We start from the raw sequence: 57,671 nt of genomic DNA on the forward strand, positions 1-57,671 counted from the left end.
TGCGGTGACAATAGCGAAGAGGATACACCTGTTCCCATACCGAACACAGAAGTTAAGCTCTTTAGCGCTGATGATACTTGGCGGGAGACCGCCTGGGAAAGTAGGACGTTGCCGCTTATAAAAAAACAGCTTGAATAACAAGCTGTTTTTCTTTATGTATAATAAAGGGGATGACAATGAATATATCGTTACATTATGAGGAGCGAGGTGAAGGTTTTCCTATTATTTTATTACACGGAAATGGAGGCTCTTGTGAATATTTTTCTCATCAGATTGAATATTTTTCAAAAGATTATAAAGTGATTGCGTTGGATACGAGAGGTCATGGGAAATCCGATAGAGGAATAGCTCCTTTTACTATTCGGCAATTTGCGGAGGATCTGTATTTTTTTATGAATGTTCATAAAATCAAAAAAGCTCATATATTAGGATTTTCTGACGGAGGGAATATCGCTTTGTGTTTTGCGCTTAAATATTCTTATATGGTTGAAAAATTAATTATTAATGGTGCTGATTTAGTTCCTTCAGGAGTAAAATGTAGGATCCAGATTCCTATTAAGATAGGATATAAAGTTGCTAAAATGTTTTCTTCAAGAAATACAATGGCAATGTTAAAGGCTGAGATGCTGAAACTTATGATAGATGAGCCGTACATTTCCTCTGATGAGTTAAAAAAACTTTCAATGCCTGTACTTGTCATGGCTGGAACAAAAGATTTAATAAAAAGCAAACATACCCGACTTATTGCTGACAGTATTCCCGGGGCTCAGCTTATATTTATTAAGGGAAATCATTTTATTGCTCAAAAAAACTGTAAAGAATTTAATTATGCAGTTGAAGAATTTCTAAGAAAATAAATATTAAAAGCGCTCTTATAGAAGAGCGCTTTTAAATTATTATCTGAGGAGATATGTGTTAGGTGTTTTTGTTCCATCTTCGTGATATATATAAAAACCTATACCTGTTTTTCTTCCGAGAAAGCCTGAGTCTACCATTCTTCTGAGCGATACTGCAGGTCTGTATTTTGGATCGCCTATCTCTTCATGAAGTACCTGCATTACTGCTAATTCTACATCTATTCCTATCATATCCATGAGTTCGAGAGGTCCCATGGGATGATGGAGCCCGAGTTTCACACCTCTGTCTATTTCTTCTATTGTTCCTATTTTTCTTTCTACAAGTATACATGCTTCGTTAAGCATCGGTATCAACATTCGGTTGACAATGAATCCGGGTTCATCATGGGCGATAATACAGGATTTTCCCATGAATTCTCCTAAAATTTTTGCTTTTGAAAGAGCTTGATCACTTGTTTGATAGCCTCTTACTATTTCCATGAGTGGCATTTTTGGGACAGGACTGAAGAAATGCATACCTACAAATCTTTCAGGGTTTTTAAATATATTGCCCAGAGCAGTTATAGATATAGATGAAGTATTACTGGCTATTATAGCATCTTTTTTTGCGTAAGATTCCAGTTTTTTCATTATATTTGTCTTTATCTCTTTGTTTTCGGCTACTGCTTCAATAATAACGTCAGAATCTTTACAGTCAGAAATATGAGTGGTACAGGATATCCGTGAGAGAGCATTCTTTTTTTCGGATTCGTTCATTTTTCCTTTTTCGACGGCTTTTTTTAGATTTTTGTCGATTGTTTTCATGCTTTTTTCAAGCTGAGATTGTGAAATATCGTATGCAGTTACATTAAGTCCTTTTACAGCGGTATTTTCTACGATACCGGAACCCATGAAACCTGCGCCTACAACAAATATTTTTTTGATGTTCATAATTGGCATACCCTTTCTATATTGTTAATATCAGAAATTTTACTCTATTTAGGATTGTTTTGCAATACTATTTATATTTTTTCGATTTTACCTATTAAATAGTCGCTGATTTAATAAATTCTTAATAGTTTTACATATTTTTTCTCAATGGATTTCGTGGCATAATAATAGTGGAGGTTGAGATGATGTATAACATATTAATATGTGATGATGAAAAAGATATTGTAGCTGCTCTCAAAATTTACTTGTCGGGGAATGATTATAATCTTTATGAAGCTTATGATGGAAGAGAAGCTCTTGCGATAATAGAAGAGAATGATATTCACTTGGTTCTTCTTGATATAATGATGCCTGAGATAGATGGCATACAGGTTCTTACTACGCTGAGAAAGGATTGTAATATGCCTGTTATATTTCTTACTGCTAAAGGGGAGGACACTGATAAGATATTAGGGCTTAATATAGGAGCTGATGATTATGTTACTAAACCTTTTAATCCTGTGGAGCTTCTTGCTAGGGTGAAATCACAGTTACGAAGATATATGGAATTGGGAGCTGCTCCAATGAAAAAAAGTACGCTTAAAATCGGTGATATAGAGCTTGATGATGAATCTAAAGAAGTTGTGTTCATGGGAAACGCTGTGAGACTTACACCCAAGGAATATGGAATTTTAAGGCTTCTTATGGAAAACAGAGGAAAGGTTTTCGCTCCCAAGGAAATTTACAGAGCTGTTTGGGAAGAAGATTCATTTGGCGCTGAAGGCACTGTTGCTGTACATATACGTCATATACGCGAGAAACTGGAGATCAATCCAGATCAGCCTCGTCATATTAAAGTCGTTTGGGGACAGGGATATAAGATTGAATGAGGTGAAGAATGGATAAGTTAAATAAGAGTTTTGTGATCAGAGCGATATTGTATATTTTGATGATCGTTTTTATTACAGTAACTGTGCTATCAAGTATAGTGGTTATTACGAATATATCGAATCATTGGTACTATAAAAATAAAGAAAGTGTTAAGCAGGATATATATTCTGATATATCCAGCCTGATTTCCTACCGTATGAACGATATTGTGTATTATGAGACTTATACTGAAGGCGACAGTGATTTGACAGAGTCAGTAAGTACTGGGGAGTATAATTTGTTTATAAGTGATGAGGAACTTGTAAAGGGTGAGAGCTCATCTACTCAGTTTGGCTATACTATGTATATGATAGATGAAGAAAAGGATGATGCACAGCCTGAAATTCTAAGAGAGCTCAATCCACAGCTTGGTGAACAGGACGGCGTATTTACAGACAGTATATGGCACAGTGAGGGAATTTATATAGAGATATATTTGGGGGATCTTGAAAACGGAGGTGTTCCTGATGAGATTGATTACATATATGGTTTATTCAAAGCTGTATACGGCTATAGAACTGTGGCGATGGCGGCATCGATAATAGGAACGATATTTTCAGTTGTGTTATTTATAATTCTTATGTGTGCTGCAGGCAGGGACAGAGAAAAGCGTTCATTTATAAATAAAATTCCGATGGATTTTTTAACAGTGGTATTGACATTGCCCATGATTTTTATCATGATGATATCTTTTGATTCGGAAATTTCATTTTTTAACTATGAAGAGCTGATCGCGGCGATTTGCGCTGTTACCGTTGCAATATCTATTATAGTTACATGCTATATGCTGGTATTTGCTGTACAGGTGAAAGCTGGCGGATGGTGGAGAAATACGGTAATTTTTAAACTTTTAAGGATGCTAAAAAAAATAATATTGATTGTGGCGAAGACCTTTGGACATGTTAGTCTTGTATGGAAAACAGGTTTGTCAGTTTTGGCTGGAATTATGATAAATTTTATAATGATGATTCAGGCTATAAACAGTTATGGCTCGGGAGGAGTTCTGTTTATCTGGTTTATTGGGGCGATAATTACAGCAGCTCTGATAATATATATCTCTTTGTGTATGAAAAGGCTTCAAGACGGAGCAAGGCATCTGGCTGAAGGAGATATGGGTTATAAAGTTGATAAGAAGGGTTTGTTTTTTGATCTTGAAAAGTATGCGGAAAGTTTAAATGATATAAGTAATGGAATGTCGACTGTAGTAGAGGAAAGGTTAAAGAGTGAGAGGTTCAAAACAGAGCTTATAACTAATGTATCCCATGATATTAAAACTCCTATCACTTCTATAATTAATTATGTTGATTTTTTGAAAAAAGAAGATATAGACAATGAAAAGGCAAAGGAATATATAGATGTGCTGGATAGGCAGTCTCAGCGTTTGAAGAAACTGACTGAAGATCTCGTGGAAGCTTCTAAGGCGGCTACAGGCAATGTGAATATAGAGCTTCTTCCCTGCGATGCAGGAGTAATGATGATGCAGGTTATGGGGGAATATAAAGAGAAAGCTGAAAAAGAACGTCTGGAAATGATTATGAGGCTGCCTGAGGAAAATATATCTATAATGGCTGATGGACGTAGTATGTGGAGAGTGTTTGACAATTTGCTGAATAATATATGCAAATATTCTCAGCCGGGAACAAGAGTATATCAGACCCTTGAAAAGAAGGCGGGAAAGGCTGTCATAACATATAAAAACACTTCTAAATATGAGCTTAATATTTCAGGAGAAGAATTGACGGAAAGGTTTGTAAGAGGTGATAGCTCCAGGCATACGGAGGGGAGTGGGCTTGGACTTTCCATAGCCAGAAATCTTGTGGAACTTCAGGGAGGCAGTTTTGAAATATATATAGATGGAGACCTGTTTAAAGTTATTATAGAATTTGATTTGATTTCCTGAAAAATGTAACGAGGAAAGAGGATATTTCTTTCCTCGTTTTTTATATTCTTTGGAATCTCAGAGAATGGCTGATTTCTTGATTTTTAACAGATGGTAAGTTATAATAAACGTTATTGGTGTAAACGCTTAAAACAAAAGAATTTAGCTGGAAAACTTGATGCAATAATATTATATAAGAGGATAGAGGTTTATGGGTTTCATAAAGTTTGTATTTGTATTAGTCATAGTAATACCTTTAGCGGTATTAATGATGTATTTTATTAATAATCTTAACGAGAAACTGAAGACGTCTTCTAAGGATCCTCAGAATGAGAGGAAAAGTGAAAAGAAAAACTCTGAAAGACGGGGAAGTTCAATTGCCGGATCTGGTGAAAGCAGAAGGAATGAAAATAAGCAATATGTGAGAGAGCAGTATAAAAACAGGGAAGCGCAGGAAACAGAGCGATACAAAAAGGAGACTCCTTATTACAAGAAAAAGCAGGAGCGAAAAGAAGCTGTGGATAGGAACGAGGATCGTCCGGAAAAGCAGTTAAGTAAGAGAAAGCGAAGAAAAGAAAGAAAAAATAAAAAGAAAGTCAGAGAAAAGCAGCGATGAAAAAAGGTTATTTCATATCTTTTGAGGGAGTGGATGGATCGGGAAAGTCCACACAGATAAAAAAACTTGAGACGTTTTTTTTCAATAAAGGTTATCAGGTTGTGTTAACCAGAGAACCTGGTGGCACTAAAATAGGCGAAAAAATAAGGGATATAATTCTGGATACATCTAATGAGAAAATGACATATATGACGGAAGCTTTGCTTTATGCTGCATCTCGTGCTCAGCATGTAGAGCAGATTATAGGCCCTGCAATAGAAGCAGGAAAGATTGTGATATGTGATAGGTTTGTTGATTCAAGTGTTGCTTATCAGGGATATGGAAGAAAACTCGGAAAATGTATTAATGTTATAAACGGATATGCGGTGAATGGATATATGCCAGATATGACTTTTCTGATGAGAGTAAAGCCTGATGTAGGAAGCGGACGGATAAAAGACAGGGAACGTGATAGGATAGAGATGGAAAATGAAGATTTTTATAAAAGAGTTTATGAGGGATATGAGATTTTGGAAAAGGATTTCCCCGGCAGAATTATTGGAATAGATGCTTCCCAGACTATAGAAGATATTGAAAAAACTATAACATCCCATATAGAATATCTTTTGAGAAATGATAGGTGATGGTAGAATGTATTTTAAAGAGCGAGATGAAAATCAGAATTTAATAGCCAGACTGGATCATATCATAGAGACGGATAAGATATCTCACGCTTATATCTTCGAAGGGATTGGTTGTATAGATAAAAGGTCATTTGTCGAGAGTTTTGTAAAAGGGATTCTGTGTCCTGTAAATACAGGGGATAACTGTAATTCTTGCGGTATATGCCGCAAAGTAGATCACGGTAATCACGAAGATATAATATATATTAAAGCATCAGGTGGATCTATTAAAGATGCAGATATTGTAAAGATGCAGGAAAGTCTTAAAAACAAGCCATTTGGTGATCGTCATATTGTGATAATAGAAAACAGCGATACTATGACGTTGCGTGCTCAAAACAGACTTTTGAAAACGTTGGAAGAGCCGCCGGGTAGCTCTGTAATTATGCTTTTGTCAGAAAATATGGAAAATCTCGTGCAGACAATAAAATCCAGATGTGTGAAATATAGAATAAATTATTTTGGCAGTGAAGGATATGATTTTATGATGGAAAAGGCGGAGAAGGTGTCTGATATGGCATTGAACCGAGAACCTTTTTATAAATTAAAGCAGGAAATTGATGATATTCTTGAAAACAGTGATGAAGTGGCAGGATTTTTAGACAGCCTTCAAGTAGTTTTCAGAAATATGCTTATAAAGAAAAACAAAGGGATATCTCTTTATAAGGATGAGGATCTTAAAAGAAATATATATGCCGCAGAGAATGCAAGAAGACAGATTAAAGAAGGCGTTTCTCAATCTTATGCAATGAAGAATTTGCTGATAAAAATCGGAGGATAGATGATGACAAAGGTAGTAGGTATAAAGTTTAAGGAAGCAGGGAAACTTTATTATTTCAGCCCAGGAGAATTTAAAGTCGGTGTAGGTGATAATGTTATTGTTGAGACAGCAAGAGGTTTGGAGTTCGGAACTGTTACCATGGGAGAGACGGAAGTAAAGGAACAAGATCTGGTGGCTCCTCTTAAAAATATAATAAGAATAGCTGATGAAAAAGATAAAAAACGGCATGAGGAAAATCTTGCAAAAAAAAGTGAGGCTCTGAGGCTCTGTCAGCAAAAGGTAGATGATCATAAGCTTGAAATGAAACTCATAGATGTGGAATATACTTTTGATAATAGTAAAGTGATTTTTTATTTCACTGCTGATGGAAGAGTGGATTTTAGAGAGCTTGTGAAAGATCTGGCTGCAATTTTTAGAATGAGGATAGAATTAAGGCAAATCGGAGTCAGGGATGAGGCAAAGATGCTGGGCGGTGTCGGAAATTGCGGAAGAGGTCTTTGTTGTAATACGTGGCTTTCTGATTTTGAGCCGGTATCTATAAAGATGGCGAAGGTTCAGAATTTATCGCTTAATCCTTCTAAGATATCAGGTATTTGTGGAAGGCTGATGTGCTGTTTGAAGTTTGAGAATGAAGTATATACACATCTGAAAAAGGGAATGCCTTCTGTAGGTGAAAGGATTAAGACGCCGGATGGGATGGCTGTGGTAACAGACGTTAATATACTTGAAAATGTTGTGAAGACAAGACTTATAGTAGAAGAAGGATCTAAGGATAAGGATTCTGAAGAAAAGCTCAGTGCAGAAATTTATAATTATAAAAAGGATGATATAAAGAGATTTGGAAAGAAAAATAACAGAAAAAGAGAGGATGAGCTAGCCAATCTGGAGGATGATGTGCTGAAAGAAATCAAAGAGCTGATGAAGGATTAATATCTTGATGAATATGGAGAGAGTAGAAAATATAGGATTTGGGGATCTAAAGCTTATACAGGATCCGAAAGGCTTCTGTTACGGGGTAGATGCTGTCATACTTGCTGATTTTGCATATAATATCTGCAGCAGATTCAAAATGGCAGCGGATCTGGGAACGGGTAATGGAATCATACCGTTTATTTTGAGTCATAAAAATAAAGATGCTAAGTTTATAGGCGTGGAGCTGCAAAAGTCTTCTGTTCAGATGGCGGAAAGAAGCTGCGAATTAAATAAACTGCAGTCACGTGTCGAGTTTTTTCAAGCGGATATTTCAAAACTTGATAAAAGCATATATTTTGATAAAGATATAGATATGGTTACTTGTAATCCTCCTTATTTTCCGAAAGGAGGGGGAATTCCTTCGGGCAATGAAAGTAAGTTTATTGCAAGGCATGAGACCGTTGCCGATATAGGAGATTTTATAAAAGCTGCTTCTGATATGTTAAATGGAAGCGGTGATTTTTTCATGGTACACAGACCTTCACGGCTTGTGGATATTTTTTATTATTGCAGAAAGAATCGTATAGAGCCTAAAAATATTAGGTTTGTAGTTCCCAGACAAGGACAGCCTCCTAATATTGTACTTGTCCATTGCAGAGCAGGGGGTGGTCGCGAGCTTAAAATAATGAAGGAGTTGTGTATCTATGGATCTGGGAGGAGTTACAGTGATGAAATAATGAAAATATATGAGCGGATCCGATGAAATTTTGTTATAAAATTTTGCATATATATACTGACGCAAAAATTCCCGCAATATAACCTATGAGACCTGCTGTGAAAGAGTGTCTCATTTTTTTTACTGATGTGACTCCAAAATACAGTGCCAGAACATAGAATATAGTTTCACAACTTCCTACCATGACAGAAGCCGCGCGGCCGACAAGAGAATCAGGTCCCGAGATTTCCATTATTCTTTCTGCGACTACAAGAGAGCCGCTTCCGGAGACAGGCCTTAAAAATATGAGAGAAATAAGTTCTTCGGGGATAGCAAAAAAATTGAAGACAGGTGCTGCTGCTTTTTCTATGAAGTCCATGGCTCCGGATGATGTCAGTGCTTCGATTCCTATAAAGATACCGATGATGAAAGGAAGTATGTCTATACATGTATGAAGGCCTTCCTTAGCTCCTTCAATAAATACATCGTAGATATCTGTTTTTTTCTTTATACCGTATAAAATTATTATGGTTATGAGTATAGGGAGAAACATTACGGAAAAAATACTTAGAAGGTTAGGCATTTTTATTCTTCCTTTCGAAGATCTTACATACTAATACTGAAATAATCATGGAAATCAAACCGGCAATTATGGATGGGAGAATTATATCCTCAGGAGCGGAGGAACCGAGATCACTTCGTATTTTTATGACTGTTATAGGAACAAGCTGTATCATTGACATGCTGAGCGCCATAAACATGCACATGGCATCACTTGCATAGGAGGGATGGGGGTTTTCTTTATCCAAAAGTTCCATAGCTTTTAGTGAGAATATGGTGGCGCTGTTTCCGGCTCCAAATATATTAGCCATAAAACTCATTATCATCATGGCGATGGTTTTATCGTTTTTTTCGTATGGGAAGAGAAATGATATCAAAGGTTTCACAGCATTGGATACTTTTTCTATGAGACCGGACACTTCAGCGATCTTCATAAGACCGCTCCATACTGCCATTATACCAGCCAGAGATATTATAAACTGAACGGCCTGTGTACAACTGCTCATTAAGCCGTCTGTGAATTCTGCAGTTTTACCGTTAATAATGGAGAAAACGACACCTATGAGGAGCATAAAGCCCCATATACGATTCATCATAATATACACCTCTACTAAAAATATTCGGTAAAACGAAAAATATGTTGAAGAGATTTCCATTTTATGTGATAATATAATAAGTATGGGAGGACTTGCCTATGAATATAACGATTGATTTGAAGATGTTGTTATTGATAATTATATGTGTTGCAGTCATAGTGCTGACAGTATATCTAATACGCTGTTTAAAGCGTCTGGCGGTAACGCTTGAGCATACCAGTGAAGTACTCAAAGATGTAGAGGTTATAACTGATTTGGCAGCAAAGAGGAGTAAGGATGTCGATGACATTATAAGTAATGTATCGGATACTGTTTCAGACATAACAGATACGGTAAATGAAAAACAAAGTGTAATATCAATGATAACTGCGATAGTAAAAGCGATCTTAGCCATTAAGAATGCTTCTGATAAGTAAAAATAGTTTTGTATAGGCGGTTTCAAAAGTTCAGGGTATTGATTGAAAGGAGTTAGTCATGAAAGCAATAGGAATTGTAAGAAAAGTTGATGAATTGGGCAGGATCGTATTACCTATAGAGCTTAGGAGAACTTTAAACATAGAAATAAAAGATCCTCTTGAAATATACGTTGACGGAGAATCCATCATGCTTAAGAAATATCAGCCGGCCTGCGTTTTCTGTGGGAGTTCCGATGGCATAAAACAAATAAAGGGAAAAAATGTATGCAGTAAATGCATAAAGGAGCTGCAGAATTTATAAAAAACACACGAAAAAAGGAGCAATTTAATTGTCCTTTTTTTGCGTTAAAACAATATGTTTGGCAACAATAAATATTAAGGAAGAGGTTTTGTTAATACGTTTTGCTCCCCTTATGTGTAAAACCTGTAAACCTCTTCCTTATCATATGTAATCCTTGAAATAGTATAAGAAAGACAGTATAATATACTGATTGCGAAGTGAATTTTACGGAGGAAAAAAGTGGCAAAATTCCTGGTTCAAAAAAGCGCTCCGTTGCGAGGAGAAGTGACTATAAGTGGGGCAAAGAATGCTGTTCTTCCAATTATGGCTGCTACGCTTTTGACGGAAGAAAAATGTGAAATAAAAGATGTGCCGGCTCTTCGGGATGTAGATGTTATGTGCAGACTTCTGGAAAGCATGGGTGCAGCTGTAGATAAAAGACTTGATGAAAATAAGGTTTCCATAGAAGCAAGGGGGCAGATATCTTATGAAGCACCCTTTGATCTTGTAAAGATGATGAGAGCTTCAATACTGGTGCTCGGAGCACTTCTTATAAGAACGGGAAGAGCTGTAATACATCTTCCGGGAGGATGTGCTATAGGCAAAAGACCTGTTGAACTTCATTTGAAAGGGCTGAAGGCTTTGGGAGTAAAAATAGATGAAGAACAGCTTACAAGAGGAATTGTGGATGCGAGTGCTGAAAAACTTACAGGCAATACCATATATCTGGACTTTCCAAGCGTAGGCGCTACAGAAGTTATAATAATGGCGGCAGCCTTGGCTGAAGGTACTACTGTTTTGGAAAATGCAGCTCAGGAACCGGAAATTGTTGATTTGGCAAATTTCCTCAATAAAATGGGAGCAAGGATTAAAGGTGCAGGGACTGATACCATAAAAATAGATGGTGTAGAATCTCTCAAAGGTGTCTGTCATTATGTTATACCTGATAGAATAGAAGCAGGCACATTTATGGTGGGTGCGGCTATGACAAAGGGTAATGTCCTGATCAGGAATGTAGTACCTGATCATCTCAAAGCTGTGATCGCAAAACTTAGAGAGTGTGGCGTTTATATTGAGCAGATGGAAGATGGTGTCCTTGTGAGAGGAGATATGGGAGAGATCAATTCTACTGATGTCAAAACACTTCCGTATCCCGGATTTCCTACTGATATGCAGTCGCCTTTTATGGCTTTGCTGACAGTTGCGAAAGGCCCGAGCGTTGTTATAGAAACTGTTTTTGAAAACAGATTTATGCACGTAGGAGAATTTAATCGTATGGGGGCCAATATAAAAATAGATGGTAATTGTGCCATAATACCGGGTCACAAGAAGTTAAGTGGAGCGCAGGTTGTCGCTACAGATTTAAGAGCAGGGGCGGCGGTAGTACTTACAGGGCTTGTAGCTGAAGGAACTACAGAAGTTTCACAGATCTATCATGTAGATAGAGGTTATGAAAAGTTTGTAGAAAAACTTAGGTCATTGGGAGCTAATATTATGAGAGTAGAAGAATAATATAATATTAATATTTACAGTGCTGATCGGATGTCAACCGGACAGCACTTTTTAATTTTCTTTTATTTTAATTTCGGATGAAATATGTGGTTTCTCATCGTAAATTGAAAACACCAAACAATGTTAAAATTTTACATATGAATATTGTTTTATATATTTTATCTATAATATTTATTTTTTAAATGGCATATATTTCTTTTTTCAGGAAATAATAAGGATAATCGTAAATTACATCGAGGAGGATATATTATGAAAGATTTAAAAGGAAGTAAAACTTATGATAATCTGCTTATAGCTTTTGCCGGTGAGTCACAGGCAAGAAATAAATATACTTTTTTTGCCTCAAAAGCTAAAGAAGAGGGATATCATCAGATCAGCAAAATATTTGAAGATACTGCGGCAAATGAAAAGGAACATGCGGAATTATGGTATAAGCATTTTGCCGGTATAGGAACAACTGAGGAGAATCTTCTTTCTGCAGCTGAAGGTGAACATTATGAATGGAGTGAAATGTATGCTGATATGGCCAAAGTGGCCAGAGAAGAAGGCTTTACGGAAATAGCGAAGCAAATGGAAGGCGTGGCAGGTATTGAAAAGCATCATGAGGATCGTTATAAGCAGCTTAGGGAGAACATACAGCAGAATAAGGTGTTTAAGCGTGATGAAGACGTTTTATGGATATGCGGCAATTGTGGACATGAACTGACAGGCAAAGAAGCTCCGGAAATATGCCCTGTATGCTTTCATCAAAAGGGATATTTTCAGATAAAGGCAAAGAATTATTAAAGATATAAAGTTATAACTAAAAATATATTGACAAAATAATATACAAGTGGTAAGTTATAGCTAATGAGGTTAGTAAATATTAACTAATCCATATAATAAAAATGAAAGCCAGAGGGAAATGTCATGAATTTAAATGATGCTAATGTTGGTGAAACATATATTGTAGAGGATATTGAAACAGACGATGAAGAGTTAAAGGCATTCCTTTTCTCGCTGGGATGTTACAGCGGGGAGCCTGTTACTGTGATATCTCATTTAAAAGGCGGCTGTACGGTTTCCATTAAAGATGGAAGATACAATATTGATAATGGCATAGCAAGTGCAGTTTTAATAAAATAGTGATTTAAATCACTATTTTTTATGGGCATCAGTTAGCTTCAGGTAACTATTTATTTGTTATATATTTACTAATAATGAGAGGAAATAGGAGGATATTTTATGAGAATTGCTTTTGCCGGCAACCCTAATAGTGGTAAGACGACAATGTATAATGCACTGACGGGGGAAAATGAACGCGTTGGTAACTGGGCCGGGGTTACTATAGGTAAAAAGGAGAGTCCGATAAAAAAGGAGTTCTATGATTTTGTAGAAGAAATCATTGCAGTGGACTTACCGGGAGCGTATTCAATGTCACCGTTTACGCCTGAGGAAGGTATTACAAGCGGATATGTGAGAGATGAGAATCCAGATGCTATAATTAATATAGTTGATGCTACGAATCTGAGCAGAAGTTTATTCTTTACGACTCAGCTTCTGGAACTTGGAATTCCTGTAGTAGTTGCTCTTAATAAGAGTGATATAAATGAAAAACAAAATACGGAAATTGATACTGAAGCTTTATCTAAAAAACTGAATTGCCCTATTATAAAAACTGTTTCAACGTCATCGGATAAAACGGGCCTTAAGGAAGCTGTAAATGCGGCTGTTGAATTGAATGGAAACGGTCAGAAAGCTCCTTATCTTCAAGCTGATATAGATCTTCATGATAAAAAAGCAGTTGAAGCGGAAGACAGAAAGCGTTTTGATTTTGTAAATAAAATCGTAAAGGAAGTGGAAACGCGTAAAGTTCTGACAAAAGAAAGAAATTCGCAAGACAAGGTGGATTCTGTACTTACAAATAAGGTTGCAGGAATTCTGATCTTTGCGGCTGTCATGTGGGCAGTATTTTGGATATCGCAGTCAAAAGTAGGTCCGCTTATTGCTGACTGGCTTGTGGGATGGATTGAAACTTTCCAGGGATGGGTTTCAGGTCTTCTTGAAAACAGCTCTCCGCTTCTTCAGGCTATATTGGCGGATGGTATCGTTGGCGGCGTAGGTGCTGTAGTTGGCTTCCTGCCATTAGTAATGGTAATGTATTTCCTTATTGCACTCTTGGAAGATTGTGGTTATATGGCCCGAGTAAGTGTAGTAATGGATCCTATATTTAAGCGTGTAGGCCTTTCAGGTAAGTCTATAATTCCGATCATAATCGGTACAGGCTGCGGAATACCGGGCATAATGGCAAGCCGTACTATCAGAGATGAGAGAGAAAGAAGAGCTACTGCAATGCTTACGACATTTATTCCATGCGGAGCTAAGATTCCGGTTATAGCGTTGTTTGCAGGAGCATTTTTCTCAGGCGCTTCATGGGTTAATGCTTTGATGTATTTTGTGGGCATATTGCTTATTTTCTTAGGAGCATTACTTATTAAAGGAATTACGGGATATAAATATAGAAAATCATTCTTTATTATGGAACTTCCGAGCTACAAACTTCCTAGTCTTAAGAGAGCCTGCTTCTCAATGCTTGAGCGAGCTAAGGCGTACATAATCAAGGCTGCTACTATTATATTGGTTTGTAACTGTGTAGTTCAACTGATGCAGACCTTTAACTGGAAATTCCAGGTTGTGGGTGAAGATGCAGCAGATACTTCGATTCTGGCATCTATAGCCTCACCGTTTGCAGTTCTGCTGGTACCTTTGGGATTCGGAGCTTGGCAGTTGGCGGCAGCGGCAATTACAGGTTTTATAGCAAAAGAAAATGTTGTTGGTACACTAGCTGTAGTTTATTCCATCACAAGATTTATTGATACTGATGAGCTGGCTCTTACAGGAGGAGCAAATGAAGTAGCTGTTACAATGGGACTTACTACAGTAACTGCTCTGGCATATCTGATGTTTAACCTTTTCACACCTCCTTGCTTCGCAGCTATAGGAGCGATGAATTCTGAAATGAAGAGTGCTAAGTGGCTGTGGGGAGCTATAGGTCTTCAGCTGGGTACAGGATATACAGTAGCATTCTTGGTATATCAGTTTGGTACGCTTTTTACGGAAGGACATCTTGGAAATGCATTTATACCTGGATTGATTGCTGTATTGATCATGGCGGCTATAGTAGTTGTGATTTCTCGCAGATCGAGACAGAAATTTGATGTGGAATATTCGTTGCACAATAAAGGAACGGGGGCATCTGTATGATAACTGATATCATTGTCGGATTGATAATACTGCTGATAGTTGCCGGCGCGGTAGCTTATATAATAAGGGCAAAGAAAAGAGGTGCCAGATGTGTAGGCTGTCCTGATGCCGGATGCTGTTCACCTAAAAAGGAGCAGGAACATTCAGGATGTGGATGCGGTTGTCACAGCAGTAAATGATAAAATACAGATTTACAGATAAATAAGAACGGGTGCTATGTTGCTGGTGAGACCAATAACATAGCGCCCGTTTTAATATACTTGAGTTCCGCTGTAATAATGAGAAAGGATATCCTTATAATTATATCCGTTTTTTGCCATACCATCTGCTCCATATTGGCTCATACCCACTCCATGTCCTGAACCATTGGAAGTGAATGTCACAGTATCTTCGGAAATATTTATTGTAAAATTGGCTGATGGAAGATTAAGTGCTTCCCGAACTTCCCTGCCTTTTAGTATTCCGTTTCCTATCTGCATTTTTTCTACTCTGTTTCCGTTGCTTCTGTTGATGATTTTGATGGTATCGGCGGTTATTGTTCCAAATGATATATTGGGATATTTATTTTTTACTGCGGCAGAAATTTCAGCTATAGAAAAGGAATGTTGCTCTTCCTGATGAGTAGCTTCATCCTCATATGGGCTGTCTACGCTCACAAGGTATGGTACGGCAGAGGCGAAGACATCTTCTGAATTCTCTGTTTTTCCTCCGCTTGAAGAATGGAAGAGAGCTTGTTCTACAAGTTCTCCATTATAATATAGCAGCTGCCCTTTTGTTTCATCAGCAGCACGGCATATTTTTTTCCAGCCATCATTCATCCAGTCCTTTCCTTTTAATGCTTCAAGTTCAGACTCATTTTTGTATACCTGACAGTGGGTACTGTCGCAGAGTGGTGCATCTGGATGTGCCTCGGGATTGCTTCCGGACTGAGCTTTAAGGACTCTTGCAAGAGAATAGGTTCTGGCTGCTACTGCTTGAGCTTTTAGAGCTTCTATGTGAAAATCGGAGGGCATTTCTCCAGATATGACACCTTTTACATAATTCTCAAAATTTACGGTTTCAACTTTTTTGGATTCAGTTCTGTATATGTTTATTGTTTCGGGAACTTCTTTTAATTGAAATTCCGCTTGAGGTATAAGTTCTTTTTCCGGTTCATCAGTATTGGGAGATATCTTTGTCAGAATATAGGGGATGAATATAAGCAGTATGCAGATGGTAAGTATTGTGATAAATATGGGTTTTATGAAAGGGATGTCCATAGCAGATCCCCATATATCCAAAAATGAATTGATATGTTTTTTTAATTTTCTCTTTTTTCTTATTCTTCGTTTCATCATGCAGTCTCCTAAAATATATTTGTACAAGTTTATGATAAAATTCCAAAACTATGACCTGATATGGTGTATAATAATAAATTATAGTAGGAGATAAAGATGAGAGTTATAAGTAAGCAGAGAAACAGTAAAATGTGTATAATGTGTGGGCTAGATAATGAATATGGAGTAAAGGCACCGTTTTATAATATGGAGGATGGAAGTGTCATGACTTTGTTTCGGTACAGATATCAGCATCAAAGTTATCCGGGTCGTGTTCATGGTGGACTTATAACAGCTATGATTGATGAACTGGGACTAAGAGCGTTGTGGGCAAAAGATCTGTCAGAAGAGTCTTTTGGCGTAACATTTTCTATAGATACTAAGTACAGAAAACCTGTAGTCTATGATCAGGAGCTTATAGGAAGAGGTGTTACAGTTAGGGAAAATTCAAGAATTTTTGTTACGGAAGCATGTATAATGGATGCTGAGGGGGCAATTTTGGCGAATGGCACAGTTAAGTATTTTAAGCTTGATGTTAATAAGATTGCTGAGGATGCTGAAGCTCATGAGGAGCTTTGCTATCTTGAGGAGGATGGAGTCAAAGAGATAGTCTTTGAGAAATGATTATAATGATGAGGTGAAAACGATGAAGAAGATATTATTTGTAAATGCTTGTGTACGTCCGCAGTCGAGGACTAATGTTTTAGCTAAGTATCTGTTGGATAAACTTGATGGACAGACAGAAGAACTTGATCTCGGAAAAGAAGATATAGAGCCTCTCAATCTTGAAAGATTGGAAAAAAGAGATTTGTATATAAGCAATAAGGACTTTTCTGATGATATGTTCAGATATGCAAAACAGTTTGTGGGAGCAGATATTGTCGTTATAGCTGCACCTTATTGGGATCTGTCGTTTCCGGCTGTTGTTAAAAGTTATATTGAAGCGGTATCGGTACAGGGCCTGACATTTCATTACACGGAGGAAGGCATACCAGAGGGATTGGGCAATGTGAAAAAGGTGATATATGTTACTACTGCCGGCGGTCCTATAGGTGAATTTAATCTTGGATTTGATTATGTGAAAGCAGTGTGCAGCGGACTGTACGGAATTGGAGATATAGTTTGCCATAAAGCTGAGATGCTGGATATAGTTGGAGCTGATGTGGAAGGTATACTTAAGAATACTATGCAGGAGATAGATCAGGTGTACGGAGTATGATCATGAGAGAAGTAAATGTGAAAGATATTGAAGATAAGATAGCACAGATGTGTATAGAGGCAAATCATTATCTCGGAGAAGATGTGAAGGCCTGTATACATCAGAGGCTTTGTGAAGAAAACTGGAATATAGCCAAAGATATACTTGAAAGTATTGAGGAAAACATCACAGTATCTGAGGAAGGGATATTTCCTTTGTGTCAGGATACGGGGATGGCCTGTGTATTTTTGGAAATAGGGCAGGATGTTCACCTTGTCGGAGGAATGCTCAAAGACGCTGTAAACGAGGGAGTCAGAAGAGGGTATGAAAAAGGTTTTTTAAGAAAATCTGTGGTAGAAGATCCTTTGAGGAGAAAAAATACAGGTGATAATACACCCGCTTATATAAATACAGAAATCGTGGATGGTGACAAAGTGAAAATCACAGTGGCTCCTAAAGGTTTCGGTTCCGAAAATATGAGCCGTATTATAATGCTTCCGCCGTCTGCGGGAGAAAATGGTGTAAAGAATTTTGTTGTTAAAACATGTAATGATGCAGGGGCTAATCCATGTCCTCCTATAGTGGTTGGAGTCGGTATAGGCGGAACATTTGACAAAGCTGCGTTGATGGCAAAGAAGGCCTTATTAATTCCGGTGGATAAAAAGAATGATGATCCGTATTATGAAAATATGGAAAGGGAACTGCTGGAACGGATAAATGAGTTGGGGATAGGGCCGCAGGGATTTGGCGGAAGGACAACTGCTTTGGCGGTCAAGATAATCGCAGCCCCTACCCATATTGCAGGGCTGCCTGTTGCGGTAAATATAAACTGTCATGTCAGCAGACATAAAGAGGCTGTTCTTTAGCAGGCGGGAGGTGGATATTATGGAATATAAGTTGATGGAACCTTTTTGTAAGGAAAAAATCAAGGATTTCAGAGCAGGTGATAAAATCCTTGTCACAGGAACGATTTATACTGCTCGTGATGCGGCGCATAAAAGAATGACAGAGCTTCTTGATAAGGGTGAGCCTTTACCTTTTGATATGATAGATTCTATTATATATTATGTGGGGCCTACTCCGGCAAAGCCGGGATATGTGATTGGTTCGGCAGGACCTACTACAAGTTACAGAATGGATGCGTATGCCCCGAAATTTTTGGATTTGGGGCAGCTTGCCATGATAGGAAAAGGACAAAGATCACAGGAAGTGATGGAAGCGGTGGTTGCAAATAAAGCAGTATATCTGGCTGCAATAGGAGGGGCTGCAGCACTGATGGCAAAGCAGATAAAAGATGCTGAGGTGATTGCTTTTGATGATCTGGGGGCAGAGGCAATAAGAAGGCTTTATGTGGAGGATATGCCCCTTACTGTTGTTCTGGACAGTGTGGGGGGAAATCTATATGAGCAGGGCAGGGAAGAGTATTTGAAATTCATAGGTAAATAGTGTATTATTAATTGAAAAACTTTGAAAGGAATTTATAAATATGGGAATAGGAACTAAATGTGTACAGGATGGATACAGACCGGGGAACGGTGAACCAAGACAGATACCGATTGTACAGAGTACAACTTTTAAATACGACACAAGTCAGGATATGGGGAAACTATTTGATCTTGAAGCATCGGGATATTTTTATACGAGGCTTCAAAATCCAACTAACGATCATGTTGCGGCTAAAATTGCTTCTCTTGAAGGGGGAAGCGCGGCGATGCTGACCTCGTCAGGGCAGGCTGCCAATTTCTATGCTGTGTTTAATATAGCTTCATGTGGAGACCATATTGTGGCCTCCTCAGCTATATATGGAGGGACGTTTAATTTATTTGCGGTAACCATGAAGAGAATGGGGATCGAATTTACTTTTGTTTCTCCTCATGCCACTGAGGAAGAACTGGAGGCTGCATTCAGGCCGAATACAAAGGCTGTGTTTGGAGAAACCGTTGCAAATCCTGCATTGGTAGTACTTGACATTGAAAAATTTGCAAATGCTGCTCATAAACATGGAGTGCCTCTTATAATAGATAATACGTTTGCTACACCGGTGCATTGCAGGCCTTTTGAGTTCGGAGCTGATATAGTGACACATTCAACTACTAAATATATGGACGGACATGGAGCCGGTGTAGGAGGGTGTATAGTGGATTCCGGTAAATTCGACTGGACTGAATATCCTGAAAAGTTTGCCGGGCTATGTGAACCTGATGATAGTTATCATGGCGTTACATATACCGAAAGATTTGGCCTTGAGGGAGCGTTCATAACTAAAGCGACGGTACAGCTTATGAGAGATTTAGGGTCTATTCAGTCGCCTCAGAATGCTTTTCTGCTTAATATGGGGCTTGAGAGTCTGCATGTTAGGATGAAACGACATGCAGAAAATGGTCTTGCTGTAGCTAAATACCTCAATAGCCATGAGAAAATTTCATGGGTGAAATATTGCGGTCTTGAGGGTGACACAGATTATGAGCTTGCACAGAAGTATCTGCCTAATGGTTCATGCGGTGTGGTAAGTTTCGGAGTAAAGGGAGGCAGAAAGGCTGCCGAGGATTTTATGCAGAAATTAAAAGTTGCTGCTATAGAAACTCATGTAGCTGATGCGAGAACTTGCTGTCTGCATCCTGCAAGTTCGACTCACAGGCAAATGAGCGATGAAGAACTTGCTGCAGCGGGTGTGAGTCCTGATCTTGTGAGATTTTCATGCGGACTGGAAGACGCTGAAGATTTGATTGCAGATATTGAGCAGGCTTTAAAATAGCGATTTTGTAAAGATTAGCAAATGGCTGTATTTAGTGGCCAAATAGATGAAAGGGAGATTGAACTCGATGCCATTGATTATACCTAATGGGCTTCCGGCGGCGGAAGCTTTGCAGAGTGAGAATATATTTACCATGAACAGGGGTCGGGCCGTTACTCAGGATATAAGACCCCTTAAGATAGTTATAGTTAATCTTATGCCAACTAAAATAGCAACTGAAACGCAGCTTGCGAGGGTTTTATCCAACAGCCCTCTTCAGGTTGAAATGACATTGATCACGATGGATTCTCATGAGTCTACACATATATCTCAGGAACATATGGATTCGTTCTATAAAACAATAGATGAGATCAAAGAAGATTATTTTGATGGGATGATCCTTACGGGGGCGCCTGTGGAACAAATGCCTTATGAAGATGTTGATTACTGGAGAGAGCTTTGTGAAATTTTTGAATTTGCCAAAACACATGTGTACAGTAATATGTTCATATGCTGGGGAGCTCAGGCCAGCCTTTATTATCATTATGGCATAGGCAAACATTTGCTGGACAGTAAAGTTTTCGGGATATTCGAACATAGGGTAATAAGGCCTCATAATCCTCTTGTGCGTGGGTTTGATGAGACTTTTTATGCACCTCATTCAAGACATACGGAAGTTTTGCGTGAAGATATAGAAAAGCATGAAGAACTTCGTATTCTGGCGGATTCTGAAGAAGTAGGGCCCCATATCATATCTACAGAGAACGGCAGGCAGATTTTCGTACTGGGGCATCAGGAATATGATAAGGAGACTTTAGCGGGAGAATATTTCAGGGATATCAATAAGGGGCTTCAAATAGATGTTCCTAAGAATTATTTTAAAAATGATGATCCTAAAAATGAGATCTTGTTCAGATGGAGAAGTCATGCCAGCCTTCTTTTTTCCAACTGGCTTAATTATTATGTTTATCAGGATACGCCATATGATCTTGAAGAACTGTGTAGTAAGAGAGAAGATTGATTTTGGCCTGAATATGGAGAGCGAAACGGAGGTGTAAGGGATGGGAAAAGTAATGTTTTCAAATATGGATGATTTGATGAAACATCCGGTTTTTAATCATTTCGGCAAACTGTGCCAGATACCTCACGGCACAAAGAATGAGAAAGCTATAAGTGATTATCTTAAGGAGTGGGCAGAGAGTCGGAAACTGGAGTGTGTGCAGGACGAAAATCTGAATATCATTATATACAAACAGGCTTCGCCAGGTTATGAAGGATTGCCTTCTGTTATCTTACAGGCTCATATGGACATGGTATGTGAAAAAGCATCTGATTGTGATCATGATTTTGAAAAGGACCCTATTAAACTTTATTTAGATGATGATATTCTTTCCAGCAGGGGGAGAACAAGTATTGGGGCAGATGATGGAATTGGTGTATCTTTGGCGTTGGCTGTTCTTGAAGATAAAATGCTGAAACATCCAAAACTGGAGGTATTGTTTACTGTCCAGGAGGAGTCTACGTTTAAAGGGATAGAGACTGTAGAGGCGAAATGGTTTAATGCAGATTATCTTATCAATCTTGATTATTTTGTCGATAATCAAGTGCTTGTGAGCGGATGCGGAGGAATAGGTGTAAAGATAAAACTTCCTATTTCATATGAGCTTACGGATTATGAGATGATGGCATATGAGGTGAAGATTGAGAATCTTACGGGAGGGCATTCCGGGGGCGACATACATAAAGCCAGAGGAAATGCCAATGAGCTGTTTTGGAGAACTTTAAGTTTGTATGAAAAGGATCTGGATGCCGAGCTTGTGTCTATTGAAGGAGGGACTTCACGTGTAGCCATACCAAGAGAGACAAAAGGGGTTATATTGATTGATGAAGAACAGGCCGGGCAGCTTGAGGAATTGACGTTTAGACTTCAAAATGAATTTCGTTCGGAATATCAGGTTACGGCACCGGAGTTGAATGTAAAGATCCGGCCTTTAGGTCCGTATAAGGGAAAATATATGTATCATCCGAGTTTAAGGAAGCTTTTAAAGTTGGTATATCTGGTACCTAACGGTATTATGGAGATGAATGGGGCACTTGATATGAAGGGGCTCGTGGAAAGTTCCATCAATCAGGGAGTGATGCGTGCAGGTGATAATTTCTTTGTTTTGGTAGGAGAAATAAGATATTCGCATATTTCTTCCAGAAATTTTATCATTGAAAAAATTATGGCTCTGTCTGAGTTGTTGGAGGCTAAAGTTGAACTGTTTGCCCCATATCCTGCATGGAAATACAGAAGGAGATCGGATCTGAGGCAGCTTGCTGTGCGTACTTATCGGGAACTTTTCCATGAGAAACTTAAACCGGTAGCTGTACATGCAGGTATAGAATGCGGATGTTTGCTGGAAAAATTGCCTCATCTTGATGCTATTTCAATAGGGGCTAACTGCTGGTATTTCCATTCAGTAAATGAGTGTGTGAGTGTTTCATCTGTAAATAAGGTATGGATTTTCTTGAAACAGATACTTGAAAATTTGGATAGGGAGTTTGAAGAAGAATAAAAACAGTGCGGTTTTATCCGCACTGTTTTTATATAAGGTGTTTTATCTATGAAAGACAAATTTGCTGATATAATTTTTCAAGACCTCCGGAAAGTTCGCTGTGCCAGTTTTTCATTCGGTCTTTTTGAGCAAACACATCGGAATACATTGTCAGTGTTCCGATCATAGCTGCATCATGAAAACTGATATTGAGAAGTTTGTGAAATTCATTTTCTTTTATTCCGCCGCGTGCAAGAATTTCAGCAGGACCTGCCTGAACATATCCTCCAAAAGCATCTTCAACAAGTCCAAACATAGGGCCATTGATATAATGATCATCCATAGCGAGATTTATTTGCTCTGCTGTATCCTGCAGTTTTGAAAATTTGCGGAGGGCTTTGCAAAGTCCTGTTTTCATTTTTTTTGTATATTCGATTTGAAAACAGCCTCCTGCTAAAGCAAAACCTCTTACAAATTTAAGCATGAACATAATCATGAAAACTCCCGGGTATATACGTTTCTCTTTGAGAAGAAATGATATGTTTTCAGGGGAAAGAAGCCATTTTTCTGTTTCCTCTCCTCCACTTACTGTGATTAGATATGGTTTTCCTTCATGTTCTTCCAATAAGAGAGGGACCCTTTTTTTACTGCTGTTTATACCCCAGAAGAAATATGAACCATGGTGCCGTACAGTACTTTTTTCCTGCGGGTTCTGAATCATGTGTTCCAAAGCGGTTTTCGTCCAGCAGCCTGTTTCTCCGTCGAGTTGTGCTGCAACTTCCCGGCGCACTTTATCGTTGAACAGTATTTTCCATGTGAGTGAAGTCTCTTTTTGGATATCTTTTATTATTAAATCTGTGACGATATCCTCCATCTGCAGATAAATAAAATCAGGCGAGGTTTTCCCGTCTATGAACCCTTTCTGGATACGGTGATTAAGAAGAGAAGCCTGCTTAGCATAAGAATCTTGCTTTATGATATAGGGGTCAAGATAATCATTTTTTAAAACTGATAAAAATACATCTAAAACAGGCTCTTTAAGGAATGCTCTGGTTTCATCTTTCATTAATGCATCTATAACTTTTTCTACCATCTCTTTTGTATACGAAGGTGTATCATATACAACCATGTTTGAGTATCTGTTGTCGAATATAGGAAGGCGGAAAACCTCCATGTCATTATCTGTTTTCGGAGTAACTGTACTGTAGCATTCGAGTCCTCTTGGGTATGTAGCAGAAGACATGTCGACACCTCCGCATGAAAGCATAGGTACGATCGTACTGCTACGACCGCTTCGCTGAAGATAACGATAGTAAATCAAGTTACTTTGTATTTGATTTGAATCGAAATCCACGCCGTGGTGAAGGGCTGTGTATACCAGACAGTCCGGCGTAGTGAAATAATCTTTTACTTCTTCGGCGATTTCTGCTCCGAAAAGTGGTAATGTGTGTTCATAGGCTGACTGGGCCATATCTTCTTTTGGTTCCAGCGCTTCGGTTCCAGCCACATCCAGAGATGCCAAATATTGTTCCAGAGATTTGTTTCCGTAATCATCCAGAAGCTCGTTTAATTTAGGAAGTTCTCTTCTTATATGGTATAAGACGAAGGCAGGGAATTCTATTGCATGCTCGGACCAGTTGGTATATCTTTTAGGCATGCGTTCTCCAGTATGTAGTATTCGCCTGAAGTTGTTGAATTCCAGAGTTTCTCTTGAGTCCGCAAAGTTATTGTCAGGTTCACCGAGAAGTGTGACTTCATCTTCTATGTGGGCATCTTTTACCCCGGTAATATCAATCAGAACACGATCCATTTGTGTAGATGTGAAAACTCGTACTTTTTTGTCACGTATCATAGCATAACCGTCTTTTTCCATAAAAAGATAACATACATCCCACCATCCTATGGAAAGATCAGCCACGCGTTGACAGCTTTCAGTAAGATCCAGACGTCCAAGGCACTGACGGACTTCACGGTCAACGTTGTATATTGCTTCTACTCGTGTTTTTATCTTCATGATAGGTTTTATTTCAAAGCTTTGGCGGCGCTGACCGTTCTCTTTTATAACGGTGGATTTCAGTTTATAAAACATCGTCATTCCGGGTCGAACCATATCGAAGTATGCTTGTGGATATTTGAACAGGCATTCCGATCCTGCTGCGTGAACGAGAATGGATTTTCTCTGTTTTTGAGGTATTTCTTCGACAACTGTCTTGAAATCTTCTATTTGACTTGTTATTCTGTCTTGTTCGTCATCAGAATAGCTACTATAGATCTGTGTATATATTCCATCAATTTTTATATTTTTTATCTGGCGCATTTGTGCATAGATTTCTTTGAATTCATCCATGTCAATTCCATCACATTCTTCATCAGTATCTACTCTGAGATGAACGCTACAACGTTTTCCTGATTTTTTTGCAAATTTGCTCAGTTCTTGAGCGCCTTCCAGATCGTATATTGTTACAGTGATATTATTCTCCATGATCAGAGGAAGTTCTTTTTCGTAAAACTCCGAGAGAAGAAGGAGGGGCACTTTAATGTTTTCTTTTCTCAGAGCGAGGCATTCCTCGACAGTCTCAAGGCAAAACATGGCAATATTTTTGGTCTGCATGAGCCGTTTTGCTATGGTAACTGCTCCATGACCAAAGGCATCATGTTTAAGAACAGGAGCAATTTTTACATTGGATCCTATTTCATCGCGAATAGCTTGTATATTTTCATCTAAAGAATTTAAATTGATTTCCGCCCATGCGGGGTAGAATTTCATAAAAGAAACCTTCTTTCTGTAATAGTATTTGATGGGATTATAGTTTTTTTTCAATGGGATTTCTACCCTTTATTTGTTATTTTAATATTGCTTTAATGCGAAACGGACAATTATAATAAGATTTTAACAGAAGAGAAGATGAGGGGTGTTTAAATTGTTTCAAAAGCTTCTGATATGATGTATAATATCTTTATTGAATTAAATAAGGAGGATTCATCATGATTGACCAGCAGCTGCTTAGGCATTTGTCTAAGAAGTACCCTAATGTCAAAGCGGCAACAGAAGAAATTGTAAATTTAAATGCGATTTTATCTTTGCCCAAAGGAACTGAATATTTTCTGAGTGATTTGCATGGAGAACATGAAGCTTTTATACATATGCTGAAGAGTGCTTCGGGGGTCATAAGATCGAAGGTAGAAGAAATTTTCGGACCGGAACTTACAAGAGATGAAAGAGATGCTTTGGCTGCTCTTATATATAATGCAGAAGCTGAAATAAAGAGAAGAAAAAAAAGTGAGGAAGATTTCGGCAAGTGGTGTAAAATGTCGATTTTCAGACTGGTGCTTATTTTTAAATCGGTTACTAATAAATATACTCGGTCAAAGGTAAGGAAACGTTTGCCTAAAGAATATGCCTATGTTTTGGATGAGCTTCTTCATACATCTGATGAAGCCAATAAAGGGAATTATTACGGACAGATAATAGCTACTATCGTAGAATGCGGAATAGCCGAGGATTTCATTATATCCTTTACAGATGTCATAAGCTCTTTGGCAGTGGATAAACTTCACATAATTGGTGATATATGGGATAGAGGGTCACATCCGGATGCTATCATGGATTATCTTATGGGACATCATGACGTGGATTTTCAGTGGGGCAACCATGATATCGTATGGATGGGCGCAGCGACGGGAAATTGGGCCTGCATAACCAATGTCCTGAGAATGAATATAAGCTATAATAATTTTGATATGCTTGAGATCGGTTATGGGATAAATCTCAGACCTTTAGCTATCATGGCGGAAAAAATATATGGAGATGATCCGTGTGAGTTTTTTATGCCTAAGCGTCTTGAGGAAAATAAATTTGATCCTATAGATGATATGCTTGCTGCTAAAATGAACAAAGCTATTTCTATATGTCAGTTTAAGGTGGAAGGGCAGAGGATAAAAGCTCATCCTGAATATGGTCTTGAAAACAGGCTGCTTCTTGATAAGATAAATTTTGATAAAGGTACGGTGATGCTCAGAGATGGCGAATTTCCGCTGAGAGACGCTAATTTTCCTACTGTGAATCCTAATAATCCATATGAACTTACGGAAGATGAGCGAAATGTTCTTAATGCTCTTGAGGCTTCTTTTCTTCAAAGTGAGAAGCTGCAGGCACATATAAAGTTTATGTACAGTCACGGAGCTTTATATACTATAGTCAATGGCAATCTTATGTATCATGGCTGCATACCTATGGATGAGGATGGTAACTTTGAAAACTGTACAGTCAATGGTATAACTGCGTCGGGAAAGGCGTATATGGATTATCTGGATACCCAGCTGAGGAATGCTTATTTTAATCCTGATGAGTCGGAGGAAACGGGACGTTCAGGAGACTTAATGTGGTATTTGTGGCTGGGAAGCAAATCTCCTCTCTTTGGAAAAGATCAGATGACAACTTTTGAACGTTGTTTTGTGGCTGATAAAAGGACTCATAAGGAGTATACGGTATCTTATTATAAACTGATAAACAGGAAGGATATTTGTGAAAAGATACTGACTGAATTTGGTCTGGATCCAAAGACTTCTATAATATTGAACGGACATGTACCTGTAAAGATAAAAGATGGTGAGAGCCCTGTAAAGGGGGGCGGCAAACTCATAGTAATAGATGGAGGAATGTCAAAAGCTTATCAAAAACAAACCGGAATAGCAGGTTATACATTTATATTCAACTCGAGGTATATGGCGCTTGCTGAGCATAAACCTTACAGTCCGCTGAAAAAGGACGGCACTCAGGAATTTCATACGCCGGCGATACGGACAGTGAGGACTTTACAGAAGAGAATGCTTATAAAGGACACTGACTTGGGAGAAGAGCTGCAGCAGGAAGTCAGGGAACTGAAAGAGTTAGTTAAAGCATATAGAACAGGAAAACTGAAAGAAAGATAAGCGGTAAATTGTGACAGTTAAAATAATAAACTTGTTGTAAAATAAGTACAAATAAAAGTAAAATACATAATTGTTGCAAATATACTGAATTTGATTAAAAACAACTTGAAATGAAATATAAAAAATGGTTTAATGGTTATGTAGATTGTTACAAACATAACGACTTGCCGATGAGAAAATACGGTAAGGATATGATTAAAAACGTTATTAGTAATTAAGGAGGCATGTACATGAACTTTCAACTGACGAAGGAGCAAGAATTCGTAAGAAAAATGGTAAGAGAGTTTGCCGTAAACGAGGTTGAACCTTTAGCTGCGGATATCGACAAGGAGCATAGATTTCCTGTTGAAACTGTAGAAAAAATGGCAAAATATGGTCTTTTGGGCGTACCATTCCCAACTGAGTACGGCGGAGCAGGAGGAGATCACATTTCGTATGCGATCACTGTTGAAGAACTGTCAAGGGTTTGTGCATCGACAGGCGTTATCTGTTCAGCACACACTTCCCTTTGCTGCTGGCCTATTTTCAAATACGGCAAAGCAGAGCAGAAGGAAAAGTATCTTCCTGATCTTCTTTCAGGAAAGAAACTGGGCGCATTCGGCTTAACAGAGCCTAATGCAGGTACAGATGCTTCAGGCCAGCAGACAAGGGCTGAAGATAAAGGCGATTATTGGTTGCTTAACGGAGCTAAGGTCTTCATTACTAACGGCGGATATGCAGATGTGTTCGTGGTAATGGCTATGACGGATAAATCAAAGGGAAATCATGGAATCAGTGCTTTTATAGTAGAAAAAGGTGATGAAGGTTTCTCAATAGGTAAGACAGAAGATAAAATGGGTATCTGTGCATCTTCTACTACCGAGCTTATTTTCCAGAACTGTAAGATTCCTAAGGACAGACTTCTTGGACAATTAGGCAAGGGATTCAAGGTTGCAATGTCTACGCTGGATGGCGGACGTATAGGTATCGCTTCACAGGCTCTGGGTATTGCTCAGGGTGCGCTTGATGTAACTGTTGAATATATGAAGGCGAGAAAACAGTTTGGTAAGAAATTATCACAGATGCAGGCTCTGCAGTTTACTGTTGCAGAGTTAGCTACAGAGATTGAAGCTGCGAGACTTCTTGTATATAAGGCTGCAGATATGAAAGACAAAGGACTGGCTTACGGACCTAATGCTGCTATGGCTAAATTATTTGCCGCAGAGACCGCTATGCACGTAACTACTAAGTGTGTGCAGCTTCACGGCGGATATGGCTATACGAAGGATTATCCGGTAGAGAGAATGATGAGAGATGCTAAGATCACTGAAATCTATGAAGGTACATCAGAAGTTCAGAAGATGGTTATTTCTGCATCTGTTCTTGGTAAATAGTAATAGGAGGAAAGAAACATGGCTTTTAAAGTTTTAGTATGCGCAAAACAAGTTCCTGACACGAATGAGATAAAAATCAATCCTGAAACAGGAACATTGATCAGAGATGGTGTGCCGAGTATCCTCAACCCGGATGATGCCAATGCTCTGGAAGAAGCATTAAAGATAAAAGATAAATTTGATGATGTTCACGTTACTGTTATTACTATGGGACCTCCTCAGGCTGAAGAAATGCTCTTTGAATGTATCGCTATGGGCGCTGATGAAGGGATACTCATAAGTGATAGAGCTGTTGGTGGATCTGATACATGGGCAACTTCCAATGCAATAACTGCAGCGATAAAGAAATATGGGGATTTCGATATGATTTTCGCAGGTCGTCAGGCCATAGACGGAGATACTGCTCAGGTAGGACCTCAGATTGCTGAGAAGATGGATCTTCCTCAGGTTACATATGTTCAGAAATTTGAAATCAGTGATGACAGAAAGAAAGTAACAGTAGAAAGACAGCTGGAAGACGGATATGAAGTTATAGAAATAGCGCTCCCTTGTATGCTGACTGCTATCAAAGAGCTGAATACACCTAGATATATGTCAATAGCCGGTATTTATAATCAGAATAAGGATATTAAAGTATGGAATGCGGCTGATATTCAGGTTGATCTGTCAACAGTAGGACTTAAAGCATCTCCTACAAATGTATTCCGTTCATTTACACCAAAACCAAAGGGCAAGGGGATCATGCTGGACGGCGATTCTGAAAAAGATCTTGCAAAGAATCTGCTTATCCATCTGAAGCAGAAGCACGTAATTTAAGGAGGGAGAAGGAACATGTCAACAAATTTTGCGGATTATAAAAATATCTGGGTATATGCAGAACAGCGTGATGGCAAGTTGATGAATGTGGCATTAGAACTTATCGGCGAAGGTCATAAATTATCAAGAGATATTAGTGCTGACACGAAAGTTTGTGCTTTAATTGTTGGAGACGGCATCGGACATTTAGCACAAGAATGTTTTGAATATGGTGCGGATCAGGTATATCTTATAGAAGATCCATTACTTAAGAACTTTACTACAGACGGATATACAAAAGTTATCTCAGATGCTATAAATGAGTATAAACCTGAGATTGTAATGTATGGGGCTACACATATAGGAAGAGATTTAGCACCAAGAGTTGCTGCCAGAATGGATACCGGTCTTACAGCTGACTGTACACATCTGGATGTTAAAGTTGCTAACTATATTAAGTTTGCTAATGAAAATACTACTCTTAATACTTCTTCATTGGATCCGGATGATCCTGATACAGGTCTGAAGATGACAAGACCTGCTTTTGGCGGTAACCTGATGGCTACTATCATTTGCCCGAGAACAAGACCTCAGATGTCTACGGTAAGACCGGGAGTAATGCAGAAAATGGAGAGAATGGAAGGCGCTACAGGCGAGATCATCAATGTTAAGCCTGCCATTTCAGAGGGCGATATAAGAACTAAGATTGTTGATATCGTTAAATCTGCAAAAGAATTGGTATCATTAACAGATGCTGATATTATTTGTTCAGGCGGAAGAGGACTTGGAGATCCTTCCGGGTTTGAATTGATTAAAGAATTCGCTGACAAGGTTGGTGGGGTCGTAGGTTCGTCAAGGGCTGCTGTTGATGCAGGCTGGATTGACCATTCACACCAGGTTGGTCAGACAGGAACTACTGTAAAACCTAAAATCTATTTTGCTTGCGGTATTTCCGGAGCTATTCAGCATTTAGCCGGAATGCAGACATCGGATATAATTGTTGCTATCAACAAAGATCCGGATGCTCCTATATTTGAAGTTGCTGATTATGGTATTGTAGGAGACCTCTATAAAGTAATTCCTGAGATTATTGCAGAGTGGGATAACGCAGAAGCACTTTATGATGCAACAACTAAATAAGAATAGAAAAGGAAAAGACCTCGTATACGAGGTCTTTTTTTATGTAATATATTATGTCAGAAAAGGTTTTATGGAATGCCAAGGTAAACCAACGACATTGTTATAATCGCCTTCGATGTGATCTACATATTTGCCGAATGTCCCTTGTATAGCATATCCTCCGGCTTTATCATAAGGTTCGGGGGTTTTTGTATAGGAAATTAGTTCGGCGTCACTGTATTGTTTAAAATAGACAGCAGTTTTTTCATATAAGCATGTTTTGGATATAAAAAGGTTATTGTATGTTTCTAATATGCATACTCCGGTAATAACGTGGTGACGTTTTCCTCTCATATCTTTCAAAATTGTAAAGGCTTCTTCCTGTGTTTTCGGTTTTCCAATGATTTTATTTTCGAAAATGACAACGGTATCGGCAGCGATGAGAATACTATTGGAATAGGAGACACGTAATGATACATTTAGGGCTTTTTTTAAGGCCAGATACATTACAGAAGCCTCTGAAGACATGGAAAAAGGCAGCACCTCATCTATATGCGCAGGGACTATTTCAGGCTTAAAGCCATGTTTTTTCATAATTTCTATCCGTCTTGGCGATGCAGATGCCAGTATAATTTTTTGCATAATAAAATACTCCGTAATTTATATTATTTTATTATTATATCATAGCTTATTTTATTTAACACAGTAGATTTTTTATACCTATAATTATTTTACAATCGGGAATAATAAACCAAAGATGATGAAGTAGAAAGAGGAAATGATTATGGGCAAAATGAATGATAAAAGCAGTATAAATGGTCTGGATAAGAAACAGGTGGCTCAAGCTTATGAGAAATATGCGGATCAATTTACACCTAAACCTAAATATTTTTTTAATTCTTTTAAAGCTTTCGTTATAGGAGGACTGCTCTGCACGGGGTCTTTATGGCTTGAGAATTGGTTTATAAATTCTATTGGTTTATCGGAAAAGTCAGCATCAGCATATGTAGTCATATTGCTTGTAATGACTGCTCAGTTGTTGACAGGATTAGGGTGTTTTGATACTATTGGTAAATTTGCAGGTGCAGGTGTCATTGTTCCTATAACCGGATTTGCTAATTCTATGGTTGCCCCTGCCATTGAGTATAAAAAAGAAGGCATTGTTCTGGGAGTGGGAGCTAAACTGTTTTCGCTTGCAGGTCCTGTTCTTGTATCAGGAATTACTTTATCGATGATCATAGGTTTTATATACTGGATCATAGGTTTGTTATAATAGGAGGAAATAATGGCTGAAAGAAAGCAAACGTTGATTTTTAAAAATAAACCTTACATCACAAGTTCTTATTCCATGGGAGGGAAAAAAGAGGGCGAAGGTCCGATGAGGAAATGGTTTGATCGATGTTTAGATGATGATATGTACGGGGAAAAAACATGGGAAAAGGCGGAGAGCAAAATGCTTAAAACCGCTATGACTGAAGTGATGAAACGTGCCGGAAAAAGCAAAGAGGATGTAGGAGCTATACTCAGCGGTGATTTGTTGAATCAGCTTATGTCTTCATCGTTTATGGCACGTGATATGCATATTCCTTTTCTTGGTATGTATGGCGCCTGTTCTACGATGACAGAATCTCTCATGCTGGGTTCCGTGCTGGCTGATGGAAGATACAGTAATAATGTCATAATAGGGGCATCGAGCCATTATTGTACTGCGGAAAGGCAGTTTAGAATGCCTTTAGAGCATGGTAATCAGAGACCGCCATCAGCTCAGTGGACTGCCACAGCCTCAGGAGCAATGATGTTGTCTTATGAGAATCGCGATGATAAGCTCGAGTCAGATCATAAAGGTAATATAAAAAAACTCAGAAAAGTGAGAGTTGAGTGCGGAACTATAGGAAAGGTAATCGATGCCGGAATTAAAGATGCAAATCAGATGGGGAGCGCGATGGCTCCGGCGGCGGTAGACACTATATTAAATCATTTACAGGATATGAAACGTCCTATTGATTATTATGATGCAGTATTCACAGGAGATTTAGGGTTCATAGGAAAGAGTATAGTTACTGATCTTTTAGCTGATGCAGGAGTAGATCCTAAGATTCTTGACAGAGTCTATGATGACTGCGGAACAATGATATATGAGAGAAAACAAGATGTGCATAGTGGAGGAAGTGGGTGCGGATGTTCAGCCTCCATATTTGCAGGATATGTGTATAAAAAGATGGTCAGAGGCGAGTTGAGCAGAGTTCTTATAATGTCTACGGGAGCGCTGCTGTCTACAATAAGTCCGTTTCAGGGTGAATCAATACCGGGGATAGCTCATGCTATCTCTCTGGAAACAGAATGAAAATGCGGAGGAGTTTATGGAATATTTATATGCTTTTTTAATAGGTGGGGCGATTTGTGTCATAGGTCAGATATTGATGGATGCGACAAAGCTGACTGCACCCAGAGTTTTAGTCATACTTGTAATTGCCGGAGCGCTGCTTCAGGCATTCAATCTGTATGAACCGTTGGTGGAAATTGCAGCGACAGGGGCGAGGGTACCTCTTCCCGGTTTTGGATATAATCTGGCAAAAGGGGCTATGGAAGGTGCTCAGCAGGGATTGCTTTCAGCCATAACAGGAGGGGTTAAAGCAGCTGCGGGAGGAATCACCATAGCTATAGGATGGGGATATCTTATAGCTATTATTTTCAATCCTAGATCAGTAAGATAGACAAAAAAGACGATCTTCAAATCAGATCGTCTTTTTTATACTATTTATTAAGGTGTTTCTGTAGGGGAAATAGGGTCCGTTTCCTTTTCTGTAGTAGATGGTTTTGTATCAGATGGCCTTGTCGTTTCAGTAGTCTCACTTGAAGGTCTTGTAGTCGATGGCTGGGTTGTTGATTCAGGAGCAGTAGTAGATGGCGTAAGGCTTACTCTTGAATATGTTCCTTCTGTGTAATATTCTCCTCCGGAGCTTATAACATTGTCAGGTTTTTCTTTAAATGACCCGCGGGGGATGTTTTCGCATACTCGGCTCATTATCTGAGACCAGAATCTTGCGGACTTGGCACTTCCTGAGGTTAGTTCAATATTGACGTCATTACCCATCCACAGAGCTGCGGTATATTGAGGCGTGAATCCTGCAAACCATGCATCGTAGTTATTATCCGTAGTACCTGTTTTACCCCCTACAGGCTGCGAACCTATGGCAGCTCCGCTACCGATACCTTTTGTTACTACGGTACGGAGGATATCCGTCATGATCCATGCTACACCTTCATCATATACCTGTTCACCTTCTGCAGATTTTTCGAACAAGACTTCATCTTGTGAGTTGAGAACTTTCGTATAGGCGATAGGTGATTTGTATTCTCCTCCGTTAGGGAATGTGGCATATGCAGCAGTAAGTTCAAGCGGGGAAATACCATTTGTCATTCCTCCCAGAGCCAGTGCGGCAGGATTAAGGTCATTTACGTCACCTTCGTCATCAAGTGTGGATATGCCTACTTTATTAAGCATTGAAGCTGAATAATCAGGACCTATCTGCTGATATGTTTTCACTGCACATACATTTACCGACTGCTGGACTGCGGTTCTTAAGGTCATCTGTCCTCTGTATCCGGAGTATGAGTTTTTAGGCCATGTTCTGCCATTGTATTTCATTGCTGCGTCATTTATGATGCTGCCGGCAGTTATATATTTTCCCCAGTTGCTGCCGTCGCTGTTATCCAGACTCATAGTTTTGCCGTCTTTTTCATATTCGTAGCTCATCTGGAGAGCAGGGCCGTATACTGCAATAGGCTTAATGGAAGATCCGGGCTGTCTTGGATTAGTAGCTCTGTTGAACAGCTGTTTTCCTGTAGTTCCTCTTCCTCCCATCATAGCCTTTATTTCACCGGTGGAATTTTCCATTATTACTGTAGCTGCCTGTGGTTGCCTTGTTTGTTGTTTCAGGCTGTAGTTTTCACTTGTCACGATATAATTATCTCCGCTCTTTACGAAAAAGTCAGGGTAATCTTTGAAAAATTGTGCTGAAATGATAACATTGCCGTCTCCGTCTACTTTTTTATACCCTTGGGGTATGGAAAGAGCTCCGTTTTCTATAAAGTAGAAGGTCCCGTCTTTCTTGACGTACATTCCTTTGAATTCTATGCTGACATCATCTTCACCGTTTACTTGCGTTTCATATATATTAAGGCGCTTTCCGGCGAGGATTTTAATACTGCCGTCACTTTCCGCAGTATATTCATCGTTTTTCAGTGTAAATTCATCTTTATCATTGAAGTAATGAGAATAATCATAAAGCAATATTTCACCGTCGTCTCCGAGAAGATCTCCGGAACTGTTAGTTTTTGCATATGCGATACCGGCATAATTGCTGTCATCTTTGAATTCATCTTCAACGATAGACTGTATGTTTGAATCCATTGTCGTATAGATTTTAAGACCGCCGGTATAGATCATATTCTGAGCGTCTGATCGATCAATACCGTATTCGGAAACTATATCGTCGGTAAGCTGTTCTACAGCATAATCTGTGAAATATGAAGACATGCTTCCGCTTGAAGATACTCCGACCTTTATGTAAGATTTAAGATCCTCACCGAGATAACCGGTCATTTCTTCATCTGTTATAAAGCCTGAGTCCGCCATGTTCTTCAAGACCATATCTCTTCTGTCTTTTGAAATTTCTCCATTGTACAGATATGTTACCGAATCTGTACTGGAAACCGTAGGTAAGGAAGTATTGGTATTGTCATAATCGGCTTTTACAAGAGCGTAAGTATCCGGTGACTGAGGCAGAGCTGCCAAAGCAGCGCATTCCAGTGTATTAAGATCCTGAACATTTTTAGAGAAATATGCCTGAGATGCAGCTTGAACACCGTATGAGTTGAACCCCAGATAAATAGTATTAAGGTATGCTTCCATTATTTCTTCTTTTGTCAGATTTTTTTCGAGTACTATAGTACAGTATGCTTCGGAAATTTTTCTGCTCAAGCTTCGCTGGCTTTTTATTTCCGAAAGATACACGTTTCTTGCGAGCTGCTGTGTAACAGTGCTGGTACCGCTTATTTGTCCGCCTCCGAAAATACTGTCTTTAACGGCTCCGAGCATTCTTACAAAGTTGAAGCCATTATGGGACCAGAATTTTTTATCTTCTATGGAGACTACTGCGTTTACCATATCTTCCGGTATTTCGTCATAATCTACGACTGTCCTGTTACCGTCAGAAAAGTAAAGATTCTCGATTTCATTGCCGTCGGAATCGTACATTACTGATCGCTGTGCCAGCATGGAATATATATCATCCGTATCTATTTTCGGAGCTGTAGTAAAAACGAAACCTACATATATACCGGCGGCCATTATTATTCCGAGAAATACAAGACCTATTGATTTTAATACTATAGATGATTTTTTTTCGGAAAATTTCTTTGTATTACCATTGTCGCTTTTCCCTGAAGCTGATCTTGAAGAACTTTTTTTCTGGCTTCGGGATGCGGTGCTGTCTTGTTTGACGTTTGCCGAGCGTGAACTTCTTCCGCCGCTGCGTGTGGACTGACTTCGTCTGCTTCTTCTGGAATCCGTATAATTTTCATCATTATGACTGCGTCGATTCTGATCGATTGTAGCCTGATCGAATTGAGAGAAAAACTCATTTATATCGTCATGCTTATTGTTGTTATTGTATTTATCAGACAAGATTTTTTCCTCCTAGTATTTTTGAATTAATCCTCATAATTATAACATTAAAAAAAGTAAAAGTAAAAGAAAATAAGGAAGTTTCACAGTTCCTTGACAAAAATAATTATATGGTATAAAATGGTAAAAAAGTAATAAAAAGTTATTATTTTGAATGATAAAGGAACTTTGACATGGTAAGAAGACCTCTTTTTTATATAACTTTTTCGTTTGCGGTGTCTATTGCGACATCATATTATTTGGGAACAGTTTTTTCGGGAATTGCAGCTTTGATAATTGTCGCAAGTATTTTATCCGTGAAAAAGTGTGGTGTTAAAGTAGGATCTTCTGTTGTACTTTTATCTGTTTCATATTTGTCGGGAGCAGCGGCTTTCTGTTTTCATAATATGTCTGATGATATGATGGAAAGTCAGATAGGAAAACAATCCGAAATATCGGGCTGCGTATTGCAGATCCATAGGAATATCAGAGATGACGGTTCTGTAAAGAACTCTGTGAAAATCAGAGTATCTGAGATTAATGGAAGGTCTGCTGAAAAAGAACAGACAGTACTAATTGATTATTATGGATCTGAGAGAGATGAAGATCGGGACGTTTTGGCAATACCGGGAGATGTAATTTCAGCGTCGGGAGTAATGGAGATTCCTTCAGGAAGAAGGAATCCAGGTTGTTTTGATTATGCTCTTTATCTGAGATCGGTAGGTGTAACATATATATTTAAAGCTGAATCTGTACGAGTGACAGAATATAAAGGCGCGAGAACTTTATCAGGGAGAATGCATATGATAAAAACTCTTTTTCTTAAAAGACTTGAATCAGCAGCGGGAAAGGAAACAGCTGCTATGATGGGGGCTGTTTTGCTGGGAGAAAAAGAGGGAATGGATCAGGAAATCTTAGAAGAATTTCAAAAAAACGGTACAGCGCATGTATTAGCGGTAAGTGGATTGCATATAGGGATAATGTATGGATTCATATCATTGATATGGCGTTGGAGAAAAGGCAGGTTTTATTTTGTCATCGTGATTATGTTTTTTCTGTGTTATTCTGCCATGTCTGCATTTGCGCCTTCGGTCGTGAGGGCTGTGTTGATGGTAGGAATACATTTATTGTCAAAGATGATGAACAAAAGATACGATATGAATTCTGCAGCTTTTTCTGCAGCTCTTGCAATGCTTGTGAAGAATCCTATGAGTTTGTTCAATACAGGGTTTCAGATGTCGTTTTTGGCGGTTCTTACGATGGCTTTAATGATATCTTTAGTAAAAAAAGTTTACAGTGGAATATTTCTTTCAAGTATAGCTGTACAACTGGGCTTGGCGCCTTATACTGCATATGTGTTCAATTACATTTCTCTGTCCGCAGTGTTTGTAAATGTCCCCATAATATTTTTAACAGGAATCATTGTTCCTGTCGGGTTATGTTCTGTTGCTGTCATGAATATATCGAACATAGTTTTTGAAGTATCGGCAAGGCTGATGAGTGGTCTGTGTAGCATGCTAATATCTTTAAATCATATGACAGCAGTAGATGGGGAAACTGTATTTTTAGTCATAAGTCCTGACATAAGATTTCTGGCGGTATATTATTTGTCATTAGCATTGTTTTTATCAGAAGAGGGGCGACTGGTGATAATGAGGCGACGCAAAAAGCTTATATTTGTAATGATCGCTGCTGTGATTTTAGCCGCAGGTATATTAGGGCAATTAAGTGACCGAGGTTTTAGGGATGCAGATATGGTGTTCGTAGATGTGGGTCAGGGAGACTGTGTACATTTCAGGACAAAGGACGGAGGAAATTATTTGATAGATGGAGGCGGCAGTATTAATTACAATATCGGTAAAAAAATATTAAAACCTTATTTGCTGAAAAACGGCGTGAAAAAACTGGATGGGATTTTTGTCACACATCTTCATGCAGACCACTATAAAGGTGCAGCGGAACTTTGCCGTGAAGGGATGGCAGACCGTTTGTTTTTATATGAAGCCAATAGTCTTGATGAAGATAAGATTCTGAGGGAAACCGGCCTTAAAAAAGATGCAATTACGTATCTTTATGGGGGACAGAATGTAAGCTTGTCTCAGGAAGATGCCGTAGAAGTACTATGGCCGGAGAAGAAAAGTAAGAAAGAATATGAGGCGGATTTGAAAAATAAGGAAGATGAGAATCTTTCAAGTCTTGTTTTTAAAATTACAGTAAGAGAAGCCGGTGTATTGATGACTGGAGATATTGATGAAGCGTGTCAGAAAAAAATAGAAGCGCTTTGGGGAAGTAAGCTTAAATGCAGTGTATTGAAAGTGCCGCATCACGGGAGCAAATATAGTTATTGTGATAAATTTATAAAAAGAGCGAAACCTTTATATTCTGTATTTCAGGTGGGCAAGAATAATTTCGGACATCCTGATAAAGGAGTTGTTGAAAATTATCAGGGACAAGGTATAATTGTGTATAGAAATGATAATGACGGTGCTATCGCTTTTGAATTTTTGCCTGACGGAAGAGCAGAAGTGAAGACCATGATAAAGGGAAGGTAGTTAATGGCGTCGGATTTTTACAAAGAAAAGGAACATGCATTTATAACTATAGGACGTGATATTAAAGAAGGTAATATACCTTCTCTTGTTCTAATGTGTGGTAAAGAGGAATATCTCATAAGATGGTATTCAGACGTGCTTATAAAGAAATACGTTTCTGAAGCGTGCATGCCGATAGATCTTGTGATTCTTGAGGGAGAAAATGCTACGGTAGATAAGATAAAAGAAAGTCTTGAAACGGTCAGTCTTATGTCTGAGAGAAAAGTTGTTATGCTTCCTGATTTTTCTCCGGTTGCAGGTAAGGAAATAAAAGGATTCGGAACAGCTGAAATAAAGGAGCTCATAGATTATTTCGAGATGATCCCGGAAGGCAGTATGCTTCTCATTACATATTCTGAGCAGCAAGAAACAAAATCGAAGAAAAGCAAAATAAAAACGGCAGTGGAAAAAATAGGAAGAGTATATGATTTTCAGCCTTTAAAGGATGGGCAACTGAAAAGTTTTATAGAAAAGCGCTTTAATCTTGCCGGCAAAACATATGCTGCGTCTGTAATAAATCTTATAATGTCAGAGAGCGGTTATGGAAACAAGGCGATAGAGTACAGTCTATACAATTTAGAGAATGACCTGAAAAAAATAATAGCTCACAGTGGAAATTCGTCTGAGATAACCGCAGCGGATGTGAGTGATATAATAGCTGCAAATCCGGAGAATAATGTTTTTGCCATGCTTAATGCTATTGGAAGAAACAGGAAAGATGAAGCTTTTCGTCTGCTTCATAATCTCCTTGATGCAGGAACTCCTATATTCAATTTACTCAGGCTGATAACAAATCAGCTTGAACTGATATTGTCTGTGAAAGAAATGAAAGATGAGGGGTTGAAAATATCGGCGATACAAAAGACTCTCGGAGTTCATCAGTTCAGAATAAAGAAGGCTATGGCTGTAACAGGACTGTATTCTATGAATGATCTTAAGTGTGCTCTTTGTGCGGCATATGAGGTGGACGAGAATATAAAGACAGGTTTGCTGGAAGGGCATCTTGCTTTAGAATATTTTATATCGAAGATTTAGTGCATTGATAAAGTGTTGGTAAAAGACTGTCACAGTGACAGTCTTTTATATTGACCAAAACGCCAAAAGGCAATTATATTGCTTTTTTTAAGTACTTTTGATAAAATTAAACTATTAATGGCTTGCTAATCTTAGTGTAACAGATAAATTTTTGAGGAGGAACTAACATGAGTGAAAAAGGTTGTAATTGCAATTGCGCTCAAAACAGAGAGGAACAGTTTAAAGAGCTGTCTCCTGTATTAGAGCAGTATGCAAAGGTGCCGGGTAGCTTGATCACTATTTTGCAAAAGACTCAGGATATATATGGATATCTTTCGAAAGATGCCATAAATTATATATCAGAAGTCACAGGCATAAAGCCTGCGAAGATCTACGGAGTAGCTACTTTTTATGCGCAGTTCAGGTTGAAGCCGATTGGAAAGTACCTGATAATGCTATGTCAGGGAACTGCGTGTCATGTCAACGGTTCCGAGATGATAGAGGAAGCTGTGTGCGAGTATCTGGAAATCAAGGACGGAGAGACTACGAAAGATGGCATTTTTACATTGAACAATGTAGCCTGTCTTGGCTGCTGTTCACTGGCTCCGGTGATGATGGTAAAGAGTGCCGAAGGCGATGAGACATACGGAAGCCTTACAAAGGATTCCGTTAAAAAGATCCTGACTGAAATCAGAGAAAGAGCGTAGGAGGTGACTGTATGAAAGTAGTAGTCGGACAGGGAAGCTGCGGTGTCGCTACAGGCGCTAAAAAGACAGCTGCTGAATTTGAAAGACAGATAGCAGACAGACATTTAGATATAAAAGTGGACATTACAGGTTGTGTAGGGACTTGTTATCTTGAACCTATCGTAGATATTTATGATGATGACGGACATATGACAAGGTATGTAAAAGTTCACCCTGATAAAGTTGAAAAAATAGTAGAAGATCATCTGGTAGGGAATAAGGCTGCTAATGAATATGCTATTTCTGATGAAGATAAGCAATTTGTGCAAAAGCAGCAGCGCGTAGTTCTCAGAAACTGCGGCGTCATTAATCCGGAGGATATAGAAGAATATATATCCATGAATGGATATAAGGCTATAGAAAAAGTGCTTTCTTCAATGACTCCCGATGAAGTTATTGAAGAAATAAAGATTTCGGGTCTTAGAGGAAGAGGCGGAGCAGGCTTTCCTACATGGTTTAAATGGAATGCGGCAAAGCAGAACTCGGGAGATCAGAAGTATCTTGTCTGTAATGCTGATGAAGGTGATCCCGGCGCATTTATGGACAGATCGGTTCTTGAAGGTGATCCCCATTCTCTTTTAGAAGGGATGATCATAGGCGGATATGCTATGGGGGCGACCCAGGGGGTCATATATTGCAGAGCTGAGTATCCCCTTGCCATTAAGAGACTTGAAATAGCAATGGCACAGGCAAGAGAAAGGGGCTTTCTTGGAAAGAATATTTTTGGATCCGGATTTGATTTTGATATTTACATTAAAGCCGGAGCCGGAGCATTCGTATGCGGTGAGGAAACTGCTCTTATCGCTTCGCTGGAAGGTGAAAGAGGTATGCCGAGACTGAAACCTCCTTTTCCTGCGGCAAAAGGCTTCTGGCAGAAACCTACTGATATAAATAATGTGGAGACTTTGGCAAATGTTCCGTGGATTATATATAACGGAGGAAGAGCCTTCGGAGCCATGGGAACAGAGAAAAGCAAGGGAACCAAGGTATTTGCTCTGGCAGGAAAGATAAAAAAGGGCGGACTTGTGGAAGTTCCTATGGGTCTTACCTTAAAAGAAGTTATTTTTGGCATAGGCGGCGGAATAAAAAATGACAGGAAGTTCAAGGCTGTTCAGATGGGCGGTCCTTCAGGAGGATGTATACCGGCAGAGCTTATAGATACTCCTGTAACATATGAGGATATCAATAAAACCGGAGCTATCGTAGGTTCAGGCGGTATGATCGTAATGGATGAAGATACTTGTATGGTAGATATGGCCAGATATTTCCTTAACTTTACGAGAGACGAGTCATGCGGTAAGTGCAATTACTGCAGAATAGGAACCAAGAGGATGCTGGAGATTCTGGAGAGGATAACTGAAGGCAAAGGCAAAGATGGTGATATAGAGCTTCTTGAAGAATTAGCCGTGAAAATAAAAGATGGTTCTATGTGCGGTCTTGGACAAACGGCACCTAATCCCGTGCTTACTACCTTGAAATACTTCAGAAATGAATATGAGGATCATATCTACAACAAAAAATGTACTGCGGGATCATGTAAGGCTCTCATAACTTATAATATCACAGATGCCTGTGTAGGCTGTACGTTGTGTTCCAAGAAATGTCCTGTAGAGGCTATCTCAGGCAGTGTGAAGAAAAAGCATATGATAGATCAGGATAAATGTATAAAATGCGGTAAATGTCTTGAAACCTGTAAATTCGGCGCTATAGAGAAGAAGTAAGGGAGGAGGAAAAAATGAATAAATTCAGACTGAATATAAACGGCAAAGAAGTTCTGGGTGTTCCGGGACAGACCATTCTTGAAGTTGCCAGAGAAAATGACGTTTTCATTCCAACTCTCTGCTACGATGAAAGAACGAAGGTATACGGCGCGTGCGGTATATGTATGTGCGAGGTGGAGGGCAATCCTAAACTTTGTAAAGCTTGTGCTACGGAAATAGCTCCGGGTATGGTTATAAAGACTAATACACAGCGTGTAATAGAGTCAAGAAAAACAAATTTGGAATTACTTCTTTCAAATCATGTGGGAGACTGCAGACCGCCATGTGTATTGGCATGTCCGGCTCAGACTGACTGTCAGGGATATGTAGGACTTATTGCCAACGGAGAATATGAAGAGGCTCTTGAGCTTATAAAAGATAAACTGCCGCTTCCGGCTTCATTAGGCAGAGTATGTCCGCATCCTTGTGAAGCAGAGTGCAGAAGAGGGCTTATAGATGAACCTATTTCTATACAATGGTTAAAACGATTTGCAGCAGATCAGGATTTGATGAATGAGGATGCTTTTATTCCGGAATGCGAACCGGATACAGGCAAGAGCGTGGCTGTTATAGGCGGAGGCCCTATGGGACTGTCTGCAGCATATTTTCTTAGACAGAAAGGCCACGCCGTTACAGTGTTTGAAGCTATGCCTAAAGCGGGCGGTATGTTAAGATATGGGATACCTGAATACAGACTGCCTAAAGAGGTTCTCGATGATGAAATTTTTACCATTCAGAAAATGGGTGTGGAGATAATCACAGACACTAAGATTGGCAAGGATATACCGTTTGAAACTGTAAAACAAGATTTTGATGCGGTTCTTATTGGTATAGGTGCATGGATATCCACAGGCGTGGGCTGCACAGGCGAGGATGCGGAAGGCGTTATCGGTGGTATTGACTTTTTGAGAAAAGTTGTAAGAAATGAGGAGATACAGCTTGGAGAAAAAGTTGCTATAGTGGGCGGAGGAAATACTGCTATGGATGCCTGCAGAACAGCGGTAAGGCTTGGAGCGAAAGAAGTTTATAATATCTACAGAAGAACTAAGGATGAAATGCCTGCAGATATGGTAGAAATTGAAGAAGCGGAAGAAGAAGGCGTTATATTCAAGAACCTGACAAATCCTCTTGAGGTGGTAAAAGATGAGACCGGTCATGTTAAAGAGGTAATTCTTCAGGTAATGGAACTGGGTGAGCCTGATGAATCAGGGAGAAGAAGACCTATACCTGTTAAAGGAAAAACCGAAACGATAACTATAGATACTATGATACTGGCTATAGGTCAGGCAGTTGACGCATCTGTATTTGACTGTGATAAGACCAGAAAGAATGCGATCGCTTACGATAAGGAAACCTTCATGACCAGCATTCCGGGTGTGTTTGCAGGCGGAGACTGCGGTAATGACAAGATTTCCATAGCTGTAGAGGCAATAGCTGACGCAAAGAAAGCATCGGAGGTTATAGACGCCTATTTGGACGGTGAAGTAATAAAATATGAAAAGCCGTATTTCGTAGAGAGAGATGATATTACAGAAAAAACATTTGAAGACAGAGAGAGAATGTGCAGGCCGGAGATGCCTCAGCTCAGAGCTGAAGAACGAAAGGATAATTTCAGCGAGGTTATTCCTGATGGATATACTGCAGAAGAGGCCGAGGCTGAAGCGTCTAGGTGTCTTGAATGCGGATGTCATGATTACTTCGAATGCAAGCTTATAGATCTGGCTCATCAGTATGATGTTGATCCGGATAGATTTGCCGGAGATAAGAACAAGGTCGAATATGAAGATAATCATCCGTTTATAGTGAGAGACCCTAACAAATGTATCCTCTGCGGTCTCTGCGTGAGAGTATGTGATGAGGTGATGGGAGTGGGAGCGCTTGGTCTTGTCAACAGGGGTTTTGATACTGTAGTTAAGCCAAATATGGAAAAACCTCTTGTTGAATCAGGATGTATTTCGTGCGGTCAGTGCGTGAGTGTCTGCCCTACAGGTGCTCTCCAGGAGCGAACAACCATGATAAAAGAAACTCCTGTAGAAACTCTTGAAACAGACACCACATGTTCATACTGTTCGGTAGGCTGTAGTCTCAAGCTGGAAAGCTGTGGAGACATGCTTATAAAGGCAAATCCTGCAAAAGACGGCGCTGTAAATGCAGGTCTTGCATGTGGCAAGGGGAAATGGGGCTTTGACTGTTCAATGCTTGAAGATAAACTTGAAGAGCCACTTATTAAGACTTCGGAAGGTTTTAGAGAGGCGGATTACCATGAAGCTCTTGTAATGATTGCCAAGAAATGCCAGTCAGTTGGTGCCAAATATGGAAAAGATGCCATAGGAGTTGCTGTTTCAGACAGATATACCAATGAGGAGGCCTATGCTATGAAGAAGATGGCAGAGGCTATGGGGGCAAAGATTTTCTGTATGAACAGCAGAAAGAGCGGCATCAAACAGGTTATCGGTCATGATGCTTCGCCTAATACTATAGATGAGCTGCTTTCTACAGATGTTATTCTGGCCGTAGGATTTAATGCCACAGATAATCCTGTTATACAGCTTAAGATGAAGCAGGCATCTGAACGAGGAACTAAGGTAATACTGGTTAATCCGGAGAAATATCCGCAGAAGATGAATTACCTTTACGATGAGATTTACACTGCCAATGATCTGACTTTTATAAAGGAAATCGCCAAAGCAATAATAGACAGCGGAAAAGCTAAGAATGCGGAGGGATACGAAGCGTTTGCAGAAAGCCTTGAGTCTGTAAAGGTAGGAGAGGCGGCAAAGGCTGTGGCTGATGTATATATGAATGCTAAAAAGGCAATGATAGTATTCACTCAGAATCTTATAACTTCCGATGCGGCAGCTTTATTGGCTGATATAGCTGTGATAAGCGGGCATATCGGAAGTCCGAGAGACGGTATGCTTCAGGTTAAACCGAAGAATAATTCACAAGGCCTTATAGATATGGGAATAACATCAGGTGCAGAAGAACTGAACGGGGTGAAAGCACTTTTAGTATTCGGTGAGGAAGCAGATATAGATATAGATGCTCTGGAGTTCTTGGCAGTGTGTGACACACATGTGACGTCTCTTGCAGCTAAAGCAGATGTGGTGATACCGGGAACGGGATTCGCCTCTACGGATGGTACCTATACCAACACTGAGCGAAGAATGCAGCTGGTATTAGCGGCTATTGATGAAAACGTAGCTCTTAGTAACTGGGAGGTGGCTGCAGAAATTGCTCATGTACTGGAAGTAGATTATGAATGGGAAGATACTGAGGATATTTCCATGGAGATGAACGATACAGTTCCGGCATACAAATATGCTGAGGTAGGAAAAGTTCTTGGAGGAGTTCTTACTCCTTCAGAAAATGCAGGACTTGTTGTTGTTGAGGATGGAAAATTTGCAGATCCGATAAAGTGCACAGACAGTCTGATGAATGTTATTATGGAAAGACTTCCTAAACCAGCTGATCCGACAGCTTAGGATATTTTCTTGATAATAAAAGACCGGTAAGCAAATAATTGATTCTTACCGGTCTTTTTGTTTTTGTTATTTAAGGATTATTCCCATGGGTTTATTTATGAACAGTCGTGTATCCATCAGTTTTAGATTCTCTGATATGTGAGGTGTGAATTCCATTTTATCAAGGATATCTTTTTGCAGATTAGCTCCGGGAGCAATTTCTATGAGGACCGGACCTTCTGGCTGAAGTCTGAAAACGGCACGCTCAGTTATATAAAGTACATTTTGCCGTCCTTTATCAAGAGAATTTTCTCCTGAAAATGTTATATGATCTACGTTCTTTTTGAATTTTATATGAGGTCCGTCTTTGATTATCCTGATACCTCCGTTTTCTATTCGTATATCGCTTTTCCCTGCGGTAAATGTTCCCATAAAACATATGTTTTTCGCTCCTTGGGTTATGTTTATGAATCCTCCGGGGCCGGGAACTTTTCCTGCGAACCTTGATACATTCACGTTTCCGTGCATATCTATTTCTGCTGATCCAAGGCAGGCAAAGTCAATACCGCCTCCGTCATAGAAATCAAACATATCAGGTTGTTTTAATATGGCATCGGGATTGTATGCTGCTCCTGTAGCTATTCCCGGAGCAGGGACACCCCCCATAACGCCGGATTCTATGCTGGCAGATACTTTTTTGATAAGGCCTTCTTCATTTAAGACGTTAGAAACGCTCATAGGAAGACCTATTCCGAGATTGATAAATGAGTCTTCTTTAAGTTCAAAAACTCCTCTTCTGCATATCACTTTTTCTTTTGTAAGAGGGAGCGTCTTTATTTCTTCAAGCTGTATTTTTTCGTCCCCACACCATGAATTGATCGGCTTAGGCAGTCCTTGGATAAAATGTTGCCCCGTGTTTTCCGGTGAGCCGAGTATCACATAATCAACAAGGGTGGAAGGCACCGTTACCATTTGAGGATGAAGATCTCCACTTTCAACGATTTCATCAACCTGAACCATGACTATACCTCCTGAATTTCTGGCGGCGGTAGCCATTTCTAACTGTTCTAAGTGCATAGCTTCCTTTTCCAGGGAAATATTTCCTTTATTATCAGCTTTAGTTCCCTTTATTATTGCGATATCTATAGGGAAGGCAGGGTAGAAGAGACATTCGGATCCGTTGAGGGAAATGAGCTGTACAGGGATATCACTGCATGCTTTCGCAGCATCGTTGATACAGCCTCCGTCTATACGCGGATCTACAAATGTTTTCATACCTACTTCGGTGATTATTCCCGGTTTTCCAGAGGCGATGGCTCTCATCATATGAGACAGCACACCTTGAGGGATCATGAAGCAGGGGAAGGCATTTTCTGTGATAAGAGGATATATCTTATTGGCGAGGCTGAGATTGCTGCACAGAAAACGTTTCATCAGGCCTTTGTGGGCAAAATGGTTTATTCCGCGGTTTTTGCCGTCACCTCCGATGCCAGCTACATTTACTACGGACAGTGAGTGGGGATGTCCTTCTTCTATGAAACGTGTTTCTATTTCACTAAGTATATCATCGGCCAGACAGAAGCTTATAAATGCATCGATAGCAACTGTGGTGCCGTCTTTTATCATAGAAGCGGCTTCTTTAGCGTTTATGAATTTGACAGTCATGTTTCAACCTTTCCAGTTTATTTGTTTTTGAACTTTATATTTTTTTCTTTTGCGAGAAAGCCGCCCATTCCTATTTTTTGGTCGTCTGTAGAAAAAAGTTTACTGAATATTTTTCTTTCTATCAGACAGCCGCCTTGTATGCTGGAATTTCGTGATATATTGACGGCTTCTTTAGCAGATTTTACGGCTATTTGACCGTTTTTTTCTATTGCTCTGCACAGACTGATGGCTTCATTAAGAAGATTTTCTTTTGAGGTGATTTTGTTGATTAGTCTTATATTCAATGCTTTTTGTGCATCTATGATTTCTGCAGTGAATATCATTTCCTTTGCTATACTTTCACCTACAGTACGGGGAAGTCGCTGCGTGCCTCCGGCACCGCAGATGACACCGAGGCTTGTTTCGGGAAGTCCCATGCGGGCATTTTCGGATGCTATCCTGATGTCGCATGCGAGAGCTAACTCCAGACCTCCCCCAAGTGCATATCCGTTGATAGCTGCGATGACAGGAAGATCCATGTTTTCAAGTCTCATATTAAGATCACTTCCCAGAGCAGCCCATACGGCTATCTCTGTTTCATTTTTTCTGTACATTTCTTTTATATCGGCACCTGCTATAAAAGTTTTGCCTGAACCGGTTATGATAACTGTATATATTTCAGGATCATTTTCTGCGGTATCCAGAGCCGTATTGATCTGGGAAATAAGGCTTTCGCAGAGAGCGTTGAGCGTATGAGGTTTGTTTATAGTTATGAGGGCCGTATGTTGTTTTTTTTCAAATATTACATTATCCATTTTATATCTCCCGAGGTTATCCTATTATGATACATAACGGCAGAGCGACGAGGAAGGTGGCAGCTACCGGGACAATCAGACATGTAACAAAGTTATATTTGTATGAAAGTTTGTGAGTGGTATTGCATATAGCGAATACTGATACTATCGAACCATTCCACGGCAGAGAGTCCAGTCCTCCGCAGCCGTCAGAGCAAAGTCTGTGGATGAATCCAAGATTATACCCTTGACTTCCGTATTCTATAAAAGTGTCTCCAAGTGTTTCGTACATGAGAGATATACCGCCGGAGGCAGAACCCAGTATTCCTGCAAATATGTTGGCTCCAACAGCGGCTACTATATAGGGGTTGGCATCTGAGTTAAGCAGTACGTCTGTGGCATACTGGTAAAAAGGCGTTGCTTTTGCGACTGAACCAAATCCTACGATTACAGCTGTATTTATGATTACAGTTACAGAAGAGACCGCGGCATTGTTGAACATGTCCAACATCTCCGGCTTGGGGAGATGTCTGTGAAACAGGATAAGAGCCGTTATTATGCCTATAAGCAGACATATGATTATATCCAGTTTAGTAATATTGAATAGTATTAATACGAGAGCTAATGGTATTATTGACAATATTCCGTTGGGTGAATCGTCTTCTTCCTCTACTCGTTTGACGCCTTCCGGCCATTGAAAATGTTCTCCGCGAAGCCGTGCTTTTTTAGCTGAATGGTTCATGAATATTATTATGGATACTGCCATTACTGCGGCTCCTGTAATGCCTGGGATAAGTCCTGCATAGGAAGGCGTGCCAAGGTATTGCATAGACACAACATTAGGTATTTGAGGTGTAAACGGACCGGTCATGGCGAAAGTCCACATACCTCCGCAGACTATACCGGGAAGCAGATATGTGGGAAGATCAGCATCTTCAAACAGTTTAAGAGCTATGGGATATACGGAAAAAATAATGACAAAACTGTTTATTCCCCCGTAACTTAGGATTGCTGCGGACATCATACAGGCCAGCATACAGTGTTTTGCTCCGAATTTTTTGGAAATGAGAGAGCCTATTTTTGCGGCGGCGCCTGAATTTTGATATATGTTTCCAAAAATATTTCCCAGAAGGAAGATAAAAAAGTATGACAGGAAAAATCCGGTGGTACCGGACATATAGGTTTCCGTTACTCCTTTGAATAGAGGCAGTCCGCTGGTAAGGCAAACAAGTATAGCGGCCAAGGGGCCTATTATGATGGGGGAGACTCTTTTGAAGATCAATACAGCCATACCGATAAAGGTGGCCAGAAGCCCCAGTCCGGAAATAAGCACTTCGTTGTTCATAATGATTATCCTTTCTAAAACACATTAATATTAAAATTATATCATAAGGAATTACAGAGTAACAAGGAGTCAAAAGTATTATTATTTATAGAATAAACACAGTATAAAGACATGATCGTCAATTTTAGTTGTCATAATCAAAATATAAGAGTAAAATAAATATAATAACTGATGGGTGAAAGGAGAGCGCAGAATCAGATATGAATCTGTGTATTCGTGATATGTCATTTGTGAGATTTGAAAATGTAGGAAAGATATACAAGTCCGGAGATGTGGAGGTGAGAGCGCTTCATGGAGTGACTTTTGAAATAGAGAAAGGCGAAGTCTGTGTAGTAGTAGGGCAGTCAGGAGCAGGAAAAACTACGCTGCTCAATATCCTGGGCGGTATGGATGTTCTTACTGAAGGAAATGTGATTCTGGACGGACGGGATATATCTTCTCTTTCCACCAAGCAAATGGCTACATACAGAAGGTTAGATATAGGCTTTGTTTTTCAGTTTTATAACCTCATACCTAATCTGACCGCTCTTGAAAATGTAGAAATTGCTTCTCAACTTTCAAAAAATCCTTTGAACAGTGAGAAGGTAATAGCCGCTGTAGGTCTTAAAGACAGAATGAATAATTTTCCGGCTCAGTTATCAGGGGGAGAGCAGCAGAGAGTGGCTATAGCCAGAGCTTTAGCAAAAAATCCAAAGCTGCTTTTATGTGATGAGCCTACAGGAGCTCTTGATTATGAGACGGGTAAATCTATATTGAAGCTTTTGCAGGAAGCTTGTAAAAAAAGTGGTATGACAGTAGTGATAATAACCCATAATTCGGCTCTTACTGCCATGGCGGATAGGGTAGTTAAGATAAAGAATGGTACCGTAGCATCAGTCAAGCTTAATGATAATGTGGTTTCCGTAGAAGAGATAGAATGGTAGAGGCGAAAAAGATGTCGGGGAATATTTATTTCAAGAATATAAGAAGGACTATATTCCAGAGTATGGGCAGATATATAGCGATCTTTGCCATTATTGCGTTGGGAGTGGGATTTTTTGCCGGCGTGAAAAATACTAAAGGTTCTATGATGCTTACGTGTAATGAATATGTTAATCGATATAATATGTATGATTTTCGTATCGTATCAACATATGGGTTTACAGAAGAAGATGTTTCTGCTGTAAGTGATGTAGAACAGGTATCGGAAGCAGAAGGATCTGTGACAGCAGATTTCTTTTCGGAAGACAGGATAGGTAATTCCATCATAATCAGAGCGCATTCTATAACTGATAAAGTAAATAAGGTAGATCTTTTAAAAGGCCGTATGCCCGAAAGTGATGACGAATGTGTGGCAGACAGTCATTTTTTTAGAGAGAGTGATATAGGAAAGACTCTTGAGGTAACGAGTGAAAACAGTAAGCAGACAAGTGATGCTTTGACATATAAAGAATATAAAATAGTAGGAATTGTAAATTCTCCTTATTATATGATGAAAACAGACAGGGGGACGACATCTTTAGGTGATGGGAAGATAGAAGCTTATGTATATATGCCTGCGAAGGGGTTTACTTCTCAGTATTTCACGGAGCTCTTTGCGGTATCTGAGAAACAAGGGTTTGTGTTCAGTGACGAATATTACAGTAATATAGCCAAAACGGAAGATGCGGTTATCAATGCTGCAGAAAGCATGGCTTCAAAAAGATATCAGCAGGCAGTTGATGAAGCGCAGTTGGAGATCGATGAAGGACAGCAGGAAATTGATGAGGGAAGACAGCGGCTAAAAGAGGAAAAAAATTCAGTATATGGGCAGTTAAACAGTGCTAAAAATACGCTTGATGAACAAAGTTCTCAGATGAATTCATCCAGAGAACAGATAAATTCTCAGAAAGATTCTCTTAATTCTCAAAAACAACAGGTAGTATCAGCGATAGCTGAAGTAAAACAACAGATCGAATCTCTTGATCCTCAGGCTCCGGCGGAGACTGAGGAAACTTTGAAGACACAACTTTTACAGCTTGAGGAAAATCTCTCTCAAATAGAGGGAGGACTGGAGGAAGTTTCAGAGGGCGAAAAGAAACTGGATTTGGCTGAAGGGCAGATAAAAAACGGATACAGTGATTATTATTCCAATAAAAGCAAAGCTGAAAGAAGCTTTGCTTCGGCTGAGGCAGAGCTTTCCAATGGGCAGACAGAAATAAATAAAGCGAAAGAAGATCTGGAAAATTTTGAAAAACCGGAAATATTTGTTCAGGATAGAGAGGATAATCTGGGTTTTGGTTCATTTGAGAGCAATGCTGATATTGTAGACAGCATTGCAAAAATATTCCCTGTATTTTTCTTCCTGATAGCAGCACTTGTATGCTCGACTACTATGTCCAGAATGATAGATGAGGAGAGAACGCAGATAGGTGCTCTCAGTGCTCTTGGATATACTCCGGGCAGGATAATGCTTAAATATATGATATATTCGGGGTCTGCTGCTATCTTAGGGTGTGCTGTAGGTTTTTTTGCAGGATCAAAATATTTTCCGTCTTTCATATGGAAGGCATATGGGATGATGTTTGGTTTTGCTCCTCTTGAATTTTATTTTAACTGGAAGTTGGCTTTAGTATCTCTTGCTGTGTCACTGTTGTGTTCTACAGGAACTACGTATTTGGCATGCAGGGGTCAGCTTAAACATATGCCTGCGGAGATCCTGAGGCCGAAAGCCCCGAAAGCAGGGAAACGTATATTTTTGGAGAGAGTTAGATTTATCTGGAAACATATGAAATTTCTGCATAAAGTATCAGCCAGAAATATTTTCCGGTACAAAAAGAGGATGATAATGATGATTCTGGGAATAGGAGGTTGCACATCGCTTGTGCTGGCAGGATTCGGAATAAATGATTCTGTGGCGGGAATTGCTGACCATCAGTATTCTGAGATAGAGAAATATCATATGACAGTGGCCTTCGAACAATCGGGAGAAGATTTGAAAAAACGATTTGAGGATGAATATGGAAAAGAACTTTCCAATGCAGCATTACTACAGCAGACATCTGTAAATGCAAAAGGTCCTGATGCCAACAAATCATGCAGCCTTATGATTTCTGATGACAGAGATATTCTTAAAGCTGTGAATTTTACCGAAGACGGAAAAAAAATATCTTATCCGGGAAAAGGAGAAGCTCTTATAAACAATAAACTGGCTGAGATGTTGGGGGTTAAAGCTGGCGATACTATAGAATTAAATTATGATGATACAAAAACAGCAACACTTAAAGTCGCGGGAATATATAAAAATTATGTTTCCAACTATATATATATTAATGAGGAAACCTATCAGCAGGACATGGGGAAAGCGTATGAACCATCAGTTTTGTTTGTATCATTTAAAGATGGAATTGATATTCATAATATATCAGAGAGTATCAATGAGTTTGATGGAGTTATAGGTATATCCATAAATGAAGATGCCAAAAGCCGTGTAGATGATATGATGGTAAGTCTGAATTATATAATAATATTGGTGATCGGATGCGCCGGAGCTTTGGCCTTTATCGTGCTTTTTAATCTTGGGAATATAAATATAACAGAAAGAGAGCGTGAAATAGCTACTATAGAGGTGTTGGGATTTTATCCGAGGGAAACAGGCTCTTATGTTTTTCGTGAGAATTTTATCCTTGTACTTTTGGGAATAGCGGCAGGCTTGCCTTCGGGATTTGCTCTTCATAAGTTTATTATGAGCAGGATAGTAGTTGATGCTGTGTCCTTTAATGAGGTAATAGAGCCTGTCAGTTTCGGTTTGACTGTAGTTGTAGTTTTAGGATTCGCTTTTATAGTAGATGTGATACTGAGGCAGAAGCTTAAGCGGATAAATATGGCAGAAGCTTTGAAATCTGCGGAATAGAATAAAGTTTTATTAAAAAATTCTGGAGGAAATATGCTTGAACTAAAAGAGAAAATAAGTTTTAACAGATCAGATCTGGATGAGAATGGCAATGTGAAAGCCTCGAGTATAATGTATCATTTTCAGGAGATTGCATCTCATCATGCTGATTCTCTGGGGTATGGGTATGATGGGTTAATCAGAGACGACAGGATATGGGTCTTGTCTAAACTGAAGTTTAAGATATATGATAAGCTCATCTCGGAGAAGGAGTATATACTCTCCACATACCCAAGGCCCAAAAAGGGATTGACTTTTTTTAGGGATTATTACCTTCATGATGGTGAGGGTATTCTTACAGCAGCAGGAATGAGTCACTGGTGTATAATAAATTTCAGGACAAGAAAGCTGGAGAAAACAGATATAAATTTTGACGGAGAATATATAGATCACGTTCCTTTTGAGGAAGGAATAGAAAAGATAAAGGCTGTAGATCCTGTGAAGGCAGGCAGTCATGTTGTAACAGAAGCGGATCTTGATGTTAACAGACATGTCAATAATTGTAGATATGCTGATATTATAAGCGGCGTACTGGGAAAAAACAATTATGGCAGTTTTATCATGAACTTTTCGAAAGAAGCAATGCTGGGGGATGAGATTCTTCTGTACACGGAGGTTCAAAATAAGGAAACGATAATAGTAGGTAAGCTGAAAGACGGAACAGTTATTTTTCAGGCAGGAGTGAAATAAGCGATAAAATAAATATGTAAAAAACGATACCTATAAAAGTATCGTTTTTTATGTATATAGAGGATCACAGACTGAATCTATATCTATAAGTAATCTTAATAATTTTTCTTTTGGATAAATAAGATCTGTTTCAAGCCAAAGACTTAATACTGAAATAAATCCTTCGTTTTGATATCGTGATATGAATTTCCACTCTTCTTTCATTTCAGGCATATCCATCTCATAGAGGACAATAGAGTGGAATTTTTCTTCAAAAAAATTTGTCATCTTATTTCTAAAGGTTCCGGGAGAATTTCTTAACATAAAAATGCGGCATATATTGGCGTTATCATATATGTAATTGATCAGAGTTTTATACACTTCATTATATTTATGGGTGGGTTCTTTAATAATAATATTATTTATTTCTTTAAACAGATCGCTTTCCATCTGATCATATAAATCATAGATATCTTGGTAATGGGTATAAAAAGCTCCTCGTGAAACATCTGCGAGATCTGTCAGCTCTTTGACAGAAATATTATGTAGTTCCTTTGTTTGCAATAATTTTGAAAGAGACTCTTTGAGGAGTCTTTTTGTTCTTTTTACACGTCTGTCGGAATTGTTCATATTGTACTCCTTTTTTCCTTTTAAAACATGTTAATAGACAGAGGATTGTTTAACTGTCTGCTAATTGACATTTTCGGTTGATATTGAATATGGTTTTTACGTCAGATCTTAATTATAATAAGATTACAAAAAATAATCAACACATGTTTAAAAAAAGATTTTTCGGAATATTATGAGTGTGTAGTTTTGAAAGAGGCTGCATATGAGAAAGGAGTGATAATTTGGAATGTAAGACACTGAAACAGAATATTGAACGTTATTGCAGTAAGGTTGATACTGACCGGTGGACAGAATTTGTCAGAGATTATTCAGCTATAGGAGACAGTTTGATTTATGGCGGAAAACATGGAGGCAGTGATGCTGAACATGCAGGTGCTGAATATATAGCGCAGCAGCTTCGCAGTATAGGGGTAGAAAAAGTAGAAATTGTAGAAACCCCTGTAAGCAAATATCAGTTTAATGATGCCCGGCTTCGTGTGATTTCAGATATCGATAATATTGAACATATGGAAATTAGACCTTATGGTTATCGATCTCCGGGAACAGGCAGCAACGGTATAACTGCAAGCTTGGTAGATGTAGGTACAGCAACGAGAGATGAACTGAAAAATTTGAATATAGAGGGTAAGATAGCACTTTTTTGCGGCATGGATGTTTTAGAAGCTGGGAATCTGATAGCACAGATTGAGGAAACTGTAATAAATAAAGCTGCCGCACTGTTGATTTATGCAGGGGAGGGTGTACTCAATGAAGAAACGATACGTGTACAGACGCCCATGAATAAATCGCCTATTCCTATAATGGGTATTAGTTTAAAACATGCTAATTATTTGAAAGGTATTTTGAAAAAAGTCGGAGAAATAGAACTCAATTTGACTGTAGATGCTGTTTATACTCCTGATGTAGGAGTTACATATAATGTGCTGGGAGAAATACCGGGGAGTATGAGTGAAGAAAAAATAGTCTTTTCTGCTCATCTTGACCATTTTTTTCGCTGTATTCAGGATAATATATCGTCATGTGCAGCTTTGCTGGGTATAGCTCATGCCGTTATGCGTTCAGGCTACAGACCGAAGAGGAGTATGATCTTTGCTTTTCATGGGGCACATGAGTGTGGGATGATTGATACAAAATATCCTTATATTACCGGCTCATACGAGACTATAAAAAAGAAGATGACAGAATGGAAAAATAAAGTGATTGCTGATATCAATTTTGAATATGCAGCTCTTGCTCTTGAAGAATTGAAGGCTGTTACCACAATAGGGAATGAGATTAATTTGTTTGATTATATCAATTATTCTCCGGAGCTTACCGGAGGTTTCGAAAAAAAATCAGCAGGCACGGGTTCACAGCTATATAATGGTTTATCCTGGTGTGACGGGATTTCATACTGCACAGCGGGAATTCCGGTATATACCAATGATATTATTACAGAACAGCTTGAGGGAAAATCAGCATATATAGGCAGAGACCATTCAAATCATGATAACTGGGAAAGCTACAATCCAGATGCATTAAGAGATTCAATTCGGTACTATGGGGGATTAGGGATATATTTGGATTCGCTTCCATATCTGGAAATTGATTTTTCGGCACAGTCTAAACGTATACGTGTTGAATCAGATTTTGATTCTCTGGAAGAACAGGGGATAAAAACAGGAAGAATGCAATATAAGCTTAAACTTTTGGAAGATGCTTCGAAAATATTGCTTAAAGAATTAAAGGATAAAAATCAAAAATATTTTATGGAAGTGGATTCTGGAATTGACACAGATAAGCAGAGAGAGTTTTATGATAATGCTCGCAGATATAATTCGTATATCTTGAAGATATTCGACTTTTTTCAAACTAAAATAGATGCAGTTGCTCCGTCGGATTTTCTCATTTCCAGAAGCGGAAAATATCTTATGAACATAGGGCTAATGGAGGAAGCGGAGGAATTTTTAAGAAATAAAGAACCTGAAAAGGCAAAACAGTGTCTTTTTCAAGTTGATATGGCGGGGATTTCATATTACTTCAGCGAGATGATATCTGAGAAAATGTGTCATCAGATAAATGGAAAAGAGTATGAAAAAAGAAGAACGTGGGCATCAGGAAAGGAGCTGAATTGTTATACTTTTTATCCTTTGATGACACAGTTAAAACAAAAAATTGAAAATGGGGATGAAGATTTTAAAGAGGAAATAAAGATGATGCGCAAAGCGATACGCAGGGAAATGATAAGGTTCATCATCGAATTAAAGAGAGAATTCAAAACCATAAAAAAAGGCATAAAAATGATAAGGTGTTTAAAGGAATCTATTTAAAGCGGAGGGTTTCATGGAATTGAAGGAAAATTATGTGTTGAAAAATGTAAACTTGATTGATGGTTACGGAAAAGAAATAAAAGAAAATATGTTTGTAGCGGTAAGCGGGCGACACATCATGCAGATTGATGATATGTCTGAATACAAAGCAGACAACGTATTTCAGGAAATTGAACTTGCAGGTCATTATGTGATGCCGGGGCTGATAGATGCACATATTCATCTATCAGGAGGACGTGGAGAAGGACTTTATT

The 57,671-nt window shown here is 39.0% G+C and carries 50 protein-coding genes and 1 rRNA gene (1 of these 51 running past the window's edge); 40 read left to right on the plus strand and 11 right to left on the minus strand.

All coding sequences use genetic code 11. The features are described 5' to 3' along the window. Together rrf and H8692_RS08070 are read left to right on the plus strand one after the other, a co-directional pair. Positions 1-117: ribosomal RNA gene (rrf, locus tag H8692_RS08065) — 5S ribosomal RNA — on the plus strand. Positions 118-176: 59 nt separating this feature from the next. Further along, positions 177-857, plus strand: coding sequence for an alpha/beta fold hydrolase (locus H8692_RS08070; RefSeq protein WP_177268589.1), 681 nt, complete (start codon positions 177-179; stop codon positions 855-857). A 39-nt stretch (positions 858-896) separates the two neighbouring features. Here the strand turns inward: H8692_RS08070 and H8692_RS08075 are convergent, their stop codons facing one another. Then, positions 897-1,787 (minus strand): 3-hydroxyacyl-CoA dehydrogenase family protein, encoded by an 891-nt coding sequence (locus H8692_RS08075; RefSeq protein ID WP_177268587.1) that lies wholly within the window; start codon positions 1,785-1,787, stop codon positions 897-899. 185 nt (positions 1,788-1,972) lie between these two features. On the opposite strand from H8692_RS08075, the gene H8692_RS08080 reads away from it, so the two are divergent. The 7 genes from H8692_RS08080 (at position 1,973) to H8692_RS08110 (ending at position 8,309) form a co-directional block, all read left to right on the plus strand. Further along, entirely contained in the window at positions 1,973-2,656 is a 684-nt protein-coding gene (locus tag H8692_RS08080; protein WP_177268585.1) for a response regulator transcription factor, read from the plus strand. Positions 2,657-2,664: 8 nt separating this feature from the next. After that, positions 2,665-4,596 carry a sensor histidine kinase gene (locus H8692_RS08085; RefSeq protein ID WP_187525431.1) on the plus strand — a complete coding sequence of 644 codons (1,932 nt, stop codon included), beginning with the start codon at positions 2,665-2,667 and terminating at the stop codon, positions 4,594-4,596. Between the two features lie 190 nt (positions 4,597-4,786). Next, positions 4,787-5,191, plus strand: coding sequence for a hypothetical protein (locus H8692_RS08090; RefSeq protein WP_187525432.1), 405 nt, complete (start codon positions 4,787-4,789; stop codon positions 5,189-5,191). Then, complete coding sequence (tmk, locus tag H8692_RS08095) at positions 5,188-5,814, plus strand: dTMP kinase (RefSeq protein ID WP_177268579.1); 627 nt, start codon at positions 5,188-5,190, stop codon at positions 5,812-5,814. The genes H8692_RS08090 and tmk overlap by 4 nt, the downstream gene beginning before the upstream one ends. A gap of 7 nt (positions 5,815-5,821) precedes the next feature. Continuing rightward, entirely contained in the window at positions 5,822-6,634 is an 813-nt protein-coding gene (locus H8692_RS08100) for a hypothetical protein (RefSeq protein ID WP_187525433.1), read from the plus strand. Between the two features lie 3 nt (positions 6,635-6,637). After that, positions 6,638-7,564, plus strand: coding sequence for a PSP1 domain-containing protein (locus H8692_RS08105; protein ID WP_177268603.1), 927 nt, complete (start codon positions 6,638-6,640; stop codon positions 7,562-7,564). Positions 7,565-7,577: 13 nt separating this feature from the next. Beyond that, positions 7,578-8,309: a tRNA1(Val) (adenine(37)-N6)-methyltransferase gene (locus H8692_RS08110; protein WP_187525434.1), complete on the plus strand. Its 732-nt coding sequence runs from the start codon at positions 7,578-7,580 to the stop codon at positions 8,307-8,309. 7 nt (positions 8,310-8,316) lie between these two features. Here the strand turns inward: H8692_RS08110 and H8692_RS08115 are convergent, their stop codons facing one another. Both H8692_RS08115 and H8692_RS08120 read right to left on the minus strand, forming a co-directional pair. Continuing rightward, a complete protein-coding gene (locus H8692_RS08115) occupies positions 8,317-8,844 on the minus strand; it encodes a nucleoside recognition domain-containing protein (protein WP_187525435.1) in 528 nt (175 codons plus the stop codon). Beyond that, positions 8,837-9,418, minus strand: coding sequence for a nucleoside recognition domain-containing protein (locus tag H8692_RS08120; RefSeq protein WP_187525436.1), 582 nt, complete (start codon positions 9,416-9,418; stop codon positions 8,837-8,839). Before H8692_RS08120 ends, H8692_RS08115 begins: the two co-directional genes overlap by 8 nt. 98 nt (positions 9,419-9,516) lie before the next feature. On the opposite strand from H8692_RS08120, the gene H8692_RS08125 reads away from it, so the two are divergent. The 7 genes from H8692_RS08125 to H8692_RS08155 all read left to right on the plus strand — a co-directional run bounded on the left by H8692_RS08125 (position 9,517) and on the right by H8692_RS08155 (position 15,048). Further along, a complete protein-coding gene (locus H8692_RS08125; RefSeq protein ID WP_177268569.1) occupies positions 9,517-9,834 on the plus strand; it encodes a DUF948 domain-containing protein in 318 nt (105 codons plus the stop codon). A gap of 58 nt (positions 9,835-9,892) precedes the next feature. Then, the gene (locus H8692_RS08130) at positions 9,893-10,135 is read left to right on the plus strand and encodes an AbrB/MazE/SpoVT family DNA-binding domain-containing protein (protein ID WP_177268567.1); all 243 of its coding nucleotides are present in this window, start codon (positions 9,893-9,895) and stop codon (positions 10,133-10,135) included. 219 nt (positions 10,136-10,354) lie between these two features. Then, positions 10,355-11,626 (plus strand): UDP-N-acetylglucosamine 1-carboxyvinyltransferase, encoded by a 1,272-nt coding sequence (gene murA, locus H8692_RS08135; protein WP_177268565.1) that lies wholly within the window; start codon positions 10,355-10,357, stop codon positions 11,624-11,626. A gap of 249 nt (positions 11,627-11,875) precedes the next feature. Continuing rightward, complete coding sequence (gene rbr / locus H8692_RS08140; protein WP_177268563.1) at positions 11,876-12,412, plus strand: rubrerythrin; 537 nt, start codon at positions 11,876-11,878, stop codon at positions 12,410-12,412. 123 nt (positions 12,413-12,535) lie between these two features. Further along, a complete protein-coding gene (locus H8692_RS08145; protein ID WP_177268561.1) occupies positions 12,536-12,751 on the plus strand; it encodes a FeoA family protein in 216 nt (71 codons plus the stop codon). 99 nt (positions 12,752-12,850) lie between these two features. Continuing rightward, positions 12,851-14,869 carry a ferrous iron transporter B gene (gene feoB / locus H8692_RS08150; RefSeq protein ID WP_187525437.1) on the plus strand — a complete coding sequence of 673 codons (2,019 nt, stop codon included), beginning with the start codon at positions 12,851-12,853 and terminating at the stop codon, positions 14,867-14,869. Further along, positions 14,866-15,048 carry a FeoB-associated Cys-rich membrane protein gene (locus H8692_RS08155; RefSeq protein WP_207722976.1) on the plus strand — a complete coding sequence of 61 codons (183 nt, stop codon included), beginning with the start codon at positions 14,866-14,868 and terminating at the stop codon, positions 15,046-15,048. Before feoB ends, H8692_RS08155 begins: the two co-directional genes overlap by 4 nt. A gap of 72 nt (positions 15,049-15,120) precedes the next feature. Here H8692_RS08155 and spoIID read toward each other — a convergent pair whose 3' ends face one another. Further along, positions 15,121-16,206 carry a stage II sporulation protein D gene (gene spoIID, locus H8692_RS08160; protein WP_187525438.1) on the minus strand — a complete coding sequence of 362 codons (1,086 nt, stop codon included), beginning with the start codon at positions 16,204-16,206 and terminating at the stop codon, positions 15,121-15,123. A gap of 96 nt (positions 16,207-16,302) precedes the next feature. On the opposite strand from spoIID, the gene H8692_RS08165 reads away from it, so the two are divergent. From H8692_RS08165 to pepD, 7 genes are all read left to right on the plus strand, one after another. Beyond that, positions 16,303-16,809 carry a PaaI family thioesterase gene (locus H8692_RS08165; protein ID WP_177268555.1) on the plus strand — a complete coding sequence of 169 codons (507 nt, stop codon included), beginning with the start codon at positions 16,303-16,305 and terminating at the stop codon, positions 16,807-16,809. A 22-nt stretch (positions 16,810-16,831) separates the two neighbouring features. After that, positions 16,832-17,404, plus strand: coding sequence for an NAD(P)H-dependent oxidoreductase (locus tag H8692_RS08170; protein WP_207722977.1), 573 nt, complete (start codon positions 16,832-16,834; stop codon positions 17,402-17,404). 2 nt (positions 17,405-17,406) lie between these two features. Next, positions 17,407-18,249, plus strand: coding sequence for a fumarate hydratase (locus H8692_RS08175; RefSeq protein WP_177268553.1), 843 nt, complete (start codon positions 17,407-17,409; stop codon positions 18,247-18,249). Between the two features lie 19 nt (positions 18,250-18,268). Next, positions 18,269-18,829: a Fe-S-containing hydro-lyase gene (locus H8692_RS08180; RefSeq protein ID WP_177268551.1), complete on the plus strand. Its 561-nt coding sequence runs from the start codon at positions 18,269-18,271 to the stop codon at positions 18,827-18,829. A 40-nt stretch (positions 18,830-18,869) separates the two neighbouring features. Then, positions 18,870-20,138, plus strand: coding sequence for an O-acetylhomoserine aminocarboxypropyltransferase/cysteine synthase family protein (locus H8692_RS08185; RefSeq protein ID WP_177268549.1), 1,269 nt, complete (start codon positions 18,870-18,872; stop codon positions 20,136-20,138). A 67-nt stretch (positions 20,139-20,205) separates the two neighbouring features. Then, positions 20,206-21,138 carry a homoserine O-acetyltransferase MetA gene (gene metA / locus H8692_RS08190; RefSeq protein WP_177268547.1) on the plus strand — a complete coding sequence of 311 codons (933 nt, stop codon included), beginning with the start codon at positions 20,206-20,208 and terminating at the stop codon, positions 21,136-21,138. Between the two features lie 40 nt (positions 21,139-21,178). Then, on the plus strand, positions 21,179-22,675 hold the full coding sequence (gene pepD, locus H8692_RS08195) for a beta-Ala-His dipeptidase (RefSeq protein ID WP_177268545.1): 1,497 nt from the start codon (positions 21,179-21,181) through the stop codon (positions 22,673-22,675). A 46-nt stretch (positions 22,676-22,721) separates the two neighbouring features. On the opposite strand, the gene alr is transcribed toward pepD, so the two are convergent. Next, a complete protein-coding gene (gene alr / locus H8692_RS08200) occupies positions 22,722-25,421 on the minus strand; it encodes an alanine racemase (protein WP_187525439.1) in 2,700 nt (899 codons plus the stop codon). A gap of 218 nt (positions 25,422-25,639) precedes the next feature. Here alr and H8692_RS08205 point away from each other — a divergent pair, with 218 nt between their 5' ends. From H8692_RS08205 to H8692_RS08220, 4 genes are all read left to right on the plus strand, one after another. Beyond that, positions 25,640-27,586, plus strand: coding sequence for a fructose-1,6-bisphosphatase (locus H8692_RS08205; protein ID WP_177268541.1), 1,947 nt, complete (start codon positions 25,640-25,642; stop codon positions 27,584-27,586). Positions 27,587-27,816: 230 nt separating this feature from the next. Further along, on the plus strand, positions 27,817-28,959 hold the full coding sequence (locus H8692_RS08210) for an acyl-CoA dehydrogenase (protein ID WP_177268539.1): 1,143 nt from the start codon (positions 27,817-27,819) through the stop codon (positions 28,957-28,959). A gap of 18 nt (positions 28,960-28,977) precedes the next feature. After that, positions 28,978-29,775 carry an electron transfer flavoprotein subunit beta gene (gene etfB, locus H8692_RS08215; protein WP_187525440.1) on the plus strand — a complete coding sequence of 266 codons (798 nt, stop codon included), beginning with the start codon at positions 28,978-28,980 and terminating at the stop codon, positions 29,773-29,775. A gap of 15 nt (positions 29,776-29,790) precedes the next feature. Next, positions 29,791-30,894, plus strand: coding sequence for an electron transfer flavoprotein subunit alpha/FixB family protein (locus H8692_RS08220; protein ID WP_177268535.1), 1,104 nt, complete (start codon positions 29,791-29,793; stop codon positions 30,892-30,894). A gap of 51 nt (positions 30,895-30,945) precedes the next feature. Here the strand turns inward: H8692_RS08220 and H8692_RS08225 are convergent, their stop codons facing one another. Next, on the minus strand, positions 30,946-31,515 hold the full coding sequence (locus tag H8692_RS08225; RefSeq protein ID WP_177268533.1) for a Maf family protein: 570 nt from the start codon (positions 31,513-31,515) through the stop codon (positions 30,946-30,948). 142 nt (positions 31,516-31,657) lie between these two features. Between H8692_RS08225 and spoVAC the strand changes: the two genes are divergently transcribed. Genes spoVAC through spoVAE form a run of 3 tightly spaced genes read left to right on the plus strand, consistent with a single transcriptional unit; the run spans position 31,658 to position 33,587 of the window. Then, positions 31,658-32,146, plus strand: a complete 489-nt coding sequence (spoVAC, locus tag H8692_RS08230) for a stage V sporulation protein AC (RefSeq protein ID WP_243206955.1) — start codon at positions 31,658-31,660, stop codon at positions 32,144-32,146. Positions 32,147-32,158: 12 nt separating this feature from the next. Beyond that, complete coding sequence (spoVAD, locus tag H8692_RS08235) at positions 32,159-33,217, plus strand: stage V sporulation protein AD (RefSeq protein WP_177268531.1); 1,059 nt, start codon at positions 32,159-32,161, stop codon at positions 33,215-33,217. A 16-nt stretch (positions 33,218-33,233) separates the two neighbouring features. Further along, positions 33,234-33,587 carry a stage V sporulation protein AE gene (gene spoVAE / locus H8692_RS08240; protein ID WP_177268529.1) on the plus strand — a complete coding sequence of 118 codons (354 nt, stop codon included), beginning with the start codon at positions 33,234-33,236 and terminating at the stop codon, positions 33,585-33,587. Between the two features lie 47 nt (positions 33,588-33,634). Here spoVAE and H8692_RS08245 read toward each other — a convergent pair whose 3' ends face one another. After that, the gene (locus H8692_RS08245; RefSeq protein WP_187525441.1) at positions 33,635-36,562 is read right to left on the minus strand and encodes a transglycosylase domain-containing protein; all 2,928 of its coding nucleotides are present in this window, start codon (positions 36,560-36,562) and stop codon (positions 33,635-33,637) included. A 173-nt stretch (positions 36,563-36,735) separates the two neighbouring features. On the opposite strand from H8692_RS08245, the gene H8692_RS08250 reads away from it, so the two are divergent. The 5 genes from H8692_RS08250 (at position 36,736) to H8692_RS08270 (ending at position 46,137) form a co-directional block, all read left to right on the plus strand. After that, on the plus strand, positions 36,736-39,093 hold the full coding sequence (locus H8692_RS08250; protein ID WP_187525442.1) for a DNA internalization-related competence protein ComEC/Rec2: 2,358 nt from the start codon (positions 36,736-36,738) through the stop codon (positions 39,091-39,093). 3 nt (positions 39,094-39,096) lie between these two features. Continuing rightward, positions 39,097-40,167, plus strand: a complete 1,071-nt coding sequence (gene holA / locus H8692_RS08255; protein ID WP_187525443.1) for a DNA polymerase III subunit delta — start codon at positions 39,097-39,099, stop codon at positions 40,165-40,167. Positions 40,168-40,334: 167 nt separating this feature from the next. Beyond that, complete coding sequence (gene nuoE, locus H8692_RS08260; protein ID WP_177268521.1) at positions 40,335-40,853, plus strand: NADH-quinone oxidoreductase subunit NuoE; 519 nt, start codon at positions 40,335-40,337, stop codon at positions 40,851-40,853. A gap of 11 nt (positions 40,854-40,864) precedes the next feature. After that, positions 40,865-42,613 (plus strand): NADH-quinone oxidoreductase subunit NuoF, encoded by a 1,749-nt coding sequence (locus tag H8692_RS08265; RefSeq protein ID WP_177268519.1) that lies wholly within the window; start codon positions 40,865-40,867, stop codon positions 42,611-42,613. A gap of 14 nt (positions 42,614-42,627) precedes the next feature. After that, positions 42,628-46,137, plus strand: a complete 3,510-nt coding sequence (locus H8692_RS08270) for an FAD-dependent oxidoreductase (protein ID WP_187525444.1) — start codon at positions 42,628-42,630, stop codon at positions 46,135-46,137. Positions 46,138-46,203: 66 nt separating this feature from the next. Here H8692_RS08270 and H8692_RS08275 read toward each other — a convergent pair whose 3' ends face one another. Genes H8692_RS08275 through H8692_RS08285 form a run of 3 tightly spaced genes read right to left on the minus strand, consistent with a single transcriptional unit; the run spans position 46,204 to position 49,899 of the window. Then, a complete protein-coding gene (locus tag H8692_RS08275; protein ID WP_177268515.1) occupies positions 46,204-47,781 on the minus strand; it encodes an acyl CoA:acetate/3-ketoacid CoA transferase in 1,578 nt (525 codons plus the stop codon). 17 nt (positions 47,782-47,798) lie between these two features. Next, the gene (locus tag H8692_RS08280) at positions 47,799-48,575 is read right to left on the minus strand and encodes an enoyl-CoA hydratase/isomerase family protein (RefSeq protein WP_187525445.1); all 777 of its coding nucleotides are present in this window, start codon (positions 48,573-48,575) and stop codon (positions 47,799-47,801) included. Between the two features lie 16 nt (positions 48,576-48,591). Next, positions 48,592-49,899 carry a GntP family permease gene (locus H8692_RS08285; RefSeq protein ID WP_177268511.1) on the minus strand — a complete coding sequence of 436 codons (1,308 nt, stop codon included), beginning with the start codon at positions 49,897-49,899 and terminating at the stop codon, positions 48,592-48,594. A 221-nt stretch (positions 49,900-50,120) separates the two neighbouring features. On the opposite strand from H8692_RS08285, the gene H8692_RS08290 reads away from it, so the two are divergent. Genes H8692_RS08290 through H8692_RS08300 form a run of 3 tightly spaced genes read left to right on the plus strand, consistent with a single transcriptional unit; the run spans position 50,121 to position 54,499 of the window. After that, the gene (locus H8692_RS08290) at positions 50,121-50,822 is read left to right on the plus strand and encodes an ABC transporter ATP-binding protein (RefSeq protein ID WP_177268595.1); all 702 of its coding nucleotides are present in this window, start codon (positions 50,121-50,123) and stop codon (positions 50,820-50,822) included. Beyond that, complete coding sequence (locus tag H8692_RS08295) at positions 50,816-53,770, plus strand: FtsX-like permease family protein (protein ID WP_187525446.1); 2,955 nt, start codon at positions 50,816-50,818, stop codon at positions 53,768-53,770. Before H8692_RS08290 ends, H8692_RS08295 begins: the two co-directional genes overlap by 7 nt. 33 nt (positions 53,771-53,803) lie before the next feature. Then, positions 53,804-54,499: an acyl-[acyl-carrier-protein] thioesterase gene (locus H8692_RS08300; RefSeq protein WP_187525447.1), complete on the plus strand. Its 696-nt coding sequence runs from the start codon at positions 53,804-53,806 to the stop codon at positions 54,497-54,499. A 48-nt stretch (positions 54,500-54,547) separates the two neighbouring features. Here H8692_RS08300 and H8692_RS08305 read toward each other — a convergent pair whose 3' ends face one another. After that, positions 54,548-55,042 carry a TetR/AcrR family transcriptional regulator gene (locus H8692_RS08305; protein WP_187525448.1) on the minus strand — a complete coding sequence of 165 codons (495 nt, stop codon included), beginning with the start codon at positions 55,040-55,042 and terminating at the stop codon, positions 54,548-54,550. A 287-nt stretch (positions 55,043-55,329) separates the two neighbouring features. Here H8692_RS08305 and H8692_RS08310 point away from each other — a divergent pair, with 287 nt between their 5' ends. After that, positions 55,330-57,417, plus strand: a complete 2,088-nt coding sequence (locus tag H8692_RS08310; protein WP_177268503.1) for a M28 family peptidase — start codon at positions 55,330-55,332, stop codon at positions 57,415-57,417. A 13-nt stretch (positions 57,418-57,430) separates the two neighbouring features. Further along, on the plus strand, positions 57,431-57,671 hold the beginning of the coding sequence (locus H8692_RS08315) for a metal-dependent hydrolase family protein (protein ID WP_187525449.1). It continues 1,091 nt past the right edge of the window; 241 of the gene's 1,332 nt are visible here — the first part of the coding sequence; it begins with the start codon at positions 57,431-57,433; its stop codon lies off the right edge, out of view.

This window comes from Lentihominibacter hominis (assembly GCF_014385065.1).
Lineage (GTDB): Bacteria > Bacillota > Clostridia > Peptostreptococcales > Anaerovoracaceae > Lentihominibacter > Lentihominibacter hominis.

Bases quoted from the DNA above. Each gene is read 5' to 3' on its own strand.
- H8692_RS08070 (WP_177268589.1), top strand. From the start codon at position 177: ATGAATATATCGTTACATTATGAGGAGCGAGGTGAAGGTTTTCCTATT.
- H8692_RS08075 (WP_177268587.1), bottom strand. From the start codon at position 1,787: ATGAACATCAAAAAAATATTTGTTGTAGGCGCAGGTTTCATGGGTTCC.
- H8692_RS08080 (WP_177268585.1), top strand. From the start codon at position 1,973: ATGTATAACATATTAATATGTGATGATGAAAAAGATATTGTAGCTGCT.
- H8692_RS08085 (WP_187525431.1), top strand. From the start codon at position 2,665: ATGGATAAGTTAAATAAGAGTTTTGTGATCAGAGCGATATTGTATATT.
- H8692_RS08090 (WP_187525432.1), top strand. From the start codon at position 4,787: ATGGGTTTCATAAAGTTTGTATTTGTATTAGTCATAGTAATACCTTTA.
- tmk (WP_177268579.1), top strand. From the start codon at position 5,188: ATGAAAAAAGGTTATTTCATATCTTTTGAGGGAGTGGATGGATCGGGA.
- H8692_RS08100 (WP_187525433.1), top strand. From the start codon at position 5,822: ATGTATTTTAAAGAGCGAGATGAAAATCAGAATTTAATAGCCAGACTG.
- H8692_RS08105 (WP_177268603.1), top strand. From the start codon at position 6,638: ATGACAAAGGTAGTAGGTATAAAGTTTAAGGAAGCAGGGAAACTTTAT.
- H8692_RS08110 (WP_187525434.1), top strand. From the start codon at position 7,578: ATGGAGAGAGTAGAAAATATAGGATTTGGGGATCTAAAGCTTATACAG.
- H8692_RS08115 (WP_187525435.1), bottom strand. From the start codon at position 8,844: ATGCCTAACCTTCTAAGTATTTTTTCCGTAATGTTTCTCCCTATACTC.
- H8692_RS08120 (WP_187525436.1), bottom strand. From the start codon at position 9,418: ATGATGAATCGTATATGGGGCTTTATGCTCCTCATAGGTGTCGTTTTC.
- H8692_RS08125 (WP_177268569.1), top strand. From the start codon at position 9,517: ATGAATATAACGATTGATTTGAAGATGTTGTTATTGATAATTATATGT.
- H8692_RS08130 (WP_177268567.1), top strand. From the start codon at position 9,893: ATGAAAGCAATAGGAATTGTAAGAAAAGTTGATGAATTGGGCAGGATC.
- rbr (WP_177268563.1), top strand. From the start codon at position 11,876: ATGAAAGATTTAAAAGGAAGTAAAACTTATGATAATCTGCTTATAGCT.
- H8692_RS08145 (WP_177268561.1), top strand. From the start codon at position 12,536: ATGAATTTAAATGATGCTAATGTTGGTGAAACATATATTGTAGAGGAT.
- feoB (WP_187525437.1), top strand. From the start codon at position 12,851: ATGAGAATTGCTTTTGCCGGCAACCCTAATAGTGGTAAGACGACAATG.
- H8692_RS08155 (WP_207722976.1), top strand. From the start codon at position 14,866: ATGATAACTGATATCATTGTCGGATTGATAATACTGCTGATAGTTGCC.
- spoIID (WP_187525438.1), bottom strand. From the start codon at position 16,206: ATGATGAAACGAAGAATAAGAAAAAAGAGAAAATTAAAAAAACATATC.
- H8692_RS08165 (WP_177268555.1), top strand. From the start codon at position 16,303: ATGAGAGTTATAAGTAAGCAGAGAAACAGTAAAATGTGTATAATGTGT.
- H8692_RS08170 (WP_207722977.1), top strand. From the start codon at position 16,832: ATGAAGAAGATATTATTTGTAAATGCTTGTGTACGTCCGCAGTCGAGG.
- H8692_RS08175 (WP_177268553.1), top strand. From the start codon at position 17,407: ATGAGAGAAGTAAATGTGAAAGATATTGAAGATAAGATAGCACAGATG.
- H8692_RS08180 (WP_177268551.1), top strand. From the start codon at position 18,269: ATGGAATATAAGTTGATGGAACCTTTTTGTAAGGAAAAAATCAAGGAT.
- H8692_RS08185 (WP_177268549.1), top strand. From the start codon at position 18,870: ATGGGAATAGGAACTAAATGTGTACAGGATGGATACAGACCGGGGAAC.
- metA (WP_177268547.1), top strand. From the start codon at position 20,206: ATGCCATTGATTATACCTAATGGGCTTCCGGCGGCGGAAGCTTTGCAG.
- pepD (WP_177268545.1), top strand. From the start codon at position 21,179: ATGGGAAAAGTAATGTTTTCAAATATGGATGATTTGATGAAACATCCG.
- alr (WP_187525439.1), bottom strand. From the start codon at position 25,421: ATGAAATTCTACCCCGCATGGGCGGAAATCAATTTAAATTCTTTAGAT.
- H8692_RS08205 (WP_177268541.1), top strand. From the start codon at position 25,640: ATGATTGACCAGCAGCTGCTTAGGCATTTGTCTAAGAAGTACCCTAAT.
- H8692_RS08210 (WP_177268539.1), top strand. From the start codon at position 27,817: ATGAACTTTCAACTGACGAAGGAGCAAGAATTCGTAAGAAAAATGGTA.
- etfB (WP_187525440.1), top strand. From the start codon at position 28,978: ATGGCTTTTAAAGTTTTAGTATGCGCAAAACAAGTTCCTGACACGAAT.
- H8692_RS08220 (WP_177268535.1), top strand. From the start codon at position 29,791: ATGTCAACAAATTTTGCGGATTATAAAAATATCTGGGTATATGCAGAA.
- H8692_RS08225 (WP_177268533.1), bottom strand. From the start codon at position 31,515: ATGCAAAAAATTATACTGGCATCTGCATCGCCAAGACGGATAGAAATT.
- spoVAC (WP_243206955.1), top strand. From the start codon at position 31,658: ATGGGCAAAATGAATGATAAAAGCAGTATAAATGGTCTGGATAAGAAA.
- spoVAD (WP_177268531.1), top strand. From the start codon at position 32,159: ATGGCTGAAAGAAAGCAAACGTTGATTTTTAAAAATAAACCTTACATC.
- spoVAE (WP_177268529.1), top strand. From the start codon at position 33,234: ATGGAATATTTATATGCTTTTTTAATAGGTGGGGCGATTTGTGTCATA.
- H8692_RS08250 (WP_187525442.1), top strand. From the start codon at position 36,736: ATGGTAAGAAGACCTCTTTTTTATATAACTTTTTCGTTTGCGGTGTCT.
- holA (WP_187525443.1), top strand. From the start codon at position 39,097: ATGGCGTCGGATTTTTACAAAGAAAAGGAACATGCATTTATAACTATA.
- nuoE (WP_177268521.1), top strand. From the start codon at position 40,335: ATGAGTGAAAAAGGTTGTAATTGCAATTGCGCTCAAAACAGAGAGGAA.
- H8692_RS08265 (WP_177268519.1), top strand. From the start codon at position 40,865: ATGAAAGTAGTAGTCGGACAGGGAAGCTGCGGTGTCGCTACAGGCGCT.
- H8692_RS08270 (WP_187525444.1), top strand. From the start codon at position 42,628: ATGAATAAATTCAGACTGAATATAAACGGCAAAGAAGTTCTGGGTGTT.
- H8692_RS08275 (WP_177268515.1), bottom strand. From the start codon at position 47,781: ATGACTGTCAAATTCATAAACGCTAAAGAAGCCGCTTCTATGATAAAA.
- H8692_RS08280 (WP_187525445.1), bottom strand. From the start codon at position 48,575: ATGGATAATGTAATATTTGAAAAAAAACAACATACGGCCCTCATAACT.
- H8692_RS08285 (WP_177268511.1), bottom strand. From the start codon at position 49,899: ATGAACAACGAAGTGCTTATTTCCGGACTGGGGCTTCTGGCCACCTTT.
- H8692_RS08290 (WP_177268595.1), top strand. From the start codon at position 50,121: ATGTCATTTGTGAGATTTGAAAATGTAGGAAAGATATACAAGTCCGGA.
- H8692_RS08295 (WP_187525446.1), top strand. From the start codon at position 50,816: ATGGTAGAGGCGAAAAAGATGTCGGGGAATATTTATTTCAAGAATATA.
- H8692_RS08300 (WP_187525447.1), top strand. From the start codon at position 53,804: ATGCTTGAACTAAAAGAGAAAATAAGTTTTAACAGATCAGATCTGGAT.